Origin of the sequence: Paenibacillus sp. EC2-1, from assembly GCF_049311625.1 — a bacterium.
Lineage (GTDB): Bacteria > Bacillota > Bacilli > Paenibacillales > Paenibacillaceae > Paenibacillus_AQ.
On record NZ_CP186006.1, the window covers coordinates 87501 to 145171 of the forward strand.

General features: G+C 41.4%; 60 protein-coding genes, 1 tRNA gene, 2 rRNA genes, 2 pseudogenes and 1 riboswitch (2 of these 66 cut by a window edge). Of the genes and pseudogenes, 48 read left to right on the plus strand and 17 right to left on the minus strand.

The window, feature by feature from the left end; translation table 11 throughout:
• The 9 genes from ACK8P5_RS00400 to ACK8P5_RS00440 form a co-directional block, all read left to right on the plus strand.
• Nucleotides 1-1564, plus strand: a 23S ribosomal RNA gene (locus ACK8P5_RS00400) (it extends 1364 nt beyond the left edge of the window).
• A gap of 129 nt (nt 1565-1693) precedes the next feature.
• Nucleotides 1694-1810: ribosomal RNA gene (gene rrf / locus ACK8P5_RS00405) — 5S ribosomal RNA — on the plus strand.
• A 302-nt stretch (nt 1811-2112) separates the two neighbouring features.
• Nucleotides 2113-3570: an IMP dehydrogenase gene (gene guaB / locus ACK8P5_RS00410; RefSeq protein ID WP_422659049.1), complete on the plus strand. Its 1458-nt coding sequence runs from the start codon at nt 2113-2115 to the stop codon at nt 3568-3570.
• Between the two features lie 223 nt (nt 3571-3793).
• On the plus strand, nt 3794-5209 hold the full coding sequence (locus ACK8P5_RS00415; protein WP_422659050.1) for a D-alanyl-D-alanine carboxypeptidase family protein: 1416 nt from the start codon (nt 3794-3796) through the stop codon (nt 5207-5209).
• Between the two features lie 121 nt (nt 5210-5330).
• Nucleotides 5331-6212 carry a pyridoxal 5'-phosphate synthase lyase subunit PdxS gene (gene pdxS / locus ACK8P5_RS00420; RefSeq protein WP_422659051.1) on the plus strand — a complete coding sequence of 294 codons (882 nt, stop codon included), beginning with the start codon at nt 5331-5333 and terminating at the stop codon, nt 6210-6212.
• A gap of 15 nt (nt 6213-6227) precedes the next feature.
• The gene (pdxT, locus tag ACK8P5_RS00425) at nt 6228-6815 is read left to right on the plus strand and encodes a pyridoxal 5'-phosphate synthase glutaminase subunit PdxT (protein ID WP_422659052.1); all 588 of its coding nucleotides are present in this window, start codon (nt 6228-6230) and stop codon (nt 6813-6815) included.
• A 137-nt stretch (nt 6816-6952) separates the two neighbouring features.
• Nucleotides 6953-8233, plus strand: coding sequence for a serine--tRNA ligase (gene serS, locus ACK8P5_RS00430; protein ID WP_422659053.1), 1281 nt, complete (start codon nt 6953-6955; stop codon nt 8231-8233).
• Between the two features lie 66 nt (nt 8234-8299).
• Nucleotides 8300-8388: transfer RNA gene (locus ACK8P5_RS00435), tRNA-Ser, on the plus strand.
• Between the two features lie 135 nt (nt 8389-8523).
• Complete coding sequence (locus ACK8P5_RS00440; protein ID WP_422659054.1) at nt 8524-9585, plus strand: tyrosine-type recombinase/integrase; 1062 nt, start codon at nt 8524-8526, stop codon at nt 9583-9585.
• Between the two features lie 504 nt (nt 9586-10089).
• Here ACK8P5_RS00440 and ACK8P5_RS00445 read toward each other — a convergent pair.
• Nucleotides 10090-10356: a hypothetical protein gene (locus ACK8P5_RS00445; RefSeq protein ID WP_422659055.1), complete on the minus strand. Its 267-nt coding sequence runs from the start codon at nt 10354-10356 to the stop codon at nt 10090-10092.
• Nucleotides 10357-10944: 588 nt separating this feature from the next.
• Here ACK8P5_RS00445 and ACK8P5_RS00450 point away from each other — a divergent pair.
• The 13 genes and pseudogenes from ACK8P5_RS00450 (at nt 10945) to ACK8P5_RS00510 (ending at nt 23292) form a co-directional block, all read left to right on the plus strand.
• Nucleotides 10945-11997 (plus strand): hypothetical protein, encoded by a 1053-nt coding sequence (locus ACK8P5_RS00450; protein ID WP_422659056.1) that lies wholly within the window; start codon nt 10945-10947, stop codon nt 11995-11997.
• 247 nt (nt 11998-12244) lie between these two features.
• Nucleotides 12245-12589: a transposase gene (locus ACK8P5_RS00455; protein WP_422659057.1), complete on the plus strand. Its 345-nt coding sequence runs from the start codon at nt 12245-12247 to the stop codon at nt 12587-12589.
• On the plus strand, nt 12511-13395 hold the full coding sequence (locus tag ACK8P5_RS00460; RefSeq protein ID WP_422659058.1) for an IS3 family transposase: 885 nt from the start codon (nt 12511-12513) through the stop codon (nt 13393-13395). Before ACK8P5_RS00455 ends, ACK8P5_RS00460 begins: the two co-directional genes overlap by 79 nt.
• Nucleotides 13396-13591: 196 nt before the next feature.
• Complete coding sequence (locus ACK8P5_RS00465; RefSeq protein ID WP_422659059.1) at nt 13592-14233, plus strand: recombinase family protein; 642 nt, start codon at nt 13592-13594, stop codon at nt 14231-14233.
• Between the two features lie 758 nt (nt 14234-14991).
• Complete coding sequence (locus ACK8P5_RS00470; protein ID WP_422659060.1) at nt 14992-16314, plus strand: ABC-three component system protein; 1323 nt, start codon at nt 14992-14994, stop codon at nt 16312-16314.
• Entirely contained in the window at nt 16298-16798 is a 501-nt protein-coding gene (locus ACK8P5_RS00475) for a hypothetical protein (RefSeq protein WP_422659061.1), read from the plus strand. Before ACK8P5_RS00470 ends, ACK8P5_RS00475 begins: the two co-directional genes overlap by 17 nt.
• Nucleotides 16795-18771, plus strand: coding sequence for a hypothetical protein (locus tag ACK8P5_RS00480; protein WP_422659062.1), 1977 nt, complete (start codon nt 16795-16797; stop codon nt 18769-18771). Before ACK8P5_RS00475 ends, ACK8P5_RS00480 begins: the two co-directional genes overlap by 4 nt.
• 265 nt (nt 18772-19036) lie before the next feature.
• Nucleotides 19037-19138, plus strand: a pseudogene (locus ACK8P5_RS00485) (molecular chaperone GroEL); the annotation flags it as partial.
• A 145-nt stretch (nt 19139-19283) separates the two neighbouring features.
• Nucleotides 19284-19490 (plus strand): annotated as a pseudogene (locus ACK8P5_RS00490) (GMP synthase (glutamine-hydrolyzing)); the annotation flags it as partial.
• A 266-nt stretch (nt 19491-19756) separates the two neighbouring features.
• Nucleotides 19757-20392, plus strand: coding sequence for a hypothetical protein (locus ACK8P5_RS00495; protein ID WP_422659063.1), 636 nt, complete (start codon nt 19757-19759; stop codon nt 20390-20392).
• 903 nt (nt 20393-21295) lie between these two features.
• Nucleotides 21296-21637 (plus strand): hypothetical protein, encoded by a 342-nt coding sequence (locus tag ACK8P5_RS00500; RefSeq protein ID WP_422659064.1) that lies wholly within the window; start codon nt 21296-21298, stop codon nt 21635-21637.
• An 80-nt stretch (nt 21638-21717) separates the two neighbouring features.
• Complete coding sequence (locus tag ACK8P5_RS00505) at nt 21718-21867, plus strand: small acid-soluble spore protein P (RefSeq protein WP_422659065.1); 150 nt, start codon at nt 21718-21720, stop codon at nt 21865-21867.
• Nucleotides 21868-22200: 333 nt separating this feature from the next.
• Nucleotides 22201-23292, plus strand: coding sequence for a hypothetical protein (locus ACK8P5_RS00510; protein WP_422659066.1), 1092 nt, complete (start codon nt 22201-22203; stop codon nt 23290-23292).
• A gap of 90 nt (nt 23293-23382) precedes the next feature.
• On the opposite strand, the gene tadA is transcribed toward ACK8P5_RS00510, so the two are convergent.
• Nucleotides 23383-23874, minus strand: a complete 492-nt coding sequence (gene tadA, locus ACK8P5_RS00515; RefSeq protein WP_422659067.1) for a tRNA adenosine(34) deaminase TadA — start codon at nt 23872-23874, stop codon at nt 23383-23385.
• 362 nt (nt 23875-24236) lie between these two features.
• Here tadA and ACK8P5_RS00520 point away from each other — a divergent pair, with 362 nt between their 5' ends.
• Nucleotides 24237-26525, plus strand: coding sequence for an ATP-binding protein (locus ACK8P5_RS00520; RefSeq protein WP_422659068.1), 2289 nt, complete (start codon nt 24237-24239; stop codon nt 26523-26525).
• 36 nt (nt 26526-26561) lie between these two features.
• Entirely contained in the window at nt 26562-27266 is a 705-nt protein-coding gene (gene rluF, locus ACK8P5_RS00525; RefSeq protein ID WP_422659069.1) for a 23S rRNA pseudouridine(2604) synthase RluF, read from the plus strand.
• Between the two features lie 60 nt (nt 27267-27326).
• Here the strand turns inward: rluF and motB are convergent, their stop codons facing one another.
• Nucleotides 27327-28154, minus strand: coding sequence for a flagellar motor protein MotB (motB, locus tag ACK8P5_RS00530; protein ID WP_422659070.1), 828 nt, complete (start codon nt 28152-28154; stop codon nt 27327-27329).
• A complete protein-coding gene (gene motA / locus ACK8P5_RS00535; RefSeq protein WP_422659071.1) occupies nt 28138-28938 on the minus strand; it encodes a flagellar motor stator protein MotA in 801 nt (266 codons plus the stop codon). The genes motB and motA overlap by 17 nt, the downstream gene beginning before the upstream one ends.
• A 191-nt stretch (nt 28939-29129) precedes the next feature.
• On the opposite strand from motA, the gene ACK8P5_RS00540 reads away from it, so the two are divergent.
• Together ACK8P5_RS00540 and ACK8P5_RS00545 are read left to right on the plus strand one after the other, a co-directional pair.
• Nucleotides 29130-29423 carry a hypothetical protein gene (locus ACK8P5_RS00540; protein WP_422659072.1) on the plus strand — a complete coding sequence of 98 codons (294 nt, stop codon included), beginning with the start codon at nt 29130-29132 and terminating at the stop codon, nt 29421-29423.
• 90 nt (nt 29424-29513) lie between these two features.
• Nucleotides 29514-29828, plus strand: coding sequence for a 4a-hydroxytetrahydrobiopterin dehydratase (locus ACK8P5_RS00545; protein WP_422659073.1), 315 nt, complete (start codon nt 29514-29516; stop codon nt 29826-29828).
• Between the two features lie 72 nt (nt 29829-29900).
• On the opposite strand, the gene ACK8P5_RS00550 is transcribed toward ACK8P5_RS00545, so the two are convergent.
• The 6 genes from ACK8P5_RS00550 to ACK8P5_RS00575 form a co-directional block, all read right to left on the minus strand.
• Nucleotides 29901-30257 carry a c-type cytochrome gene (locus tag ACK8P5_RS00550; protein ID WP_422661331.1) on the minus strand — a complete coding sequence of 119 codons (357 nt, stop codon included), beginning with the start codon at nt 30255-30257 and terminating at the stop codon, nt 29901-29903.
• Nucleotides 30258-30428: 171 nt separating this feature from the next.
• Nucleotides 30429-30923, minus strand: coding sequence for a GNAT family N-acetyltransferase (locus tag ACK8P5_RS00555; RefSeq protein WP_422659074.1), 495 nt, complete (start codon nt 30921-30923; stop codon nt 30429-30431).
• Between the two features lie 99 nt (nt 30924-31022).
• The gene (locus ACK8P5_RS00560) at nt 31023-31490 is read right to left on the minus strand and encodes a C40 family peptidase (protein WP_422659075.1); all 468 of its coding nucleotides are present in this window, start codon (nt 31488-31490) and stop codon (nt 31023-31025) included.
• A 413-nt stretch (nt 31491-31903) separates the two neighbouring features.
• Complete coding sequence (locus ACK8P5_RS00565) at nt 31904-32377, minus strand: C40 family peptidase (RefSeq protein WP_422659076.1); 474 nt, start codon at nt 32375-32377, stop codon at nt 31904-31906.
• A 2-nt stretch (nt 32378-32379) separates the two neighbouring features.
• A riboswitch (cyclic di-AMP (ydaO/yuaA leader) is annotated at nt 32380-32516 on the minus strand.
• A gap of 194 nt (nt 32517-32710) precedes the next feature.
• Nucleotides 32711-33535 (minus strand): hypothetical protein, encoded by an 825-nt coding sequence (locus ACK8P5_RS00570; protein WP_422659077.1) that lies wholly within the window; start codon nt 33533-33535, stop codon nt 32711-32713.
• An 11-nt stretch (nt 33536-33546) separates the two neighbouring features.
• Nucleotides 33547-35535, minus strand: a complete 1989-nt coding sequence (locus ACK8P5_RS00575; protein WP_422659078.1) for a M1 family metallopeptidase — start codon at nt 35533-35535, stop codon at nt 33547-33549.
• Between the two features lie 150 nt (nt 35536-35685).
• Here ACK8P5_RS00575 and ACK8P5_RS00580 point away from each other — a divergent pair, with 150 nt between their 5' ends.
• The gene (locus ACK8P5_RS00580; protein ID WP_422659079.1) at nt 35686-36195 is read left to right on the plus strand and encodes a YwhD family protein; all 510 of its coding nucleotides are present in this window, start codon (nt 35686-35688) and stop codon (nt 36193-36195) included.
• A 75-nt stretch (nt 36196-36270) separates the two neighbouring features.
• Here ACK8P5_RS00580 and ACK8P5_RS00585 read toward each other — a convergent pair whose 3' ends face one another.
• A complete protein-coding gene (locus tag ACK8P5_RS00585; protein WP_422659080.1) occupies nt 36271-37446 on the minus strand; it encodes a stalk domain-containing protein in 1176 nt (391 codons plus the stop codon).
• Between the two features lie 95 nt (nt 37447-37541).
• Between ACK8P5_RS00585 and ACK8P5_RS00590 the strand changes: the two genes are divergently transcribed.
• Nucleotides 37542-38288 carry an endonuclease/exonuclease/phosphatase family protein gene (locus ACK8P5_RS00590; RefSeq protein ID WP_422659081.1) on the plus strand — a complete coding sequence of 249 codons (747 nt, stop codon included), beginning with the start codon at nt 37542-37544 and terminating at the stop codon, nt 38286-38288.
• A gap of 61 nt (nt 38289-38349) precedes the next feature.
• Here ACK8P5_RS00590 and ACK8P5_RS00595 read toward each other — a convergent pair whose 3' ends face one another.
• From ACK8P5_RS00595 to ACK8P5_RS00605, 3 genes are all read right to left on the minus strand, one after another.
• Nucleotides 38350-40614 carry a heavy metal translocating P-type ATPase gene (locus tag ACK8P5_RS00595; protein ID WP_422659082.1) on the minus strand — a complete coding sequence of 755 codons (2265 nt, stop codon included), beginning with the start codon at nt 40612-40614 and terminating at the stop codon, nt 38350-38352.
• A complete protein-coding gene (locus ACK8P5_RS00600) occupies nt 40611-41012 on the minus strand; it encodes an ArsR/SmtB family transcription factor (protein ID WP_422661332.1) in 402 nt (133 codons plus the stop codon). The genes ACK8P5_RS00595 and ACK8P5_RS00600 overlap by 4 nt, the downstream gene beginning before the upstream one ends.
• A gap of 110 nt (nt 41013-41122) precedes the next feature.
• Nucleotides 41123-41797: a DNA-3-methyladenine glycosylase gene (locus tag ACK8P5_RS00605; RefSeq protein ID WP_422659083.1), complete on the minus strand. Its 675-nt coding sequence runs from the start codon at nt 41795-41797 to the stop codon at nt 41123-41125.
• Between the two features lie 261 nt (nt 41798-42058).
• Between ACK8P5_RS00605 and ACK8P5_RS00610 the strand changes: the two genes are divergently transcribed.
• Together ACK8P5_RS00610 and ACK8P5_RS00615 are read left to right on the plus strand one after the other, a co-directional pair.
• Entirely contained in the window at nt 42059-42961 is a 903-nt protein-coding gene (locus tag ACK8P5_RS00610) for a zinc ribbon domain-containing protein (RefSeq protein ID WP_422659084.1), read from the plus strand.
• Between the two features lie 23 nt (nt 42962-42984).
• Entirely contained in the window at nt 42985-44514 is a 1530-nt protein-coding gene (locus ACK8P5_RS00615) for a zinc ribbon domain-containing protein (protein WP_422659085.1), read from the plus strand.
• 87 nt (nt 44515-44601) lie between these two features.
• On the opposite strand, the gene ACK8P5_RS00620 is transcribed toward ACK8P5_RS00615, so the two are convergent.
• The 3 genes from ACK8P5_RS00620 to ACK8P5_RS00630 all read right to left on the minus strand — a co-directional run bounded on the left by ACK8P5_RS00620 (nt 44602) and on the right by ACK8P5_RS00630 (nt 48804).
• Nucleotides 44602-46659, minus strand: a complete 2058-nt coding sequence (locus ACK8P5_RS00620; RefSeq protein ID WP_422659086.1) for a transglycosylase domain-containing protein — start codon at nt 46657-46659, stop codon at nt 44602-44604.
• A gap of 237 nt (nt 46660-46896) precedes the next feature.
• Nucleotides 46897-48132 carry a tyrosine-type recombinase/integrase gene (locus ACK8P5_RS00625; RefSeq protein ID WP_422659087.1) on the minus strand — a complete coding sequence of 412 codons (1236 nt, stop codon included), beginning with the start codon at nt 48130-48132 and terminating at the stop codon, nt 46897-46899.
• 12 nt (nt 48133-48144) lie between these two features.
• Nucleotides 48145-48804: a LexA family protein gene (locus ACK8P5_RS00630; RefSeq protein WP_422659088.1), complete on the minus strand. Its 660-nt coding sequence runs from the start codon at nt 48802-48804 to the stop codon at nt 48145-48147.
• Between the two features lie 163 nt (nt 48805-48967).
• On the opposite strand from ACK8P5_RS00630, the gene ACK8P5_RS00635 reads away from it, so the two are divergent.
• The 18 genes from ACK8P5_RS00635 to ACK8P5_RS00720 form a co-directional block, all read left to right on the plus strand.
• Nucleotides 48968-49222, plus strand: coding sequence for a helix-turn-helix domain-containing protein (locus ACK8P5_RS00635; protein ID WP_422659089.1), 255 nt, complete (start codon nt 48968-48970; stop codon nt 49220-49222).
• Between the two features lie 348 nt (nt 49223-49570).
• Nucleotides 49571-49729, plus strand: coding sequence for a hypothetical protein (locus tag ACK8P5_RS00640; RefSeq protein WP_422659090.1), 159 nt, complete (start codon nt 49571-49573; stop codon nt 49727-49729).
• A gap of 93 nt (nt 49730-49822) precedes the next feature.
• Complete coding sequence (locus ACK8P5_RS00645) at nt 49823-50809, plus strand: Lin1244/Lin1753 domain-containing protein (RefSeq protein WP_422659091.1); 987 nt, start codon at nt 49823-49825, stop codon at nt 50807-50809.
• A complete protein-coding gene (locus tag ACK8P5_RS00650) occupies nt 50809-51162 on the plus strand; it encodes a hypothetical protein (RefSeq protein WP_422659092.1) in 354 nt (117 codons plus the stop codon). The genes ACK8P5_RS00645 and ACK8P5_RS00650 overlap by 1 nt, the downstream gene beginning before the upstream one ends.
• A gap of 17 nt (nt 51163-51179) precedes the next feature.
• A complete protein-coding gene (locus ACK8P5_RS00655; RefSeq protein WP_422659093.1) occupies nt 51180-51368 on the plus strand; it encodes a hypothetical protein in 189 nt (62 codons plus the stop codon).
• Entirely contained in the window at nt 51361-51648 is a 288-nt protein-coding gene (locus tag ACK8P5_RS00660) for a hypothetical protein (RefSeq protein ID WP_422659094.1), read from the plus strand. The genes ACK8P5_RS00655 and ACK8P5_RS00660 overlap by 8 nt, the downstream gene beginning before the upstream one ends.
• A 62-nt stretch (nt 51649-51710) precedes the next feature.
• Nucleotides 51711-52208: a hypothetical protein gene (locus tag ACK8P5_RS00665; RefSeq protein WP_422659095.1), complete on the plus strand. Its 498-nt coding sequence runs from the start codon at nt 51711-51713 to the stop codon at nt 52206-52208.
• 58 nt (nt 52209-52266) lie between these two features.
• On the plus strand, nt 52267-52554 hold the full coding sequence (locus ACK8P5_RS00670) for a hypothetical protein (protein WP_422659096.1): 288 nt from the start codon (nt 52267-52269) through the stop codon (nt 52552-52554).
• 3 nt (nt 52555-52557) lie between these two features.
• Nucleotides 52558-53280: a hypothetical protein gene (locus tag ACK8P5_RS00675; protein WP_422659097.1), complete on the plus strand. Its 723-nt coding sequence runs from the start codon at nt 52558-52560 to the stop codon at nt 53278-53280.
• Nucleotides 53281-53363: 83 nt separating this feature from the next.
• Nucleotides 53364-53525 carry a hypothetical protein gene (locus ACK8P5_RS00680; RefSeq protein WP_422659098.1) on the plus strand — a complete coding sequence of 54 codons (162 nt, stop codon included), beginning with the start codon at nt 53364-53366 and terminating at the stop codon, nt 53523-53525.
• Between the two features lie 2 nt (nt 53526-53527).
• Nucleotides 53528-53761: a hypothetical protein gene (locus tag ACK8P5_RS00685; protein WP_422659099.1), complete on the plus strand. Its 234-nt coding sequence runs from the start codon at nt 53528-53530 to the stop codon at nt 53759-53761.
• Nucleotides 53751-53963 carry a hypothetical protein gene (locus ACK8P5_RS00690; RefSeq protein WP_422659100.1) on the plus strand — a complete coding sequence of 71 codons (213 nt, stop codon included), beginning with the start codon at nt 53751-53753 and terminating at the stop codon, nt 53961-53963. The genes ACK8P5_RS00685 and ACK8P5_RS00690 overlap by 11 nt, the downstream gene beginning before the upstream one ends.
• Before the next feature lie 28 nt (nt 53964-53991).
• Complete coding sequence (locus ACK8P5_RS00695) at nt 53992-54393, plus strand: hypothetical protein (RefSeq protein WP_422659101.1); 402 nt, start codon at nt 53992-53994, stop codon at nt 54391-54393.
• 497 nt (nt 54394-54890) lie between these two features.
• On the plus strand, nt 54891-55439 hold the full coding sequence (locus ACK8P5_RS00700) for a site-specific integrase (protein ID WP_422659102.1): 549 nt from the start codon (nt 54891-54893) through the stop codon (nt 55437-55439).
• Nucleotides 55440-55596: 157 nt separating this feature from the next.
• Nucleotides 55597-55962: an HNH endonuclease signature motif containing protein gene (locus tag ACK8P5_RS00705; RefSeq protein ID WP_422659103.1), complete on the plus strand. Its 366-nt coding sequence runs from the start codon at nt 55597-55599 to the stop codon at nt 55960-55962.
• Complete coding sequence (locus ACK8P5_RS00710) at nt 55949-56134, plus strand: hypothetical protein (RefSeq protein WP_422659104.1); 186 nt, start codon at nt 55949-55951, stop codon at nt 56132-56134. The genes ACK8P5_RS00705 and ACK8P5_RS00710 overlap by 14 nt, the downstream gene beginning before the upstream one ends.
• 82 nt (nt 56135-56216) lie before the next feature.
• The gene (locus tag ACK8P5_RS00715; protein WP_422659105.1) at nt 56217-56702 is read left to right on the plus strand and encodes a phage terminase small subunit P27 family; all 486 of its coding nucleotides are present in this window, start codon (nt 56217-56219) and stop codon (nt 56700-56702) included.
• Nucleotides 56683-57671 carry the 5' portion of a terminase large subunit gene (locus ACK8P5_RS00720; protein WP_422659106.1) on the plus strand. Its footprint extends 805 nt past the window's final position, so 989 of the gene's 1794 nt are visible here — the first part of the coding sequence; it begins with the start codon at nt 56683-56685; the stop codon falls past the right edge of the window. Before ACK8P5_RS00715 ends, ACK8P5_RS00720 begins: the two co-directional genes overlap by 20 nt.

The window sequence follows — 57671 nt, forward strand, 5'->3', positions numbered from 1 at the left end:
GAAGGTTCGTCCGCTCAGGGTAAGTCGGGACCTAAGGTGAGGCCGAAAGGCGTAATCGAAGGACAACAGGTTGAAATTCCTGTACCACCGTAAACCGTTATGAACGATGGGGTGACGCAGGAGGGTAGTGACGCGGACTGATGGATGTCCGTCCAAGCAGTGAGGCTGATGTGTAGGCAAATCCGCACATCGTTAAGGCTGGGCTGTGATGGGGAGTGAAAATTATAGTAGCGAAGGTCATGATCTCACACTGCCAAGAAAAGCCTCTAGTCAGGTGAAGGTGCCCGTACCGCAAACCGACACAGGTAGGCGAGAAGAGAATTCTAAGGCGCGCGGAAGAACTCTCGTTAAGGAACTCGGCAAAATGACCCCGTAACTTCGGGAGAAGGGGTGCCCCGGTAGTGTGAATAGCACGAGGGGGCCGCAGTGAAAAGGCCCAAGCGACTGTTTAACAAAAACACAGGTCTGTGCGAAGCCGTAAGGCGAAGTATACGGGCTGACGCCTGCCCGGTGCTGGAAGGTTAAGGGGAGTGGTTAGGAGCAATCCGAAGCTATGAACCGAAGCCCCAGTAAACGGCGGCCGTAACTATAACGGTCCTAAGGTAGCGAAATTCCTTGTCAGGTAAATTCTGACCCGCACGAATGGCGTAACGATTTGGGCGCTGTCTCAACGAGAGATCCGGTGAAATTTTAATACCTGTGAAGATGCAGGTTACCCGCGACAAGACGGAAAGACCCCATGGAGCTTTACTGCAGCTTGATATTGGATTTGGGTACGATCTGTACAGGATAGGTGGGAGCCTAAGAAACAGGAGCGCAAGCTTCTGTGGAGGCGCCGTTGGGATACCACCCTGATCGTATCTAGGTTCTAACCTAGTACCGTGAACCGGTGCGGGGACAGTGTCTGGTGGGCAGTTTGACTGGGGCGGTCGCCTCCTAAAGAGTAACGGAGGCGCCCCAAGGTTCCCTCAGAATGGTTGGAAATCATTCGAAGAGTGCAAAGGCATAAGGGAGCTTGACTGCGAGACCTACAAGTCGAGCAGGGACGAAAGTCGGGCTTAGTGATCCGGTGGTACCGCATGGAAGGGCCATCGCTCAACGGATAAAAGCTACCCTGGGGATAACAGGCTTATCTCCCCCAAGAGTCCACATCGACGGGGAGGTTTGGCACCTCGATGTCGGCTCATCGCATCCTGGGGCTGAAGTAGGTCCCAAGGGTTGGGCTGTTCGCCCATTAAAGCGGTACGCGAGCTGGGTTCAGAACGTCGTGAGACAGTTCGGTCCCTATCTGTCGTGGGCGTAGGAAATTTGAGAGGAGCTGTCCTTAGTACGAGAGGACCGGGATGGACATACCGCTGGTGCACCAGTTGTTCCGCCAGGAGCATGGCTGGGTAGCTACGTATGGACGGGATAAGCGCTGAAAGCATCTAAGCGTGAAGCCCCCCTCAAGATGAGATTTCCCAATTAGTAAGACCCCTTGAAGACGACGAGGTAGATAGGTTGGAGGTGGAAGTGCAGCAATGCATGGAGCTGACCAATACTAATCGGTCGAGGGCTTATCCTACAAGTTTTCTGAAAGAAAACTAGCTTCGGAAGCGATACGCTTTGCAACGGAGCAAGACTTTCAGGAACAATGCAAGTTCGCAAATTCAAGTTTCGTATCTAGTTTTCAAGTGATCAAACACTTGAACCGTTTGGTGGCGATAGCGGAAGGGTTCCACGCGTACCCATCCCGAACACGACCGTTAAGCCTTCCAGCGCCGATGGTACTTGGACCGAAGGGTCCCGGGAGAGTAGGACGTCGCCAAGCGAACAACCAGAGAAACCACTATCGAGCAATCGATAGTGGTTTTTTTGTAGATTTATAATGGATGCTTTGGCTTTTTCCGGGGAAAAATATAAAGAATGTCCATTCACGGGAGACGGATTCTCTTGCACAGAGCCGTTTTAGGCGCTCTGTACAAGGAGCTATTCTTTCCTTGACAGCCCATAGGGGCTTTGCTAAGATGGCAATAATATATTTTTGAAAATAATCATGAAAATGACGTCCAGTCCAGCTCTGACCGTATTTTGAAGTCCGCCGGAAGACGACAAAAAGGAGGAATAACCCAGGTGTGGGAAGATAAGTTTAGTAAGGAAGGCTTCACTTTTGACGATGTATTGTTGGTTCCTAGAAAATCGGTGGTTCTTCCCAAAGAAGTGGATGTATCAACCAGATTGAGTGAGCATGTGAAACTGAATATTCCATTGATGAGCGCAGGAATGGATACAGTTACAGAGGCTCCTTTGGCAATTGCTATTGCTAGAGAAGGCGGAATCGGCATTATTCATAAAAATATGAGTTTAGAACAGCAAGCTGAGGAAGTTGATCGTGTTAAACGCTCTGAAAGTGGCGTAATTACGAACCCATTCTCCTTAAAAGCTGATCATTTAGTATCCGATGCAGAGAATGTAATGTCCAAATTCCGGATCTCAGGCGTTCCGATTGTAGACGATCAGAACAAATTGATCGGTATTTTGACAAACCGTGATCTGCGTTTTGTTCATGATTACAGCATTGCGATCAGAGAAGTAATGACGAGCGAGAACTTGGTAACTGCACCAGTTGGAACTACGCTTGAAGAAGCGGAGACACTGTTGCAAAAACATAAAATCGAGAAGCTTCCATTAGTAGATGAGAATAATGTCCTAAAAGGGCTTATTACCATTAAAGATATTGAGAAGGCAATTCAATTCCCGAATGCTGCTAAAGATGCTCAAGGTCGTCTGCTAGTCGGAGCGGCTATCGGTATCTCGAAGGATACATTTGATCGTGCTGAAGCGTTGGTAAAAGCAGGGGTTGACCTGATCACTGTTGACTCTGCTCATGGTCATCACATTAACATTATCGAAGCAGTACGAAAATTGCGTGAACTGTATCCAGAGTTGACTATTGTCGCTGGTAACGTAGCTACAGGCGATGCAACTAGAGAGCTTATCGAGGCAGGGGCATCGGTTGTAAAAGTTGGTATCGGTCCAGGATCGATTTGTACAACTCGCGTTATTGCAGGTATCGGTGTACCACAAGTTACGGCAATCTATGATTGTGCTAATGTAGCTAGAGAGTACAACATTCCAATTATCGCAGATGGCGGTATTAAATACTCTGGCGAAATCACTAAGGCAATTGCTGCAGGAGCAAGTGCAGTTATGCTCGGAAGCATGTTTGCTGGAACAGAAGAAAGCCCAGGTGAAGCTGAAATTTACCAAGGACGTCGCTTTAAAGCATACCGTGGTATGGGTTCCCTCGCAGCTATGAAGCAAGGTAGTAAAGACCGTTACTTCCAGGATGATGACAAGAAGCTTGTGCCAGAAGGAATTGAAGGCCGTGTGGCATATAAAGGACCTTTGGCAGATACGATTCACCAACTAATCGGTGGATTGCGTTCAGGTATGGGTTATTGCGGTACTGCAAACCTGAAGGAACTTGCTACAGATACACAATTCATCCGTATTTCTGGTGCAGGACTTCGTGAAAGTCATCCGCATGATATTCAGATTACAAAAGAAGCGCCAAACTATTCGTTGTAAGACCGTTAGAATTTTTAACATGAATATCATCACGTCCTTCATATAGTAAGGAGATATTTATCAACCTAAGAAGTTACCATTAGAGAGCCATTCTGTATGATTTAGCCCTCTTGAAAAAGACAAGCCCACTTAAATGTGTCGGGCTTGTCTTTTTTTGATAACCCCCCTGTGATAGAATAGAACAAGCAATCGACTTAGTGAGTAATGAGGGGAGCTATTTCATTTGAAATTCAAGTTAGCTAAATCTAAGAAACGTCCAATTGTACAAAGAACGATAGCATCAGTCATGCTTATGAATATATTATGCTTCTCTGCCGTGCCTGCCGTTATGGCATTCGCTGAATCATCAACTGTAGCTACTGCAGATAAACAAGAGGCAACAACAAAAACAACAACGTCAGCGAAAGATAAATCAGCTAAGAAGGATAAAGTCCCGGCGATGGATACGCTAGGATTGCAAGTTAGGTCGGCGGTACTTATGGAACCTACTACGGGGCAAGTGTTACTATCCCTTAATTCCGATAATGCACTACCACCTGCGAGTATGACAAAAATGATGACAGAGTACATCGTTCAGCATGAGATTAAGCAAGGAAACTTGAGCTGGGATACGGTCGTCACTGTAAAAGAAAATGCAGCTAGCAGTGGTGGTTCCAAGATATTCTTAGCGGAAGGCGATCAGCATACGGTAGAGGAGCTATACATAGCTATGGCGGTCGGTTCTGCTAATGATGCTGCTGTAGCATTGGCTGAACAAATTGCTGGCTCTGAGGAAGAATTCGTGAAGATTATGAACGATAACGCGAAGCGAATGGGCATGAAGACTGCTCATTTTATCAATGCAACTGGTTTGCCGCGTTCGTTAATGCCTAAGAATTACAGACCGGCTACTGAAGAAGAAACAGTGATGTCTGCAATGGATACAGCAAAATTGGTTAAATTTATCGTTGAAGAACATCCTGAATTTTCGAAATATACAACGATTCAATCTTATAAGTTCCGTGAGCGTGACAAAGATCCAATCGTAAACTTGAACTGGATGCTCGAAGCTAACAAGGATGTAACCAACTTCCGTTCTTTTGCTTATGAAGGTCTGGATGGTATGAAAACAGGCTTTACAGAGGAAGCGCTCAACACCTTCGCTGGTACGGCAAAACGTGATGGTATGCGCCTCATCAGTGTAGTAATGGGAGCAGAGACGAAGGCTTCGCGATTCACCGAGACTCGTAAACTATTAGACTATGGATTTAACAACTTTGAAATTAAGAAGGTTGTTGATGCGAACACTGTAGTTGAGGGTGTAGAGACAATCGATGTTAAGAAAGGTAAAGATACAAAGGTTAAGCTCGTTACGAATAAAGACGTCAGCTTTATGTTGCCAAAGGGCTCGGATGGAAGCAATCTGAAGTTTGAGGCTAAACTGGATAGCACAAGCTTGACGGCTCCAGTTAAAAAAGGTACAAAAGTGGGTACGGTAACTTACACCTACGAAATTGAAGGAATGAAGAACGTTCAGAAAGCAACAGTAGACCTTGTAACCTATGAGGACACAGAGAAAGCTGGCTGGTTCAAGCTTTTCTTACGGGCTATTCAGCAGTTTTTCGTGGATTTGTTCGAATCTATTAAGAATCTTTTCTAATATGAATTAAATCCCGAGTAAATGGGTTGCCTATTTATTTCTTGTACGGTAGAATTACAAGTTAGATTGATAGTTTGTATTATAAATAAGATAATGCGACATTTTCGGGAGGCTAGGGGATATGGAAACGGGAACAGCTACTGTAAAAAGAGGTATGGCGGAAATGCAAAAAGGTGGCGTCATTATGGACGTCATGAACGCGGAGCAAGCAAAAATTGCTGAGGCAGCTGGAGCAACAGCAGTTATGGCACTTGAACGTGTTCCTTCTGATATCCGTGCGGCTGGTGGGGTTGCTCGTATGGCAGATCCAACTATCGTTGAAGAAGTGATGAAAGTCGTATCTATTCCAGTTATGGCTAAAGCTCGTATTGGCCATTATGTGGAAGCTAAAGTCTTGGAATCGCTTGGTGTGGACTACCTTGATGAGAGCGAAGTTTTGACACCAGCTGATGAAGTATTCCATATTGATAAATGGAACTTCACCGTACCATTCGTTTGTGGCGCTAAAGACTTGGGTGAAGCTCTTCGTCGTATCGGTGAAGGTGCATCCATGATCCGTACAAAAGGCGAACCAGGAACAGGTAACATTGTAGAAGCTGTTCGTCATATGCGTTTCATCAACAGTCAGATCCGCAAAGTACAAAACATGTCCAAAGACGAGCTGTTCGCTGAAGCGAAGAACCTAGGCGTATCCTACGACCTCCTGAAAGGTGTTCAAGCAGATGGGAAGCTTCCTGTTGTTAACTTCGCAGCAGGTGGAGTTGCAACTCCAGCAGATGCAGCTCTCATGATGCATTTAGGTGCAGATGGTGTATTCGTGGGTTCTGGTATTTTCAAATCGGACAACCCTGAGAAATTTGCTCGCGCAATTGTAGAAGCTACCACTCATTATGATGATTATAAATTGATCGCTGAAGTATCCAAAAACTTGGGTGCCCCAATGAAAGGCATCGAAATCTCCAAGCTGTCACCATCCGAGCGTATGTCGGACCGCGGCTGGTAAGAGAGAAGGGTCAGCATGAGAATCGGAGTCCTGGCACTTCAAGGTGCAGTTGCTGAACATATCCGCAGCATTAACTCGGCTGGCGCAGAAGGCATCTCGATTAAACGGGTAGAGCAACTGGAATCAATCGATGGATTGATCATTCCGGGCGGTGAGAGCACGACGATCGGTAAGCTGATGCGTAAGTATGGTTTTATTGATGCGATTCGTGATTTCTCTGCAGGCGGTAAACCTTTATTCGGTACATGTGCGGGTCTTATTGTTCTGGCGAAAGAAATCGCTAGCGGGGAAGAGGCGCATTTGGGTCTGATGGATATCAAGGTTGCGCGTAACGCCTTTGGTCGCCAGCGGGAGAGTTTTGAGACCAAGCTTGTTATTAAAGGAATTGAAGAGCCAATCCGCGCTGTATTTATTCGGGCTCCACTGATTCTGGAGGTCGGTAAGGGCGTTGATGTGCTTTCAACGTATAATGAAGAGATAGTGACTGCACGGCAGGGGAACTTGCTTGTTGCATCATATCATCCGGAGCTAACGGATGATTATCGGCTTCATCAGTATTTTGTTGAGATGGTGAAGGAAGCAGCCCTAACGGAAAAACTGTAAATTCACTTTGGAAAAAGCATCTTGACTCTTATTTTAAGGGTCAAGTTTGTTTTTTTCTCGGTTTTTCAATAAAATATAAAGAATGAATGAATTTGAACTAGTTACACCGATGGATGTTTTACTTAGGAGGGTTTCCTGTGTTAGACGTAAAAATATTGCGCAGTGAGTATGATCGTGTAGAAGAAGCATTGAAAAATCGCGGAAAATCGCTTGATTTGATCGCGGACTTTCCGAAGCTTGATGCACGTCGTCGTGAGCTGTTGCAGGAGAGCGAAAGTCTGAAGAACCGACGCAACACAGTGTCGGCCGAAGTGGCTAAGCTGAAAAAAAATCGTGAGAATGCTGATGATCTGATCTTGGAGATGCGAGAGGTTTCTGACAAGATTAAAGGTATGGATGAAGAAGTGCGAGAGCTGGAGAGTCAAATATCCGAGCTCACTTTGGCGATTCCGAATATTCCTCACGAAAGTGTACCTATTGGGGCATCGGAAGAAGAAAATGTAGAACTTCGTCGTTGGTCGGAACCAAGAAAGTTTGATTTTGAACCAAAAGCGCATTGGGATATCGCACAATCTCTCGATATTTTGGATTTTGAAGCTGGTGCGAAGGTAACTGGATCACGGTTTACGTTCTATAAAGGTTTAGGTGCTCGTCTTGAGCGTGCATTGATTAACTTTATGATGGATCTTCACAGTGATCACGGTTATGAAGAAATGTTGCCTCCTTATATCGTCAACCGGGACAGCCTATATGGTACGGGCCAGCTTCCTAAGTTTGAAGAGGATCTCTTTAAGCTGTGTGATTCTGATTATTATCTGATCCCAACGGCTGAGGTTCCAGTGACGAATTATCATCGTGAAGAAATTTTGAATCCAGAGGATCTTCCGAAGAAGTACGTAGCTTATAGCTCATGCTTCCGTTCAGAGGCTGGAGCTGCGGGACGCGATACACGCGGTCTGATTCGTCAACACCAATTCAATAAGGTTGAAATGGTGAAGATTGTCCACCCAGAATCCTCTTTTGATGAACTGGAGAAAATGACGATTGATGCAGAGCGTGTTCTTCAGCTTCTAGAGCTTCCTTATCGCGTTCTTGTGCTGTGCACAGGCGACATGGGATTTGGCTCGATGAAGACGTACGATCTGGAAGTTTGGCTTCCTGAGAGTGGCGTGTACCGTGAAATTTCTTCATGTTCCAACATTGGTGACTTCCAAGCTCGCCGTGCTAATATTCGTTACCGTCCAGAGCCGAAAGCGAAGCCAGAATTTGTCCACACTTTGAATGGATCGGGTCTAGCTGTAGGTAGAACTGTAGCTGCAATACTGGAGAATTATCAACAGGCTGACGGCAGTGTAGTCATTCCTGAAGTGCTTCGTCCATATATGAGAAATGTAAGTGTAATTGAACAAAAGAAATAACTTGCTAATAATGTTTGTCCTGTGGTACAATAACTAATGCACACGATTGTTATTGTTTTACCACTTGGAGAGGTACCGAAGCGGTCATAACGGGGCGGTCTTGAAAACCGTTAGGGGGCAACTCCACATGGGTTCGAATCCCATCCTCTCCGCCATACATAAACATATCCATTGTCACATAAGCTATTGTGGCGATTATGACAGAAACGCACTTGACTGTTGAACAACGGTCTAGTGCGTTTTTTTGTGTTAGTGACCGTTAGAGGAAAACCTAACGGGAGGTACTCGATATGAGTTCAAACAACGGAAAAACACCGCATAAACGCGGGCAAAGAAAGAATAATTTAGACATACCTCAGCGGCTTTTAGACCGCCTAACTCCTTCGGTCTTAGAAACGCCCCGCTCCACACCACGGGAAGCTGAAAAAGCTCCACAAGAGACTTTGGCTTTGAGTAAGCTGTTTAACCGCTACTATGCCGCAAGGCAAGCCGCAGGAGCGGCAGAACGCACCTTAGAAGACTATAGGAAGCACATTAACTGGTTTCGCCGTTTCTTGGCATCAGAGTACAGCGGTCTTGATAACTTTGTACCGAACCGTGATGTGATTCGTTCATGGATTTCTCATATGTTGACGGTGCAAAAACTCAAGCCATCCACAATAAACATCAGACTGCGAACAGTTAAGGCAATGTTCAATTGGGCTATGAGTGAGGGAATCATAAAAGAATCTCCGTTCAACAATGTAGAACTACTAAGAGTACCTGAAGAAGACTTTCAAATTATTTCGAAAGCACAGGAAAGAAAGTTGTTCAATTGCTGTGAATTAACCACTGTTACTGGACTACGCGATGCTCTGTTAATGTCATTCCTGCTTGATACAGGGGTGCGTATTGGCGAATGTATGAGGATTTTGGTGGATGAGATTGATCTGCAAAATCGTTCCGCATCTGTTCGGGCTGAATCAGCTAAAACTAGAAAAGCAAGGACAGTGTATTTTGGAGCAAGGACACAAGAGCTATTGGTTATTTATCTTGCTTGGCATGAGATCAACGGACAAGCGCCAAATTTGTTCCTTAACGAGTTTGGTCAACCCTTAGATAAGAATTGGGCAACTAGATGCATCAGCTTCATTGGTAAGAAGGCTAAAATTTCAGGTGTTCGCATAAGTCCTCACACGTTCCGACATACGTTTGCGACTCGTTATATAAAGGCAACAGGTGATCCGTTTTCATTGCGTCGATTACTTGGACACTCATCAATGGAAATGGTCAATCGCTACGTTAATCAGGATGCCGCTGATGTTCGTGAGCAGTATGAGAAGTTCATGAATAGGGGGAATGAGCAATGGTGACATCTCGAAGTGTAAGGCTAGCTATGGGGAAGATGACATTACTTCCAAAAGGCTGGTAGTACTCGCGAGGATGCATTCTAAAGATTGTTCTGGAAATTAGAAAGTGATACTCCCCCAGAGCGTAGGATTCCATACGAGTCGAAATTGAGTGTCTGGAAGCGGATGTGTGCTTCACATACTCAACATGGAGGAGCTTAAACTAATTTGAAAACAGAGGGTTTAGGAGCGACTATATTAGTAAGCGTTGATGAGTGTATTTAATAAACGGGCAATCATTGGGTATGATCCCCTAGATGGTTGCCCGTTTATAATTAGTTCATTTTAAATTATAGTGAAAGTCATCAGTAGACTAATTTTGTTGATTAGTTCTTTAACTTGTTACATTATGAAGATCAATGCGATATACAGAGTCGATAGAACAATTGCCTTTAAGATGGTAAGAGCGATTAACGTCTACGGCAATTGTTTCATATAGGATTCGATTTAGTAATGATACACGTACTATTAATGTTTTCGGCTTAGTGACATTTCTTTAATGGTTTTACCTTCGGATTTAAAGTGTTTCGCCAACAAATGCTTGCAAAAACCGCTGAAGGATTGTGGCTCTAACAATGCCAAACGGAGCAAGCCCATTTGGTAAGGATCATCCTTATTAAAAGATACCCCTTGAGTAATATATTGACCTTTTGTTTCATCGTAAAGGTCTTGAAGGTATTCACCTACGTTCTCTTGCGTAATCGACAGATTTCTCCATTTTAGTTTTCTATTCATTATATACATTTTTTCCATCCCTTCATTACTTCTCGTGTGGTATCAGAAGTATTATACCCGTTCGTCTTCAAAAAATGTAAAAGAATTACATAAATGCCAAAGAAAGTACTGATTTGTGTGTAATTTATACTGAGCTATTTAATCAGACCCTTTAGGGAAGTTGCTAAAACTTATTGTTCTTCTTGAAAAACATCGAGAGTTATAAAAGACAACTATAAATAAGCGGAGATGCAGGGGATTAGTTTATCATGATGTTCAGATGGCAAGGGCTACTTAAATTATGTCATTACTCAGAATGAATGTAAGGTAGAACATTGATTCTGGAATTTTTTAAAAGGAGTTTTCGGGTTTCTTTTAATTTGTTACCATGTGAAAACAGATATGAAAGGAGGATTGTGTACAGATTTATACAGACAGGTATTAAATTTAAGTATAACTCTGTACATGTAGTAACACATTCATCAAAAAATCATGTACGCATACGTACATCTTCTAGACTGTAGATACCATATAAAGAAAATAAAACATATAACATAATAAAACATTAATCTGGAGGGTGATGGTGCGAAAATAAGGAGAGATTTTATTTTGAACCAACCTTTTGTTCCCATACCAATGAGAATGTTTGCATTTGAGACAGAATTCTTTGCCACTAATGATGAGCTATTAGTTTTCTACTATATCGGCACTTTAGTTTCAGCAAGGAACCCGCTCGTAGCCCATCTCAATATTGAATTGTTACACGCAATGATGTTACTAGACACGACGAATCCATCACGCGGGAAGAAGCGTATTAAGTCTGCGATTGATAGTTTACATTCAAAAGGATACGTTGAACTAAGTTATCGAGAAAGTACTCTTAAAAATGATACGCTATTAGAAATTACTGTGTTAGAACTCGAACATCAGATTTATAAAGAACGTGTTTTCAGTAGGGGTTCTTCTTACGCAGGTTACACAGCTGTAACAGACGACTTATTTAGTTGTGCAACATCAGTTTTAGTCCTAAGAGCATTAATTTATCATGATTGGCGTAGTAAAATTGACTATGATATTTCGTTTTCTGAGTGGGCAAGTATTTTAGGCGTGAGTCGTCAAACCGCTATCAACGTTATTAATGAATGTACTACGTCGGGTCTTTTATCAAAACACCGAGGTGACTACTACACCGAACCTTCTGGAGAGATTCGACAAAAAACTAATAAATATTACAGGAAACCAACTGCTCCAGAACGAAGTCCTCAAAAAGACAAAAACACCCGACTTCAATCTAGTGCGTCTGAAAAAGAATCAAGAGAAAAGCGACAACATAACTGGTTTACAGAAAAGTTTGTGAACGTAGATGATATGATTGTGTACTTGACCACTGATTGTTCAGTACTAAAGACTCACGCGGGAAAAAGAATCAAGGCAATTTCCAACAGCCTCTCGGGGAAACAACGGATGGATAGTTTGCTTAGTAAAGCACAGATTACCATTAGTAATGAAAAACAAATAACATTGGTTTATAACGCAATAAATGAAAGTGCTATGCAAGATATGTACAACCACTCTGACAATTATGAGGAAGTCTACAGAAGAAGCCGACAAAAACAGTCAAACAAGAACGAGGATTTTAGTTATTTGCTGGGAAATGACTGAACTCTGTAAGCTATCGTATCGCAAAATTTACTCACTGTAAAAATGAGTGTATGTGATGGGGCAATTATTTATAGGTAGTACTTGTTTGAAACTGTAAACCATGCCCCCATAAGCAAGTTTCATAACACTAAAAATAAAATTTATATAAGAAAGAATGAAAAGCCCATGAGACTGAAGTGCACCCCTTAGAATAGACATTGGAAAAACCCCTTGGTTATTCCGATAAATTCTTGGGGGTGCATTTTTTATGGCAAAGAAAGGTCAAAAGTTTAAATCATATTCAGACGAAGTCAAAAAAGAGGCGATTCGCCTTCATGTTGAGGAAAAATGGACATACAGGCAAATCACGGAGCACTTCGAGATTCAAGATAAGGATCGTGTAAAGAGGTGGATGCGAAAATATCGGGAATTAGGTGAGTTTGGATTATTAGATCAGCGAGGGAGACGCGAAGAATATTTGAATCAAGATCGCTATGTCCAAAAATTAAAACGGGAGAATGAATTGCTAAAAAAGTGCTTGGAAATCTGGATGAAGGAGGTAAGAAAGAACGATTTGCCATTATCGAACAAGCCGTCAAATCCGGACAAATAACTGAAATGTGCCAATTTTTTAGTGTTTCTAGAAGTGGCTATTACGCCTATTTAAAGCGTAAAGGGAACGACCGAGATGCTGAAGACAAACGGCTGATCCGCAGAGTGTACAAACGCTACGAAGGGAAGTATGGTTACCGACAAACCCAACTATTTCTGTGGCAAGATCACGGTGTGTGGATGAATCACAAAAAGGTACTGCGTCTCATGCTAGAACTTAGATTCCAAGCTAGCATACGCAAGAAACGCCAATTCAACATGGCATACAAGACCGCAGAACGTGTAGCGGAGAATCTGCTTAAGCGTAACTTTACGGCTGAAAAGCCAAACCAAAAATGGGTAACGGATATAACCCAATACCGGGTGGGCGAGCGTTGGCTGTACCTCTCAGCAGTGAAGGACTTATTCAACAACGAGATTGTGGCATACCAGCTGAGTGAGCGTAATGACAACGAATTAGTTCTACAGACATTCGCCAAAGCGTTTGCCAAGCAAAAAGACGTGACTGGATTGGTCGTTCACAGCGACCAAGGGTTCCAGTACACGTCTCATGCGTACCACGACATGCTGCCAAAGGTTAGCGCCCAAATTAGCATGTCTCGTCGGGGCAATTGCCTAGACAACGCCTCCATGGAGAGCTTCTTCTCGCATCTTAAAACGGAAGGGCTCTATCCATATAATATCCGAAATCTGGCGGAGGCACAAAGGAGAATTGAAAAATACATACGATTTTACAACCGAAAGCGACCACAGCGGAAATTAAATAAACTGACGCCGGTAGAGTACCGACGCCAGTTTACAGCCTAGGTGTTTTTTCAATGTCCACTAAATGGGGTCTTGACCAGACACTCTAGGGGCTTTTTTTTAAAAAAAGGTTTATAAACGTATGCCTTTAGCAACTATCCGTAAACAACCGAAATATAGTTTGTAAAGATATTGTTTTTATTTTATAAACGTTTATTATATAACTATAACTTTAATAAACGGATAGCGGGGAATCAACATGACAAACACAAAAGTTTTCGGCTATGTTCGTGTCAGTGACAAAGGACAGAACCTAGAGCGTCAAGATATTAAGATGTTAGAGTTAGGAGTAGAGGAGCGTGACATATTCGTTGATAAAGCAAGTGGGAGGAACTTTGAACGTCCACAGTACCAAGCTTTAAAGAGCGTCATTCGAGAAGGGGATTTGATTTACATTGACGCTTTAGACCGTTTAGGACGGAACTATGATGAAATCAAATCAGAGTGGCAATATATTACTCGTAATTTGAACGCTGATATTGTGATTTTAGAAAATCGAGAGCTTTTTGATAGTAGAAAGTTCAAGACAATGGGCGACATGGGAAAGCTAATGGAAGACCAATTTCTTTCTTTGTTGGCTTATGTAGCTGAACAAGAGCGTAAAAAAATGTTACAGCGCCAGAAGGAGGGCATTGCGGTTGCCAAAGCTAATGGAAAGCATTTAGGTAGACCGCAATTAGACCTTAATACTTTGACAAAGCAACAAAGAGCAGACTTGGAAGCTAACTATGAAGCTTGGGAATCTAAAGAATTGTCAGGTGTTCAGTTTATGGGAATCTTAAAGCTGAAAAAGAACTCATTCTACAAGATTATCAAAGAATACAAGGAAACAATTCAATGAGTAAAGGTTGATCTATAGGGCTTTTCTGTATGTTCATTCTCGAGAGCTAGTCCATTTAAAATATAGATTTTATTAGAGTTGTGTGAAGCTGTCAGATGGCTTTATGAGGGCGTAGGAGAGTTGTGACAAGCCGTGATAGATCGAGTTGACACCATTCGTCACTGAAGGTCAGGGACGTGTTATGTGAACGATAGAACGTTACAGAGTGAGGGTAGTAGAGGGGGAGTTTCCGATATTTTGATGATGATGAATGGAGAAGCCAAGCTACCTGCTACACGCACACAAAAAGGATAACGAAGCGATACGAGAGCAATCTTGTGAAGTTGAAGTATATTGGAGTCCCTGACGGATAGAATCGGCGAAATAATGAAATTTCTCTCTTTGAATAGGAGTACTCCTAATTAATATCAATATAAAAGACTTAATTATAGAAGCGATCATATATCTTTATAAGCTTAATGAGAGTTAGCTATATATAAAGATGATAGCGATGCATCGCTTTGTCGCATAAAAAAATCGAGCTCTCGTCAATTCACGAGAGCTCGATTTTTTCTTTGGTGTATTTGTTTTCTTTCATAATTAGTATTCAATTCGTTGATCCTTGAAGGTAATACTGAATGCCTATGGTTTCTTTTCGATGAAGTATATAAATATTACCATTTATAATGGTCATAAATTGTTGGAAAAGATATAATGAAATACAGCAGATAACGACAGGAAAGTAAAAATTTTATCATATTGCAGAATGAGGGAATCAAATGGATGGTAACTTAGAACTACTGAAAGAAGCTTACCGTGGGAATAAAATAGTTCCTTTTATTGGAGCGGGATTATCCGAGCCTTTTAAAATTCCAACTTGGGCTGAATTAATAAAGAATATTACTGACACATACGCAAAAGGAAAAATAGAATCGCTGTTAAGGAGTTCTGTTGATTGGCACCTTGAGAACTATGATTACTGGGGTGCAATTGATCAATTAATAAAATATGCAAATTTAGCGGATCAAGATATTCAAAAAACAATTGTGAAATTGATAAAAGAAAAAAGAATTCAGGTGGAGGATGTGAGCCTTCATAATTATTCTGATTTGGCAAAAGAGAATTTTTCTCTTTACCTGACAACTAACTATGAAAATCTCCTTTATGAACATATAAAGTGTGATACAGTTCCAATTTTGCTAAAGGAAATGGATTTTAGTACTCAAGATATGTTTGATGAAACACGAATTTGTCATCTTCACGGGTACACATCTAATCCAGGTTCTATAGTCATAAGCAGGAGTAGTTACGAATCACTTTATCAAAATGAGAAGTATGGTGAATTACTAAAAGCGGTAACAAGTAGTAAATATTTATTGTTCATGGGTTTTTCATTTGATGATAAATTTGTGAGTGATTTAATCAAAGACTATAAACAATATTTTAATGGAATGCACTATATTCTTTTGAATAATCCTACTCAAGATAGAATGAGAGAACTACGAGATGAATACGGGCTAATTACTATTCCGTATGATACAACTGGTTCCTCACATGTGGCTGAGATAAGAAGAATCTTGAATTATTTAAGTGAAAATTTATCAGGTTATACTTCAGAAAATATTCATGAGGTGGAGAGTAAAGCTGATGATTTGATTAACTCTGTTGCTCTTGGTGCAGGTTTAGCCCATTTTAAAAAAAATTTGAAGGGAAACCTGTTTTTTAAAAAACTAAAACTCGAAAATGTTGATGAATCTATTATTGAATTAAGTTCAATTTTTTATGTAGCATCCGAAGAATATATTCGTGCTTTGAAAAAGACTGGCATGTCTTTAGAAATTATTGACGCGTTATTAGGTAAAGTATTCACCCAATATAAGGTGTTATTTATTGATGCATATGAGAAACATGGTGATAGTAGTGCCGTTGTAAAAGTAATTCATGAAAGTTTGAAAGAATTTGATTTTGGAAGGTATGAGAAACTATTTGAAAACAATAAGTCTGATGAAAATGAAAACAGAGGGTTCATTCACCTATTAGCTGAGGATGAAGAAATGGATGTTTGGTGGGGAAAGGAACGATTTGATGAAAAACCAGGCTAAACAGAAAAATAAAATGACATCAGTTCCTCACTCTATTGAACTTTTATTTAATAATGAGAAATTAGACATAATGAAAGTTCTATGTTTAATGAATGCTTTTGCATCAAAGAATCATAAGCCAAGAAAAGTGTCAGAAATAATGTTTTATTATAGTCTTATTAATTTTGATCTGATCCAACTATTTAATAGTAATGAAAGAAATATGAAAGGCTCAATCCCTTCTCCGAATATGTATTTTCGTTTTCAGACTAAGCTTAATGAAATTCTTCTCAAAATGGTACACCTTCAATTCATTGAAATTAGAGGTCAAGTTGTTGATAAAATTGATTCTATGAAAGTCGAATTAAAACCAAGAGGAAAAGAGTTTTATGAAGCAGTTGATTCGGAATTTTTTGATGTACTTAAAAATAACTACATAGATGCTATTAATAATGTTAAATTCACAGTTAGTAATCAGAAAGTAATAAAGGGGGTGCAACAGTGAGTCGTATACTTATAAGAAAATTAATTATTCAAGGGCTGATGTATAGAAGGACAATAGAATTTAATGAGGGACTTACTATCATTAGTGGTGAAAAGACCTCAGGGAAATCACTAGTACTTAGTTTAATAGATTATTGTTTTGGAAAGAGTGGAAAGATTGATTTGTCAGTTCAAAAAGAATTAGCATCGCATTGTGATCAGGTCTTTCTTGAAATAAAAATTAATGATGAGGTAATCACTCTTAGGCGACCAATCAAAGAAAATCAGACTAAAATAAGTATATATTTCTGTGCATTCGAAGATCTTGATACTTATACACCTAGAGTATTTGGGATTAAAGAGGCAATGAAGTTTTTAATGAGAAAGCTAAATATAAATGAGTATAAACTAATCAAAAATAAAAAACATAGTAATGAAAAAGAGATAGAGGGTATTTCTTTCAGGGACATATTTAGATATGTGTATATACACCAGCATGAGTTGGGAACTAATAACTTCTTACAGAATATTGATGCATTCAAACGATATAAAAATCCTCATGCTTTCAAACTTATGTTTAATTTAGTTGAAGCTGATAAAAATGAATTAAGTGATAGTTTGGTCAGAACAGAGAATGAAATTGAAGAGACAAAAAAAGAAATATCTGGACTGGTCTCATATCTGAAAGATAAAGATGCTGAGGATCGAATTGGGTTACAAGCAAAGTCAGATAAATTTATTAAAAGTATTGATGAACAAAATAAAATTAAAACAGCTATTATTAATAATAGTAAATCTAACAGTAATAATGAGAATGAGATGTATATCAAGCTCAAAAAAGATCTAGCATTAATAACAAATGAGATTTATGATTGTCAAAGTAAAAAGAAGCATATACAGCTATCTATTAATTCTAAAAAATTATTATTGGAAGAGTACAACATTGAGCAGGCTGAAGTAGATGCAACTTTGGAAGTTAATTATAAACTAGTGATATCAGAACAAAAAATTGAATGCCCTCTTTGTAACTCAAATGTAGTGAATACTACCAGTGAGGTAGAGGGTGAAAGTAAGAATTCAGAAAAAATGCTGCGCAACGTAAAAAAAGAGATTACAAATAAAATAGCACTTGTAACAAATTTGATGAAGCATGAAATGAAGAATATTGAAGAAATAGATATCCATGTTAAGAGGCTGACAAAAAAGCAAAATCTACTTAATGAAGTAATAGTGGAATTCACAAAAGAAACGGATGTCCCTTTCCTTTCTCAAATCGACAGTATAAATGTAATGATAAATAGACTTATTAAAGATCATGAAATGATTAAAGAGGGACTGAGAATTCATCATAAAATTGATGAGAAAAAAAATCATATTATTGGATTAGAAGCTACGGCTCTACGTTACAAAAATGAACTTAATAATCTACAGGTTAATGAAGAGTACAAAGAAGAAGTCTTTAGTTTTCTTGATAAGGAATATAAAAAAATAATGTATAGATTGAAATATAATACAGATGGCGCGACTTATATAGATGTCGAAAGTCATATTCCTTATTTTGAAGGTGCGAGTGTATATGTACATGAAAGTGGCGGATTATTAGAATGTATGCAATTGTCATACTTAGGAGCCATATTAATAAGTAAAGTGGATAATTATGCTCTTGGTCATCCTGGTTTTTTATTATTGGATTCTATCAGCAAATATTTTGGAACATTGAAAAAGAATGATCAGGAAGAAGAAAAATTAGATGTAGAGAAAATAGTAACTCAGGAAGAGTTTAAATCTATACTTGATGAGAAAAGTAAAATAAATGATCCAGAGGTTTATCAGGAATTGTATGAAATTTTAATTGAGTTAAGTGATAATCATCAAATTATCTTGGTGGAGAATACTCCACCTGAGAAAGTTGATAAGTATACTAAGTATACCTTTCTGAGTGGTAAACATGGTCTAGTGGACTTATCTCAAAATGAACTTGCAGATATGAAATAATGAATTAAGGAAGCATCTTGGATCGGCTACACTTAGTTGGACAGAAAAAATAGGGGCAAGTAGAATTAGACCGCTTTAGTTAGTCGATGAAAGAGAGTTTTTTGGTCTAAATTACTGAGTTGTTAGAACTAAGGTAAGGTTTGAGAGACTGTTTAAATAAAGCAACCACCACTTTACAATGTAATTGTAAGCATGATTGCGAGAAGTAGTCATTGCTATAAATTTGTTATTAATAACTGTGATGAAAATGCTCAGAAAGCTTGTTACAGGTATCGTTGACCCTGCTAAAGTTACTCGTTCTGCGCTCCAATACGCTGCATCCGTTGCAGCTATGTTCTTGACTACAGAAGCTGTAATAGCATATTAGATTAAACTCCTAATACACTTAGTTTGTTTTCAAGTGTACTAGGAGTTTTTTTACACATTTTAGCTTGAATATTCCATGTTCACCCGCTACAATTGATCTATAAAATAGCACAGTAATAGACATGTAATGACCTAAAATTGAAGCAGGTGTCATGGGTGATGCTCGTACGTATTCCTACACCGTAGGTATCCGCGCAGTAACTTCGATCGATGGAATGACTGCGGACTGGGCACGTATCCCTTGGGATATCTTAGAGAAAATCTCTGTTCGTATCGTAAACGAAGTGGATAATGTAAACCGTATCGTTTATGACGTAACGTCCAAACCACCAGCAACGATTGAGTGGGAATAAAACTAAAAATTATCTATACCTATTCAATTGCAGGTTTGAAGCGCTATTTATAGCATGAGAATCCTTTGCCCTGCAACAATTACCGTACAAAATTCAACTCTCGTTTATTCATAAACGAGAGTTTTTTATTTGTCAAAAATTAATGAACTGATAGACAAACGTTTATGGGAATAAAAAGCTTGAAAGGAAGAAGAAATATATTTACTGAGAACAACCTACCATTAACAAAGGGCGTACATATACGGACACCTCATAACGGATTCATGTTGGAAGTTATTAACACCTCCTTTACAATTCAAGTTCTATATATTACATTATGTATTACAAATTTTATTACAAAACATATTGCTTTATTGGAGATGGGATTTAACATGGAAAATGCTTCAAAAACAATAAGCTTTAGAGCTGATGAAGAAACCTTAGAAAAGATGGAGCAATTAAAAAAGAATTTATTTAAAAATTGTGAATTGAGTAATTCTGAGTTACTTCGTTATTCGTTGAATTATCTTGATAGTCATTATGGAAAAAGAATGGCTGATACTGAGAAGATGTATGAGCTAGTTAAATCTTATATAAAGGCTGTATTTCTAAATGCATCTAGAGTGGAATTTGGAATGTTAGATGATATTCTTTATGCTTTGGAAGATGTTTATGCAGAATATTATGTTGAAGAAATTGAGGAGTTAGGGAAACTTTATGACGAACTCGAACCAATCACTGTTGCGCAATTAGTGCGTTTTAAACATAAATCTATTGCCTTGATTTTCCTTAGAATAATGGGAGAAGATGTAGAAGAACTTGAATCTATATCAGATGATGATTTAGCGAATTTTCTTTTGAAGAAGTTCTCAGAAGAAGTATTTAAAAAGGAAGCAAAAAGATTATTTCATATTGATTGTTAGTTCTTAGTTCTTTTTTTGTGTAGAGCATATACAGCAGAAAATCTGAGGCAGATTGGAGCTCAAAAGAGTTGGGGCTTTTTCTGTGTCTTAGTGAGCTCTTATATATTGACGCTAATCTCTTAGGATCATTTACTTGATATTGTAGTCATTTTATAATTGAAAAAAGCACCAAAAGAAATGATTATGTTAGAAGAGTGTTAATTAGAGTGAACGAATATGAGATAAAGTATGATAATACTGATTTAACACGAATGCTTACCTATTCTTTAGGTAGTTATTTTTGTTTTCGATAGGGAGTAAGGGCATTGGGTTTTCATTCAATTGGTCACTTTCGTTGTTTAAAAAAGATGAGACAGATATAGTCAAAAAGCTTTCATTAATTGCATGGCAGGTTCATTTTGATTTAATAAAGTTCATGGTGACAGAAGTGAGGATTTCAGTATATCAAGTTATATGGTAATGCAAATAAAGGTGAGAAAGTGAGCTCACAAGTGTGTACGACAATTATAGATTTGCTTAGTAACGCATGAATTTTCTTTTACAGGTTGACTCATGCTTTTGAAAATAATAAGATGAAGCTGTCCTAACGGTCATGTACTAAAATAAGCGTTTAGACTCAGACCGCTGTAGCGGATCAACAATAAAGTGCTATAAACTCAGTCATAATAAGATGTAGCGGGTTTTTACAATGAGGGGCGGTCTTGAAAACCGTTAGGGGGCAACTCCACATGGGTTCGAATCCCATCCTCTCCGCCATACACAAACACACAAACCGTTTTCCGATGAGGGAGACGGTTTTTTTGTATGTTTTTTTTTATTTATTTATCAGCGTGCATTGTATTTTTTGTAAAGCATAAAAAGAAACACATCTCCACAATTTAAAGACAAGGGGAGGTGTGATACATGAACTCAGAGCTAAATATTGACCAGGAAACATTGGTAAGCGCATGGCAGGAGCGGTTGCCTACGGTACTGAAACCCGGTGATCATGCAGAAGTAGCAGCTGATATGGCCAATCCTCAAGCCGTTCGAATTCACATTGATGCTGCTGGAAGACAGGATTACTCCTTTGACTTTGAATGCTGCTACGTAGATTCCAGAGAAGTTAAGGTAAAGCTGGTGGACGTTGAACGAGCTGGCGTTGTTATTGATGAGCGCAATGAGAACATTCAGGGAATGGCGGGAGACTATACGCGTCATATTCATGAATGTGCACAAGCACTACAACAAATAACCAACCCGTAGTCTCACGAGGCCAACTTTTACTGTAAACTGCTCGGATTTAAGGAGATTGTGTTCTATGATGAAATGGAGGAGTGCAAAGTATGAGTAAGCCCAAGTCTATACCCGTACCAGAAGCTCAAGAACCTCAGAGAAAACGGAAAGAAAGCGGAGGCGGCATGCAGGAGCCAATGACTGGCTCGCACCGCGCGAAGACTCAGAAGCAATCAGGACATTTTAACCCTGAGGGATAGATTACTACTTGTACAGCGGTTTAATTTCCAAATGAAAGGCTTCCTGCTGTTAAGCAGGGGGCCTTTTCGCTGTCTATTTCTGCTACGTTAAAATAAGGATCATAAATGAATGAAACGTAATTGTTAGATACAGCGTATTAAAAACACAAGACGCACCGGGGCCCTAGCGTTCGCTGTTTGTTATAACTCACTCTTTAGATCTGGAAAGAAAGGAAAATGAAAGGAAAATTTATTTTAGTAAATTTTCCATAAAGTGTTCCTCATTTGGTGGAAATAGTTTATGATTAGAAGGTCTTGTTATTTTTTATGGTCATGAGGGGAGAGTAATTTTAAATGAACAACAAGAAGTTTGCAGCTATCATGCTGTCATTGATGTTGATGTTGACAGTTGTGTTATCAGGCTGTGCAAAGAAGCAAGAACCTAAAGAGGCAATGAGCACTGCTGCGAAGAACGCCATGTCAATGACGTCTTATGAAATGAAGAGCAGCTTCGTTATCGAAGATCTTCAGATGAAAATGGCAGCAACTGAGGGCGATCCTACCGTTGATCAAGCGGTTACTATGTTGAAGAATGCTGAGCTTACATTGACTGGTATTCACCAGGCAGAACCTCAGCAGCAGACTGAAATGCAAATGGGTATTAACCTAAAAGGCGATATGGCAATGACCTTTAATATTGATATGGTCATGACTAAAGAGAAGATCTATGTGAAGATCCCAAGTATTCCAATGCTTCCATTCCCAGAGGATGTAGTAGGTAAGTATTTGGTCTTGGATATGAAAGAACTGGCTGAAGAAGCCGGGGAAACATTCAATCCAGAAACACTTGATGCTGAAAAGTCTCAGAAATTTGCAACAGAAGTTTTAGATGCTCTAATTTCAGAGTATGACCAGACTAAATACTTCAAAGAAGTTGCAACTAAAGATGCTAAACTTCCAGAAGGTGTAGAAGCGAAGCAAGTCGTACAATTCTTCGTGACTAACGATAGCCTGAAAGAAGCACTGGATATCTTCGTAAACAAAGCAGCTCCGAAAATCGTAGATATTATGGCTAAAGATGAGTACCGTGAAATGCTTGGTCTGACGAAAGAAGATATTGAACAAGCAAAAGAAGAAGTTAAATCCGTTGATCAGGGTGAATTCAAACAAGATCTTGAAGAAATGCAGAAGTACCTAAAGATCAATACGTTTAACATTAATACAGCTATTGATAAAAAGGACTTCCCGGCTTACCAAGATCTCGTTATGAATGTGGACTTCAACGATCCAGATACAAAAGATACGGTGAAGCTGGCAATCAAGGGAAGCACACAGTACAGCAAGATCAATGAGAAGCAAACATTCAAAATTGGAATTCCTAAAGATGCTGACGTGATTACAATGGAGCAGTTCCAGGAATCCATGGGTCAAATGGGCGCTTATTAATTAGTAGTTAACTATTTCAAAAAAACCCAGCCGTCCTCGGCCGGGTTTTTTTGTTTTTAAAAATAACAATAGATTTTAGTGAGAGAGGTTCTATTTTCCTCGCAAACGCCGAAAGAACTGGGTCAATAGGGTTGCACACTCTTCTTGTAGTATTCCTTCTACCACTTCGGTACGATGGTTAAAACGGGATTCCTGAAGTAGATTCATGAGTGTCCCAGCACAGCCTGCCTTAGGGTCTTGAGTGCCGTATATAAGCTGAGGCACTCTCGATTGGACAATAGCCCCTGCACACATGGGACACGGCTCTAAAGTCACATATAGACGACAATCGAGAAGACGCCACGCACCAAGGTGACGACTGGCATCCCGGATGGCAACCATTTCGGCATGTGCTGTCCCATCGAAGGTGGTCTCACGTAAATTGTAGCCACGCCCGATGATTTCATTATCATGGACGATGACTGCTCCAATAGGAACTTCTCCAAGCGCTTCAGCTTTGAGGGCCTCAGCAATAGCTTCACGCATCCAATATTCATGATTTTGATTATCCACAGCGTGCGGATCGTTATAATTCAAACTCAAACCATGTTCTCCTCTCATTTGGGACTAAAGTAGTAGTTATACAACGAACATTCATTCGTTTGTTAACATGATGTGGACACTTTTGTGGAAAAATAAAAAGTTATACACAGACTTATGCACATAATCCACAGAAAACATGTGTATTTGTTAGCAAGCTGTGGACATATCTGTGGAAAAAGTACTACTTTTACTTTTTATTTTAGAGAAAGAATAGATCAATATCAATGAAAGCTGCTGTTTGGGTGCTTCCTATCGAAATAAAAGCCGAAATTTCTTTTCAATTAACCTATAGCACGTTATCATAAAATATGACAGGCTATACCAGTTTATTGTCTATGAAGTGTCGAAAGGTGTAGATGCCTTTGTCTATTAAAACAAAATTATCATTGATCATGTCTATTTCTGTCCTTTTTATTTTACTGCTGAATATTGCGCTAAACTTTTATACGACGCAGGAGAACATAAGGCAGGACAGTGAGACCAAAATGGTCATGGCTGCAACTCAGATTGCGATTACCGTGGAGCAGGCAGAGTACAGTTCTAAATATGTGGAAGGTATTTTTAGTGACCAGTTGCGTGTGGCAGCAATAAATGCTGCTAGGGTACTCGATCCTGATTACAGGAATATTACGAATGAAGAGCTTGTGAAGCTTAGTGATGAGCTTGGGGTCGATCATATATCTCTACTCATTCAGAAGAATGATGATATCGTAATTGCTCGTTCTACTGAAGCAGAGGAGATTGGTCTGTCTACGAATACTTGGGGGTACTGGTACAGATCCTTTCAGGAGTTGTTCAAGTATTCAGAAGTGCGAACGGTTCAGGAGGGACATAAGGAGAGACATTTCTGGTCCGGTCCGTTTGAGTATTCAACATCTAAACCTGGATCAATTTTTAAATGGGGATATTATTATGATGGCAAGCGAAATTATATTATTGATCCCTATATTCCCAGTACAAACATTACGGATTTCTCTAAAATAACAAGTCCGGATGTTGTTGTAGAGCAGACTATTCAAGCAAATCCTCGCATTTTGGAAGTGACAGGCATTAATCCATCCACATTCGGCAACATTTATATGGAGAAGAACGGAACAGATTATATTCATTTTAAGTTCGGTAATCGGCCCGTAAAATTCGGAACGTACAACTATGGTAGTTTAAAAGAAGACCAAAAGGCAGTTGATAAGTCGGTTACTACTGGAGAGAATGTCGTTTTTGTTAGCACGATAAACGGAAAGAAAGTAATGAAAAGTTTTATCCCAATAAAGATTGAAAATAAGCCTCCCTACATTATTAGCGTAGTTATGGACTATGAGGCTGTTTCTTCAGTGATGCGTGAACAGATGATCAGCTTAGTAGCTATATCGCTTGTCCTTTTGGAAATCGTCATATTTGGTAGTTATATAGTAGCAGGCTACTTTACAAGGCCAATTCAGGCTATACTGGGAACGGTAAACGATGTAGCCGATGGAAACTTTGAGCCTCGTCTTGAAGTAACAAGCCGTGATGAGCTTGGGCAATTATCGGGTCGGGTTAATGCGATGACTCGAAATTTAGGCCATTATACCAATCAGTTGAAGCAAATGGTTGATGAGAACCAATCGGTTAAAGAGTATCTAGAATCCGTTATTAATCAGACAGCGGATGCAATTCATACAACGGATACCGATGGAACCATTACTAGTGTGAATAAGGCGTTCGAGCAATTATACGGCTGGAAGAGTCATGAAGTGATAGGGCAGAGGCTTGAAATGATTCCGCTAGAAATTCAGGTTGAGGAAATTGAACGACGTAAACGACTAAAGGCGGGAGAAAAACTCTCTTCCATCGAAACGGTTCGTAAGCGTAAAGATGGTACGATGATTGAGGTTAGCATCAGCACCTCTCCGATTCTAGACGATATGGGCAACATTACATCAATGGTAAGTGTGTCACGAGATGTGACAGAACGTAATCGGATGGAAGAATTACTAAGGCGTTCGGAGAAACTAACGACAGTTGGTCAACTTGCGGCTGGAGTAGCTCATGAGATTCGCAATCCACTTACCACTCTTCGGGGATTCTTACAGCTACAACAGCAGACTCATAAAGTAAACCCTGATCATATTGGGCTCATGTTGTCGGAACTTGATCGAATTAACTTGATCGTTAGTGAATTTCTTATTTTGGCCAAGCCTCAGGCTGTACGTTTTCAATATAAGGATTTACGGATCATTATGAATGAGGTCATCTCCTTACTTGATAGTCAGGCGCATTTGTATGGTATCGAATTTAGACTGCATGATACGGATGAGAAAGCGATCGTACATTGTGAAGAGAATCAGCTTAAGCAGGTATTTATTAATGTTCTTAAAAATGCGGTAGAAGCTATGCCGGATGGCGGATATGTTACGATTGAGATCGACAAGGTGAAGCCAGAACAGATTGCAGTGAGAATAAATGATAAGGGGAAAGGAATACCAGCCGAACTGATGCCACATGTTGGGGAACCCTTCATCACGAATAAAGAAGCGGGTACGGGACTCGGTTTAATGGTGAGCCAGCGTATTATACAAGGGCATCAGGGGACATTTGAGATCGAAAGTGAAGAGGGCAAGGGCACTACGGTGACCATTCTGCTACCTTCTGCCGAGAATAATCAAGATTAGAACATAAATTTGTGCAGAGATGGAGAGGATGACATCTTGAGAATTAATAAATTCATCAGTGAGACAGGATTCTGTTCCCGCCGGGAAGCAGACAAGCTTGTAGAGAGTGGTCAGGTTACTATTAACGGAGTAAAAGCTGTTTTAGGTAGTCAGGCTGAGGAAGGTGATGATGTTCGTGTAAATGGGCGTCAGCTCGGCGAGAAGAAGAGCCAGCATGTCTACATCGCTCTTAACAAGCCTGTAGGCATCACTAGCACAACGGAGCTCCATGTTAAAGGGAACATCGTTGATTTTGTTGGTCATAAAGAGCGGATCTTTCCGATCGGGCGACTGGATAAAGACTCAGAGGGTCTTATCTTGCTCACGAGCGATGGGGATATTGTTAATAAAATCCTCCGTTCAGAGGGCAGACACGAGAAAGAGTATATTGTTACAGTTGATCGTCCGATAACGGAAGCATTTGTAAGAGGCATGTCGAGTGGTGTCAAAATACTTGGAGAGATGACGCTTCCTTGTACAATTACGCGCATGTCTGAGCGAGTGTTTCGTATCATCTTAACAGAAGGTAAGAATCGGCAGATTCGGCGTATGTGTAGTGCCTTTGGTTATGAGGTTCGAAAGCTGCAACGTATCCGCATTATGAATATCAAATTAGGTAACCAGAAGACCGGGGCTTGGCGTGATCTTACCGATCAAGAGAAGCAGGAGCTTGGGAAGCTGTTGAATTACAAGTTGACCTAGTTGAACTAAAATATAAACAAACAACCGGCCCTCAGGATGCTTGTCCGAGAACCGGTTGTTTTATTTATTATTCTTAGTTACGCTTGTATACGTATTACTATCTTGGTATTTGCGAATAATAGATACTTCAACACGTCTGTTTTTTGCTTTACCTGCTGTCGTATTATTAGTAGCTATTGGACGATACTCCCCATATCCGGTTGACATAAACCGTTTGGGGTCAAGTGATGGATTCAATAGAAGGATTTTCATGAACTGGAGCGCCCGATCTGAACTGAGATCCCAGTTCGAAGGGTATTTTAAACTGTTCATGGGCACATTATCCGTATGACCGGATACAATAACATCATAGTCTGAGAATTTTTGCAGCAAATTGGATATTTCTTTCGCCAGTATTCGGGCTTCAGGCTTCACGATAGCCTCACCTGGGGCGAAGAGAGCATTATCACGAATCGTGATCATTAGCTGGGATTGATTAAGTTTCGTGCTTAATTCCGTCGTTAATCCGTTACTCTTGATATATGTGTCCAGTTGCTTCTTCAGTTTCTCCAGGTCTTCTTGTTCTTGCTTCTTCAGCTCTTCACGTCTCTTCTCAGCATTACTCTTCTCAGTATTAGGAGCGGGAACGGTGTTATTTGCTTTATTATCACCATCATCAGCAGGATCTTTGCTAGGCTCCGTCTTACTGTAATCAAGTACGCCTGCGCCACCGTTCAGAACAACATTAAATGCTTCGCTCATCTCTTGAAATTTCTTGGCATCCGTGGCGCTCATCGCGTAGAGGACAAGAAACAATGCGAGCAATAAGGTAAGTAAATCTGCATATGGAAGGAGCCAAGATTCGTCTGCGTGCTCCTCGTGGGGCTCGTGTCTAGTCTTTTTGCTCACTAGAACCAGCCTCCCTCTCGTTCATTTCAAGGCGTTCAGAAGGGGTTAAGAAGACGGATAATTTCTGGCTGATGGCAATCGTTGAAACACCCGATTGAATGGATAGAAGACCTTCTACCATCATCAGACGAATTTCCAATTCACGCTTAGATAAACGTTTAAGTTTATTAGCAATAGGGTGACAGATAACATACCCGGTAAAGATACCTAGCAGTGTAGCAATAAAGGCAGCACCTATAGCATGCGCTAGAACAGACATGTCACTCATGTCTGCCAAGGCAGCAATCAAACCAATTACAGCCCCTAATACCCCTAAAGAGGGTGCATACATACCAGCTTGTGAAAAAATAAGTGCACCGGAGCGATGACGTTCTTCTGTGGCATGAATATCTTCCATTAACACATCACTTACAAATTCCTGCTCATTGCCGTCAATGATCATGCGCATTCCGTTGCGTAGAAAAGCATCATCGATTTCTTCGACTTTTGACTCGAGTGCTAACAATCCTTCACGGCGGGTAATGGAAGCATACTCCATGAAGAGGGTAATCAAATCCGTCTTATTCATAAGATTTTGCTTCACGAAGGTCATCTTAACAAGCTTGGGAAACTTTTTGAGTTCCGCTAGTGGAAATCCTATAAATAGAGTAGCTGCGGTTCCGCCGAGTATAATAAGATAAGCAGCGGGATTAACTAAAGCAGTAATGGACGCCCCTTTTAAAACCATTCCGACCAATACTGAAAAAAGACCAAGCACTAGACCAATAATCGTTGAAATTTCCATAATACACCTCATCCATGAGAAATAAATAACGAATCCATTCGTTTTGCGGCCCTTTGAAAAGGGTAGCATTGTGCAAATGAGCGCATTACCCTATTTATCGTCAAGTTAGCCTTTTTTTTTTAGCTGTAATTTCCGGTATAATAAGAGTAAGGAAACTTAAAGGTATGAAGTAACAGAAAGGAGTGAGATCGGTGGGTGTAAAACACGGTCGTGATTATGGAGATATTTTAAAAGATTTAACGGAGGCCGTCGGACGAATACCTGATAGCTACGTTTTTTTTGAGATGGATTCTGAGGATTGGGGCAACCTGAATGACTTGGATCGGAATGAAGTTCACGAGGCCTTGGCAGAGGACTTATTTTATGCGCTAGGTACAGAACCCGTTCTATCTGTAGGCAGTGGCGTTGTCATGCATGATCAAGGAAACCATCGGATACATATTCTTATTGGTGAAGAAGAATTGGCATTTGTAGCTCTCATCTAGATGGGGAATGAACCCTATAGGTAGAGAATAGAATAGATGAATAATTTAGTCCCACATTCGTGGGAGAGGTTTTCCGGGGAGGAAGATAGGATGCTGTATACACAGCAGGAAGTTGAAACACATCTTGAACGGCTTGAGGGCTGGGAATTAGAGCAGGGACGATGGATCATACGTAAATATGCTTTCGGTTCATTTATGAAAGGGATAGCTTTCGTAGATGAAGTAGCAGCCATTTCGGAGGCATTCGGGCACCATCCCTACATTACCATTGATTATAAAACCGTGACACTGCGTCTGACCTCATGGGATGATGGCGGGATTACGGCAGTGGATATCAAAGAAGCACAGCAATTTAACGAAGTATATGAAAAAAGCCGCTCTAGTGAAAATACAGAGCAGCAATAAGAACTGATTATTAAAAAACGCTTGAACAGGGAGAACCCTTATTCAAGCGTTTTTTGCTGTTTATGATAATAATTATTTCTTCTCAGCCAGATAAAGGGCAATATTTGCTATTTCTTCTGGCTTCAATTGTTCTTTAAAGGAAGGCATTGTCTTACGACCCTTCGTAATGACACTAAATATAGCTTCTGCGTCCATATGACCGCCTACTTTATCAAGAGCAGGTCCGGCTCCACCTTGAAGTTGGTCACCATGACAAGTAATACAACTAGCTTTTACGGTTGCTTCAGCTGCGGCAGCGTCTAATGTAACTTCAGGCATGGTTGGCTTGTTTTCTTGAGCAACCTGTTCTTTGCCTGGAAGCGTAAACATTAGCACAAGGGCCAACGTACATGCGACGAAGAACAATCCGCTCATAATCCATTTTTGCATCGTCATATCGTCCCTTCTTATGTATACTACAATAGCTTCTATTATAAACGAACATATAAAGACATCATAGCAGTTGTGACAAAAAAAGCAACAAAACTACGGATATTATAAGAAAAATTACACAAAATTGTGCTATTTTTCATATTCGTATTCCTGTTGTTAGATGATTCTTTACTTCTCTAGCGGCTTATATACCATACAATGAAACAGTGCATTTCCTTCTTTAGTCATCCGCTCGTAAGTATCAGTGATCTGAAACCCAACTTGCTGATAAGTGCGAATTGCGCGCTTATTCCAAGTCAACACCTCTAAATCAATTTCATTCGAGGGTTGTCTTCGTATAGCTTCATCAGTAATACATTTCACGAATCGTTTACCCATTCCAAGGCCACACCAATCAGGGCGCATACCAAGGCCAATTCGCGTGACACCCTCCATTGGGAACAACTGAGCGAAGCCCCACATTCGATCCTGTTCATCCATAATAGATATATATTGCTGACGACGGATATCCGGATCACCAAATTCAATACCGAGACCCTGCATCTGTTCAAAAGGTAGCCAGCCGTATATATTATACGGAGCTGGATACGTCCATTCACAAACTTCAGCTGCTTGGTCGATCGTCATTGGAATGGCATATAGCTGTTCTGTCTGGTGATTCATAAGTTGTCTCCTTTTTAATTGAGTAAGGAAGAAAAAACCGCCAAAAGAAAGGAAGCTTCTCTTCGCGGATATGATTTAGTATGTTATAAAAAAAATGAGTTATTCTGCTGCAAGATTTTCGTAAAATATGTCATCCAGAATTCGTTTGGCGCCAATATATCGTTCTGCGTAGTAGCTATCACTCAAACGATTGGTAACAACACCTCTGGAAGTAGAGGCATGAGCAAACTTCCCATCCCCGATGTAGATGCCTACATGGGATACCCCGCGGCCAGTCGTATTGAAAAACACGAGATCACCCGGGCGCAAATCTTGGCGGGTTATCGTTGTCCCCATCTCGAATTGGGAGCTCGATTGATGCGGGAGCTTTAATCCCAGCGTAGAGAATATGTACATTGTGAACCCAGAACAATCGAATCCGCTTGTTGTTGTTCCGCCATAACTATATTTTGTTCCAAGAACTTGGTCAATTTCTTGATCTAGCTTGCTGTCTGCAAAAGCACTGTTGATCCCAGAAGTAAGTAGGAGAGTGAGGCCGATAACAGATACGCCTAATTTCTTTAGCATATAAAGACTCCTTCCATGCCTGCGAGGTTAGCTTAAGGGTTCGGTTGAAGGCTATTCGGCACAATGTTCTATGTATAAAAGCCCTTACAATAATGATGGAATGATTACACTGATATTCTATCAGAGGGCTTGTCCTGTTGGCAATTGTTTCTTGCTGTCTTTTCGAGTGGTTTAAATGGTTATGTGACGAAGAAAAAAGACAAATAATGATTCAAATTTACCTGAAACATGTTTAATCATCTGCAATAAGGGTAAATCACAAGTAAGACATGATACCTAAGAAAATAATTAAAAATTATTTTATAAAAAGGTGAACTTTTTGCAAGGTCCATACGTTATATAAGTATAAAGAAAAAGCCGCGAAGGAGATTGTAGAGATCTCATCCGGGCTTAGGTAACGGCTTATATGATAATTAATTATAATTGACAGCGACGGCTTTGTACTTACTCGAGCTCATAACACGCTTAGCGCCTATGTACCGTTTTCCGAAGTAACTGGAATTGAGTGCAGTAATGGTAACACCTTTGGAAGTTGAGGAATGTGCAAATTTACCACCGCCTACATAAATCCCAACATGGGATACGCCTCTGCCGGAGGTATTAAAGAATACAAGATCACCAGCTTTTAGATTGCTCTTTGCTACGGCAGTCCCAACTTTATACTGGGATGCGGATGCACGAGGCAATGTGAGTCCAATTTTCTTGAATACATAACTTGTAAATCCAGAGCAATCGAATCCTTTAGTCGTTGTTCCACCCATTTTATATGAGACACCAATGACTGGTTTGATTGCGTTATTAAGCTTGGAATCAGCGAAAGCGCTTCCGGCACTTAATGTAAGAGCGAGTGTAAGTCCGATCGATATGGCTGTTAACTTTTTTTTCAAGAGAAAGCTCCTTCCAATGCCTGCGAGGTTAGCTTAAGGGTTCGGCTGAAGGTTAGCCTATGATCACTCTGTTGCGAGATCAATGCACCCAAGACGGATCCCCCGCTTCCCATGTAAGGGAATTCGGCTTCTTAATGGTATAAAAAATCTAGTTCTAATATTCGACTGTTTATCCATATGAAAAAGTTACAATAAAGATGACAAAGTTGTTACTATCACATTCGTTATTTTAGCAGAGTATTAACAATTTGGCAAACGAGGAAATTATATTTTTATACGAAAAATCCCAATCCTTTGAGAAGGATTGGGATTTTTTTGGAACGAGAGTATTTTTTAACGTTGCTGTTCATGTGTAAGCCATAGCTGGTACTGTGTTGTGATACTCCAGAGCTGGAATAGACTACTTATAAAATAGCTAGCTTGGTGAATGATCAGACCCATTAGTCCAGCCCATAGGAATGATAATCCACTGAGTAATAGAAGCATGACCATTCCCGTTCCACCAATTATGATTGAGATCAGAGTGACCTTTCCGATATGACGCAAGCAGATCCATAAAGCTGATATCATGCTGGTCCCACCTGTTTTTCCGAACTGCATGTAAAGCAGGCACATCCGAAGCAGATACGCGTAAATTAACCAACCAAGGATGTAAGGGGCTAGATGGAGCAAGGCAGAAGGCTCTCGAATAGCCGCGAATAGAAAAGGAAGCATTTTGGGCACCAGCCAATAAGCTGGCATAAAGGTAAATAGAGTCTCAATTATGTAAAACAGGGTTACTGGTTTCCATAATTGTCTCATTCCTTTAAAGAGGAACAATCCTCGCTCTCCCTTTGCCTCCTGATGAAGATTGTAGAGTATACCTGCTTGAATGAGTGGAGTTAGCACCATCCGAATCATTAGCATAAGTATAAGTATCCAGGCATAGGTGTGAACGTCATTACTCTGTAATAAGGCCATTTCTCCCTCATAGAAATACAGCAGCTTACTAAGCTCACTTGGAGCGGGATCAGGAAATCGCATCAGAAGTGGAACAACGGCTGATTTTACGATCCGGTAAAGAAAATATCCCCACAAAAGCTTGTATAAAAACAACAGAATAATAACATAGAACTGATCTTTTACACTGGTCCAGCCTTTGCCTGTATAGCTTTTCATGTTCTCCCCCCTTACCATGACAGGCTGCCGAACAGTGCCTCTACCAGCTTGTTAATGCTTAGGTTCCAGCGCGTGAGCACTTTCGGATCCATTTCCGCCTTCATATAGTTATTAATATGTTTGTTCTCCAGCACGATTGTAAATTTAGGATCAACCATGGCCCACAGTAATGGAGAGCGATGCTCGATTTTGTACTGCGTTGTTTTTTTCTTACCGTCCCATATTTTTTCTACAGTCCTTCCATCTTCGAAGGCGAATGTAATCGGGATGTTCGTAACCGTGCCCCCCTTATTTACGACGGTTACTATAGATTCATATGCAGGCTCCTCGCGTGAACCGGTATTTTTGGTCTCAATTTGTTCAATCGCGACATCAGCCATCTTGTTCCCGTATACGTATTGGTCAAAATAGGACTGCCATGGTTGTTTTGTTAGCTCCTCTACTACCTGTTGGAAATCTTGGGTCGTTGGATGTTTGAAGCGGAATTTTTTCGCATAGGCCATCATGATTTTGTTCATGGTCTGCGTACCGACTAGACGTTCAATATCTTGCAGCACCAGCTTGCCACGTGTGTAAACATTAAGTGCATATTTCTGGTGAGACCCGTATTTCCAAGATTCTTGTTGTAATGGCTCTGGTGAGGAGATGGCTGCAGCTTGGGCTGCCGTATTAGAAGTCACGCCATATTCCTGTTCCATGACTCGCTCCTCAGCATATGAGGTGAAGCCTTCGTCAAGCCATGCTTCTTCAAACTCGTTGCTTGCAATCATACCGTAGAAATATTGGTGTCCAATCTCATGAATGATGGTGCGCTCCAGATCGTACCCGGGTGAATCATTTTTGGCTCCGAAGGCCGTTACAAGTGTCGGATATTCCATTCCTCCTGCACCATTTCCCGCTTCTGGCGGTACAACAATGGATAAGGTCGAGTAAGGATAAGTACCATACCACTTACCGTAAGAGGATAGGGCTGCCTTAGCGGCGTCAAAATACCGATCTTTCAGGTCTTTATGTACCGGATCGAGGTATAGCTTTATTCGTACACCCGGTATGCCTGGAGCAGAGAATGCCTCTTCAGCGACGATAAAGTTTGGTGAAGCCGACCAAGCAAAATCATGTACATCATCGGCATAGAATTGATAGACCTTTTCACCATTCGCTTTTGTAGCTGGCTTGGTTGGGAAACCAGTGGCGGCAACAATATAGTTATCCGGTACGCGAATGCGGACGCTGTAAATGCCGAAATCAGAATAAAACTCTGAATTCCCGTGGTATTGATGGAGATTCCAGCCTTCCTCCTTACGCCCACGTGTTCCTGTAGGTTCATACACACTGATCTTTGGAAACCATTGCCCTGCCATTACAAAATCATCTGCCGTACCCATACGTGCAAAGATTTTAGGCATTTCCACCTCGAATTCCATGATCAATGTATAGCTCTCACCGCCTTTAACAGGGCGTGGAAGGCGTACTTTCACGAGACTCTGATCTTTGACGTTCCCATCGTCAGGCTGCACATATTGAAGACGGTGGAGCAAAGACAGCCCCTCCTCCGTCTTAATTCCCGTAATCTTCATTGAACCAAATCCATCATTAGGCATCTGGTCCGTGCGAAGTCTACCGCCGGATTCTTTCATAAATGTTGTGTCCTTAGAGGCGAATGCGTTGGGATAAAGATGAAAGTATAGCTCGGTTACTGCTTTTTTACCGGGGTGAGTCCAGGTTAGTGTTTGTTTCCCTTTGAGTTTGTTCTCCTCAGGCTCGTACCTGACATCCATGTGATATTCAACAAGCCTGTTGCTCAGTGCAGGAGCAGGGACATCGTACTGAGCTTTAGGTGGAGAGAGTGGAGCCTTTTCCGCGACTGCAGGCTTGCCCGATTCCGGGGCGAGAATAGGTGTTGAAACACGGGTACCCTGCAGAAATAACAGCATTGATCCTCCAAGAAGACCGAGGGCAAGCAGGGATGAAAGAAAGACTTTAGCGCGTGATGGGACCATATCGAACAACCTCCCGTTGACAAGCATCTACAGCATGTATATGTTTGCTTTTGGGTGATTATTAGTTAAAATAAAATATATTGGACTGGTTATCTGAATCAGCGAGGCGGAAGGTCTCTTCCGTTCTTATATATAGGGAGGTTTGCCATAATGGAGAATCAGGAGCAAAACGGGAAGAAGCAGATTGCCCTCAACATTATAAGTAGCAAGAGCAAACATAAAGGGTTCGGTGCAGGCTCGATTGATCTGAATAGTGTATCACCAGTCATTATTGACGGTGGAGAAGCAAAGATTGAAATCGGTGCAATGCACGCGAAGAGTAAAGTGGAACGTGGCATCAAATTTTCTACGAACCGTGAGGATGTACCTAATGGTCGTCAGGTCTGGATCGTATGGGTAGCTGTAGATCGTACGCCGGAAGGACAACATTACGGCGGTATGACTGCGTGTGAAATGTGGATCGATCAGGAAGCGAAGCGGGGCTGGAAGATCCTTGCGGATCATGTTAATAAACTCGATGCAGCTCTGAAACGTAAGATCATTGTCGATGGATTAGGTGATGTGGAGAAAAAGGCTTTGAAAGATCTACTCATCTCCAAGAACGAGGAATGGTGGAACGATTCTTCTGATGAATTTAAGCAGGCGTTGGAAACAGAATAAATAAGGAAAGAAGCCCGGATGCGTTAAGCTGCACCCGGGCTTCTTTATGTCTTGAAGCGTATGAAATGTAATATGTTAGAAGGGCAGGGTGTACGAATACGTCTTATTACTACTTAATAAAGGATGATTGAACGTAAAAGTCAGCTTTTTGTTGTTATATCCTTTGTAAGTCAATGCATCGCCAACATAACCCACTTCATTCGGAGGATATTCAGCTATTAACTTTATTGTTTGTTCATCTAGTAGATCCGGGTAGATGAGGGCAGACTTGTTCCGTGTCGGATGGACTATAAATAAAGTTGATTCTATATAAGGACGTACCAACAAAAAGTCATTCTCAATTGCTTCTACAACGAAATCATCTTTAACGCCGGTTAGGGCTTCAAGATTATAAGTCTTTACAACCTTGCCTGTGGGATGGACCAGTTGTAGCTTGCTACCATTCATGATCGCAACATTTCCTTTAAAGCCGTTCACATTTGATTTTGTGTTCATACCTGCAAAATTAGAGAAGTTAGTAACGCCTTGCTTCACGATTTTACGGTCGTTAATGAGGACACGAATACGAGTCTCGTGGATATGCGGTTCACCATGCCAATTTGTCGCATCTATAACGAAGGTAGATGGATTAATTTTACGAGGCTGAATACGGATCCAATCGATATTCTCGATTTCAACCTTTCCAGCACTTTTCGGGATACTTCCAGCTTGCCCCATTAATAATGTTCCATTATCACGGTTTAACCAGAACAGCATGCCTTCAAAAGAGTTGGAAACATACTGTTGATTTACTTGGAGTGATATGGAGGACTTTCCTTCCCATTTCAGCTTTATTCCAAAGCTTTTAGCGAGTAGCGAGGATGGAACATAAGTGACACCCTGTTTTACGATAGGTGATCCTTCCAAGGCAATAGTGGTTCCTTCGGCATTTACAGCTTTGGACTGCTTCGGAGCTATTCGAACAGACTCCAAAGGACTATTGATATAAACATATTTCTTATTAGGAGTTTGTGTAATGTGTAGATCTACATATTCTGATAATTCTTTAATCGGGACATATAGAACTCCGTTTTTCTTGAATGAGGAATTTTTTAATTCTATCTTTGAAGATACAGTAGGTGTTTCTTTATGAGGTTGGGCTGCAAAGACGGATGGAGTCAAGTCTGGTAAAAGACCGGATATAGGCGTTAAACTTAGCGTTAGAGCGAGTGCTGTAGCCCCGACGATTTTGTATGATTTATTTACAATCATCTTCTACACCTCCATAAGTGATATCTATTAGACGGATATAATTGGGAAATGTTTCGAAGGATTTCATGGTTTAACAACTGAAGGGAGAGATGTTCATGGAAGAGCAAAACAGTTTAGGGGTCATAAGTACAACGGTCATGTCTTATAACATTCAGCACGGAGTCGGTATGGATGGCCAATTGAACCTTCAAAGAATTGCCGCTGTTATTCTTGATTCAGGCGTGTGTATTGTAGGGCTTCAAGAAGTGGATCGATTCTTTAGTGATCGGAGCGACTATAAAGATCAGGCGAAAGAGATAGCTAGCTTAACTGGATATCACTACGTATACGGAGCGAACTTGGATTTTGGACAGGTGGGTGGATTGGCTGAGAATAGTCAGTATGGGAATGCGATTGTAAGCAAGTACCCTATTCTTCGTTCCGATAACATCTTACTTCGTAGCTTTGGTGAAGAGCAGCGGGGGATGTTGCATGCTGTGGTAGATCTGGATGGCATTCATGTGAATGTCTACAATACACATCTTGGGTTGGATGCGCGAAGTAGATTAGCGCAGGTGGAGGAAATTATAGATCTTGTTTCTCGCTCCAATCAACCCAGCATATTAATGGGCGATTTCAATACGGAACCCGAGAGTCCTGAGTTTCAACGATTGTTAGAAAGTGGCCTATTCGTGAACAGTTTTCAAGACATGGAGAATGTCTACACATTCCCATCTACATCTCCAACAGAACTGATCGATTATATATTGATTTCCCCTGGTATAAAGCATCAAAATCAGCATGTAGTCCAAACCGAGGCTTCGGATCATTTGCCGATTGTAGTCGATTTAGTATTCAGATGATAACATGAAAACTCCCCTTCTCTTATAAACGGAGAGAAGGGGATTAGTTTTTTTTATCTAACTATTTAGATGAAGCCGGAGATTTATCTTTGCCAAGCAGGATGGTTAATCCCAAGAGTGTCACGAGAATTGTCGCGCCCATATCGGAAATAATCGCGATCCATAGGGTGAGCAGACCCGGAATGGTCAACAGCAGAGCAATGGCTTTCAGAGATAGCGAGATCGCGATATTCCAACGGATGATGCGGTTTACCTTTCTCGCCGTACGGATCGCATTTGGCAGTTTACCTAAGTGATCCTGCATAAGCACGACATCTGCCGTCTCAATGGCACTGTCTGTTCCTTTACCCATGGCAATACCGAGATCGGCTGCGGCAAGTGCAGGAGCATCATTGATGCCGTCTCCCACCATACCTGTCTTTTGCTTGCTAGCCAGTTCTTTTATCTTCGATACTTTCTCTTCAGGCAGGAGACTTGCGAAAAAGCTCGTTACACCGGATTGCTTAGCGATAGATTGAGCCGACTGTTCGTGGTCACCGGTTAGCATAACTGTATTTGTAATGCCTGCTTGATGCAATTGTCGAATGACCTCAGGCGTTTCCGGACGGATCTCGTCAGCCAAACCGAACAGGCCAAGCACGGAATGCTTATCGGCTGCGACTATAATGGTATAACCCTGCTCCTTCAGAAGCCGGATATCATTACGAACGGTAGCCATCACGGATTCCTGTTCACCTTCTACATGACGAAGAACCTCTTCACTACCTACCCAATAAAGTTTACCGTCAACTTCTGCACGGACACCTTCACCTGGTAATACGGTGGATTGCAGTGGCTCCGCAAAAGTCTTATTCGGCTGCTTGTCAGCTAAGTGTTTCATGACTGCTTTTGCCAGTGGGTGTAAGGATGACTGTTCCACAGATCCGGTAATCGCATAAAATTTATCTTTGTTATATACGGTTTCGGCATATACAGCAGGCTCCCCACGTGTTAACGTACCCGTCTTATCAAAGGCAATAGCTTGAAGTCGTCCAAGCTGCTCCATGTGAACACCGCCCTTGACCAAAATTCCGTTGCGGGCTGCCCTTGTCATACCGCTGACGAGTGCAATTGGAGAGGACAGTACGAGCGAGCAGGGACAACCGACAATGAGAATGGAGAGACCTTGGTACACCCATGTCATCCACGGCTGACCGAATAGCAGCGGCGGAATGATGGTGACGAATAGAGCGATAATCATAATGGCTGGTGTATAGTATTTTGCGAATTTATCGATAAACAATTCCGTTGGTGTTTTGCTATCCTGCGCTTCTTGGACTAAATGCATAATTTTAGCCAAGGAAGAATCCTCGTAGGCTTTGGTTATTTCAACATTCAACAGGCCGTCAGTGCTGACGCTACCTCCGAATACCATATCCCCTTCGCGCTTTGTAACGGGAACTGACTCACCGGTAATCGCAGCTTCGTTGACAGCCCCGGTACCTTGCGAAATGATGCCATCAGAAGGAATCTTCTCTCCTGGGCGGACACGAACAATGTCACCAGGGGAAAGACTTGAAATCGGTACACGCACAGCTTCGCCATCTCGAAGCAGCTCTGCCTCTTTAGGTGCAGCCGCCAGCAAAGCTTCCATCGACTTACGGGCACGGTTCATGCCGTAGCCCTCAAGCATTTCGTTCAGACCGAATAATATGGCTACTAGCGTCGCTTCGCGCCATTCGCCGATAATCACGGCACCAACAAGTGCAACCGTCATCAGCGTATCCATATTAAACTTGAACTTTGTTAAATTCCGAAGTCCCCGTAGAAACGTGGTATATCCGCTCATAATCATAGCTGCAGCATACAAAGTGATAACAACAGGTGCTGGAACTTGGTCGGTAAGAACAAATGTTAGGAGATAAAAGACAGCTGAAATGGATAGCAACCATTTCATCTTCTTACCTTCACTATGACTATGATCATGTCCATGACTGTGGCCTTCACCATGGTCGTGACTATGGGCATGGTTGCTGTGATCGTGAGAATGCCCAGGCTGGCCAGCATTTGTAGAAGTTGCAGCAATTGAGTCTGTTAGATTAACAATGCGGGCACCGTCGCTTTTTAATATTCCCTCTACGCGCTTTAAATCCACATTAGGGGAGAGAGTTAGCTTTCCACTGTTATAGCTCAGTTTGGCATTCTTGCCATGTTCAAGCTTCTGGATCTCTTCTTGCATTTCGCGAGTACAGTTAGGACAGGAAAGCCCTTGTACCCGGTACTCTGTGAGATCATCGCTACTATTGTTATTATTACGGCTAGTTGCAGAATCGTTATAAGTGCTCATGCTTCCACCTTCTCCTTCTGATGTTCCAGTGTCATATGAAGCAGGGTACGAATATGATCGTCTTTTAAGGAATAAAAAACATTTTTGCCTTCTTTGCGTGATTTAGCGATCGATTTATTCTTTAAAGTCCTGAGATGGTGAGATGCAGTCGCTGTTGAGCTCCCAAGCACTTCAGCCACATCACATACGCAAAGTTCACCACCTCGATCGAGCATGTAGGCCACTTTAACACGTGTAGGATCGGACAGAGCTTTGAAAATTTCAGTCATTCCAATAATGTCATCTTCGAATATCGCTTGTTTCAGTTGTGATACCTTCTCAGCCGTTGGACAAAAGGCTTCGCATATATCTTGGTTTTCAACAATCGATAGTGATTCTTTATTTACCGTCACATGTATAACCTCCCTCGCTGTATCCATAACTCGATCTTATTTACGGACTATTATATTCAAACGTAGGTTTGATTGTTAGTTCAAATATACGCCAAATCCGCTTAATATTCAAACGTTTATTTGATTGTTAATGCTTTTTTATCTACGACAGAAACATATGGATTGCCCTCAATATAAAAACGCCAAGGCTTGCTTGCGTACTCCTCTGCATAGGGAATGTTGATGCGAGGTGCTTGGACAATGGGGAGATTCGATGAATTTTCACCAAGTTCAAGGTATAGAGGCCCATCCAAATGGTTCAACTGACAACCGTTCAGGCTCTTATCAATACGAAGTGCGCGACATAGTTTACCGGGACCGTTGCTTAGATTAGCAGGCTTTCCGCCAGGTATTTTACCACGATATAATTGCATGAGTTCTGCGTCTCGGCTAGTTAAAGGTTCTACGGCTCTAATTAGTATTGCTTGCGGATCGTTCTCATAACTTGTGACGACATTGACGCAGTGGTACATGCCATAGATGAGATATACATAACATGTCCCGCCAGCTTGAAACATTGTTTCTGTACGAGCTGTTCGTCTGGCGCCATAGGCGTGAGAGCCTTTGTCTTCTTTGCCCCCGTAACTTTCTGTCTCTACAATTTTGCACCGAATCTCCCCGTCCTCTGTGCACCGAACCAATGTCTGTCCGAGAAGCCTTGGGGCTGATTCGAGAGCTGTACCGGTGTAGATAGAAGGAGGCAGTGGTTGGCCGTACGGATACGGATAAATCTGTTCTTTTTTATCTAACATTGTGGCGAGCACCTTTCTTAACTCTTAGTCACGTTCTATGTAGAAGCCTTATATATAGTATAAACAAAACCAGGCATACCTCTTCGCGATACAAGCAAACAGACGTAAGAAAATACTTCCATTAGCATACTGCCGCATTTATACTATTACCAAATATAGTGCTAGGCTCACATACTGTGGGAATTAACATATTTATTGTGAAGCACATAAATCAGGTACATAGGTAATTGATCGGAGTGCGACTAACAGGGAGGAAAGATGATGCGTTGTGAGATTTGCGGGCACGAGAACGAACAAGGAAAGTTTTGCGAGAAATGTGGAGCCAGGTTTGACACCCAACTAGAGGAGCCTGTTAAAATCCAGACGGTTGACCATCAGGAGGTGACAGGTGATCTTTCTAATTCATCATTTTCTGGTGTCGAAAGGACTGTAAATCGGGAAACGGCAGTCGGTAGCCCACCGTCTCTTCATGTATTTACAACACAGTCGCCACCGAAGGCTGCATCTAACGGGGCAGTAGGAGACGAGAGTGCTCAGACCAATCCGTATTTGGAGAGCGCTAAACAGAATTCAAAGGTCTATTTGGATTATTTTGTAAAAGGGCTGAAAAGTCCGCTTGCAGTGACCCACAAAACAGGAAGTGAGCAATTACTAAATGGCACCATATCGATGGTGATTTTTGCAATCCTGTTTCCGCTCATGATTTATTTGTCTGTTGGGTCAGAAGCCCGGAATTTCTTCAGTAGTAGTCCATTTGTTGATTTTGCATTAAAACCTGCATTTTGGCTGGCCGTCTTTATGCTTCTGATTGCGGTTTATACATTCGGAGCTGTAAAGGTATCCACGAATCCGAAGGCCGATCTGAGAGAAATTATTGCCCGTTTTGGGACTATGCTCATTCCTTTTATCGTTATTTCTCTCATTGCTTTTCTTTTTATCCTAATGGGAAGCTCGATTGGAGGAGCATTCTTGAGTATCTCGCTCGTAGGTGGAATTTTTACGATTCCAGCTCTTATTACGATGAGTTACAAGCGTGAAGGGCCTGGGGGACTTGATACGCTGTATGCTATTCTGCTGATTTATGCAGCTATATTCCTGACGATGCTGATCATTGGTGACTCAATCGGGTCCATGTTTAGATCGGGTAATATGTTTGGCTTTTAAAAAAACGAAGGGAAACATTCGACATGAGAGTTTGCAACGAATGCGGTATACAAGTATCTGAGCAGGCGCAGTTTTGCAAAGAATGCGGGGCTTCCTTAGCGGATGCGCAGGCAGAAAGTGCTGCATCTATTTCTGTCGTATCATCCCCGGCATTTAGCGGTTCTACAGCTGCTCCTGTAAGTATGAACCGGAAACAGAAAGTTTTTTTGTTACTAGGTATGCTGTTGCTCGTTGTTCTGTTCGGAGGCTATAAAGCGGGACAATATTATACTTCAGAGGAACGGCTCATCGGGCGGTTTGAACAGGCACTGGACTCCCAAGATCCTAAGGCCATTGCAAAGTTCTTAACTTCTAAGGATGAGAACTTGGTCATTGATGAGAAATCGATTACTGGCTTTGTAAGATACTTAGATCAGAACCCAGATGAGAAGCAGGGGATTCTCAATACGTTGAGAGAACAGGTGATTCTAGGGGAACAAGCAGCCAAGGATAACAGTCTGGATCAACTGCTCCCAGGGTTTGGATTAAGTGGAGTGGTTAATCTTGAAAAGAGTGGTAAGACGCTATTTTATGATACATACTCGCTTACAATGGACGCTGTATATATTTCTGTCGAAACAAACTTTGCGGGTACTGTTTTGTCTGTGAATGGTCAACAAGTTTCTGTAGCTGATAAACCAAACTTTGCGGCTAAGCTAGGTCCGTATGTACCCGGGTTATATCAAGTCGAGGCCAGATTCAAGAATGAGTTTATTGATCTAAAGAACACGGAGGATCTAGAACTTTTGGATGCCAAAACTTCCTATGCTGCATTCTTGGGGCTAGAGGGTGAGACGGTAAGGTGGGATAGCCGCTTTTCTGAACAGCCGGAATTGAACGGCCGATTGTACATCAATGGTAAGAAGGTTGAAGTCAATCCCTTTGAAAACCCTGAGTTCGGACCGGTTACAACCGATGGATCGATGACGCTGGCCGTAGAGGCAGATTTCCCTTTCGGGACGGTAAGAAGTTCGGAGGTTATCATCGATAAAAAATTTATCGTTCTTGATTTTACAAGGCAGGACAATATCCAGAAGTCGATTAAAGATACTTTGGTGAAGCATGCAAAAGAGAACTTAGCTGCTTTTGCATCTGGAGATATGGACAAGCTTACATTATCAACGGATAAGTATATAAATGTACTCCAAAGTATCGTTTCTCAGTTTAAGGAGAGCGGTTATGCCTACAAGTCCAAGTATATAGGTACTGTGTTTGATATGGGATCGATGGATCTTGATCTCCGAAGTGGCGTATGGCAGATGACAGTGGTCACTCAGCCTTTGATCGAAGCTGCTACTTTTGTAGAAGGAGAATCACCGCCCTTAGAAATGCAGGAGGCATTTAGTTTGACTGGTCTTGTATATGATGAGGATCAAAAGATCTGGAGGATTGATTTCATCTCCAATACGTGGGGCTTCAAGACCAATGAGCTAGAGGAGCATAAGGAAGAGAACCCCGTAACATTCGAGTCGACTTGGAAAGAGATCGCAAAACTGGACGCCAAGGCTATATAATATAGCTGGACGAGTGTGAATAATTGAATAAGCCCTGCACGGATAGGTATCCATGTGCAGGGCTTATATGTGTAAGGGATCTAGAATCTATTCGATCCACCAACGCTTGAAATCAGACCACCAGGAGCGTTCCTCTTGCTTAACCGTATCGGTAGCGGGTGGAACTGTTTTTTGCTTACCTCCATGCGCATCACAGTATTCCGTTGGCTCCGTTCCCTTGACGAATACTTCGAGCGACTTCTCCGGACAGTCCGCGTCAGCCAATTTACCAGTCTTTGAATCGATATAGGTGCTAACAACATTCTCGGGAATAGGAAAAATTTTTGGGGGCACGTTTTCTAATGCTTTTTCCGTATACTCTGCAAAAATCGGTGCAGCCCGCCGCCCTTCTAATGAAGTTATCTCTCTTCCCTTGTCATACCCTACCCATACAGCTGTAGATAACTCAGGGGTATAGCCAACTAGCCAAGCATCGGTATCCGTTGTTCCAGTCTTACCGGCGACGGGGCGCTTCAGCAGCGCAGAGACTCGTCTTCCTGTACCTCCTGTATCAAATACCCCCTCCATCATTCGAGTCATGACATAAGCGGCTGCCGGTTCTACGATCTGCTCGCCTTTAACCTCAGGGGCGGTATAAAGATTTCGTCCTGCTGCATCGGTAATGCGAAGTACAGCTACCGGGGGCATGCGCTGGCCGTTACTTGCAAGTACAGCGAAGGCAGATGCCATCTCAAGAGGACTGATTGGTGAAGTCCCAAGAGCGAGGGATGGAACGGGATCAAGAGAACTGGTTATCCCCATTTTTTTGGCCATATCCGTTACTTGGTCCGGCCCAATCTGCATAATCGTATTAACGGCATAAATATTATCTGATGCGGCAATAGCTTGACGCATATTGATCTCACCAAGGTATTTGTCACCAAAGTTATTGGGCTGATACGTCTTGCGGTTGTTATCATAATGGAATAGCGTTGGTTCGCTGTTGAACATTGTAATTCCCGTCATTTGATGAGAGGCAATAGCTGTCAGGTACATAATGGGTTTAAATGTGGAGCCAGGCTGTCTTGTTTTAGCAAGGGCGTGGTTATATTGGTTTGTCCGATAATTTTTGCCCCCAACCATCGCTTTGATATGACCATTTCGCGGATCTATAGAGACAAGTGCCGTTTCGAGCTCGCTTTTACTGTCCATTTCTTTAGCCACCGCTTCCTCCGCTGCCTTTTGAGCCTGTGGATCCAGGGTGGTGTAGATGTTTAGTCCGCCTTTTTCCAATTGTGCTTCAGTAATATCAAGCTTACTGGATATAAGTCCACGTACATAATCTCGAAAAAAAGAAGCAATGACCTTATCTTGCTGACGGTCTTTAGGCAGTATGGTTAGCTTAATGGCAGCCGCTTTGTCGGCTTCAGCTTGCGTGATTTCACCGGTTTCCACCATGGAATTAAGCACGATTTTCTGTCTGTTCACTGCATGATCGAGATGGTTGTAGGGGGAATAATAGGTAGGTCCTTTCGGAATTCCTGCCAGTAGGGAACTTTCGGCTAGGTTAAGATCTTTAGCCGATTTTCCAAAATACATTTGTGATGCTGATTCAATACCATGGGCACCGTGTCCGTAATAAATTTCATTTAAATACATTTCTAATATTTCAGCTTTACTATATTTCATCTCGATTTGAGCTGTGAATTTGGCTTCTTTTAGTTTTCGGGTGAACGTCTTCTCATGGGATAAATACAAATTTCGGGCCAGCTGCTGGGTTAGTGTACTTGCACCTTGCTTGCTGTCCATATGCTGCAAATTAACAAGCACAGCTCTGGCCATTCCTTTAAGGTCAAATCCGGGATGATCGTAAAATTTTCGGTCCTCGACCGCTAATGTAGCCTTCACCAGCATCGGAGAGATGTCCGCTAGTGTGACTTTCTCAGATGTACTTCCTGTAGGTGAGAAGGTGGCGATTACTTCGCCGTGATTATCCAGCAGCCTTGACGAGCGCTCGGTTTCTGCCATAGGCAGAGGTGTAATGTACAGATAAGCAAGCAGGATGCTGCCCGCAATGACGGAAAGTCCAAGGAATCCGAATAGAACAATGGCGAGTCGAACCCATCTTTTTTTACGTTTATGCGGCTTATGATCATGCCCCGCCATATGAATGCTCCTCTCAATCGTGTTGTTATTATTATGGTGCTGGATGTGAAAGGATATTCATAGATTTGGCAGATGATTTTGCTATTATGTGTGCCTGCTAGATAATTTGGTTGCAATTTGGGCTTGATTTAATATAATACAATTTGTTTTGTACAACAAAAGAAAACCCTTTATATAAAAGGGTTTCCAATGGAATTTATATATTTATGACCACAGTTTGCCCACCAAAACAGGAAATTAAATACCTCTCATCAGTTCAGCAAATTTTTGAGAGGCTAGCTTCTTCATTTCTTTTGTTACATGAAGGTAAATCAGTCTGGTCGTTTGGTCATCCTTGTGCCCAAGTCGGTCCATTATTGCTTCTAGTGGCAATCTTGCCTCTGCAAGCAAAGAAGCGTGAGTATGCCGGAGAGAGTGGGGGGTGAGTTCAGTATTTAACCCAGCTATTTTCAAAAACTTCTTCATGTGTCGAACAAAAAGATTTCTATGTTCTGGGTAACCAGGATTTCTATCTGTGTTTGCGAATATAAAATTGTGTTTGTCATAGTAAATATTCCTCTTGGACATTTTGAATTCTTTTTGCATTTTAATTTGCTTCTCTAATAATTCAACCACAGATTTATCAATGTCAATTGTTCGTCTTGATGTTTTTGTTTTTGGTTTTTTCAATTTAAACTCACTTGCTTTACATTTACCGTTATAAACGGTCTTGTTAATTCTTAATCGACAATCCTCAGAAAACAAATCCTCTTCGCAGAGAACCGACAATTCGCCAATTCTAATGCCGCAGTATGCCAAGGTATAAAAAGCCGAATAATCTTTAAACGTTCCATGTATCCTTACTGTCTCCAGAAATTTTGCTAACTCTTCCTTTTCAAGATACTTTGGCAGCTCTTCTTCATCGTCTATAACATCGTATTGCTTATCAATTCTAGGTATCTTAGAATGTTCAGTTGGATTATTTTTTACATATCCGTGAATGACTCCCCATTCAAACAACATTTGCCCTGTATTATGTGTACTAATTAACGTTTCTTGAGCGTATCCTTCATCTTTATTTTTTCCGCCAGGTTCTTTCATTTTAATTAACATGTCTTGATACATTTTGGGGGTGATTTGGGGGACTGGTATTTTATCGAAGTATCTTAACATACGTTGAATAGCATGGCGACGTATATCTACGGTACCATCCGATATACCCCCGATAGATTGGTAGTGTTTTAGCCACTCCTTTGAAAAATCTCTGAAGCTGACTTTTTTTTCTTTGACATATGTACCGTTTTTGTATTGAATTTCAATTTCTTTTGCCGCAGCTAAAGCTTCTGCCTTAGTTTTGAATCCACTACCTGGTATTTGTATTCTTTCTCCTGTAACAGGATCTTTGCCGCAGTTAGCTGTAAAGGACCACGTAGCGCCACATTTGCACTTCTTCTTGTTCTCGCACTTGCAACCTCTACGCCTTGCATATGGCACGTTTCATCACTCCTATTCAAAATCAATTTTGAAGTGGCCTCTGTAAACGCCGCATATTGTTATTTCGCTCGGATAAACTTCCTTGATTTCATATTCTTCGTTTTCAGGAACAAGCGAAATAACCGGGGACCCTTCGGTCCATTTAATACGCTTCAACATTCCTTCTTCACTATCTTTAAGCAAGACAGCAACGATTTGACCGTTGTATTCTGCCCATGGTGCTTTTTTTAGATAAACTATGTCTCCTGGATCTATACCTGCACCAATCATAGAGCTTCCTTTTACTCGCAAGGCGTAATCTGGTTGTGTTTTATTGGGGAATGGATAGAATATTCTATCTTCGACATTTTGTTCTGCCAGTATACCGTTTCCGGCACAAATAGTTCCTATAAGTGGTATTCCAACAGGATCGTATCCTCCGTTGTCAACAGAAGCCAAGGAGCTATTTATTTCTTTAGCATGAACACCCAAAGCTTCAGCTATAGTTTGTTGGATACTTGGTGCCATCATTGTTTTTGCGTTGAGGTAATCAGAGACTGCACTAGTGGATAGTCCAGATAATTCACTGAGGTCTTTTTGAGTGAGTCCTTTTTTGATTAAAATAGATTTTAAATTTTCTGCGATATCACGCATGATTTTTCTTTCTACCTCAGTGATTCTTTTCCTTGCCACAATACAAACTCCCTTTCCTTCAATATGTTTATCCGTATTATACGGATTATTTTCCTTATTGTAAATATCAAATCCGAAATTTACGGTTAAAAAGTCGATACACAAGCTTGACAATCCGAGTTTACCGGATTAACATAAAGACACGGAAGGAGGTGAAGCCAGTATGGAACCTTTCAAGATAACCCTTCGCGCTGCTAGAGTTAATTGCGGATTAACTACAAAGGAGGTTGCTGAGTATACAGGGAAGTGCTTTGATACTATCAACAAGTATGAATTAGACAGCACTAACATCCCTCATGAATTAATGGTTAGTCTTTTGAACCTGTATAAAGTTCCTTTTTCGTATATTTTTTTTGGCAGAGAGTCCGAGAAACTCGGATTCAATAGAGCAAAAAAATCACGACGCAAAACATCATAACAAAAAAGGGGTGATTTTAAATTATGGTATCCAGAAATGATCTCCCAAATAACTTAACTGCGAAGAACATTCATGACTTTACAAATATTAAGTTGAGAACTGTTTATGATCTTATGAACAAAAGCCCTGAAAACGGTGGTATTCCTGATGTTTTTAAAATCGGGAAGCCACTGTACGCTCCACGAGAAGCATTTCTTAAATGGTGGGACCAACAACGAGATAATGGACGGCTCCACAAGTCAATTTGAAAAATGAAATGGGTGAGATGGTATGAAGGATGTTTTTACTAAAAGGGACAAACTTCGGAGGAATGTTCGAAATAGATTGAACTTGCTATACCGCAGATTCATGGATGCTGAAAGTTTAAATGATATTCAATCTATGGTGAGAATTGGTGATGAAATAAGAAAACTCCGTTCAAGTATTCTTATGATCGATCCTCTAGAAGTATCTGAGCCAATTAAACGAAAGATGGACAAAAGAAAAAGACCACGCCTGCCAGCGTGATCATCTGCTTTTAAAAAATTTAATTACTGGAATTATATCATAAATGCTTCTTAAAGAGAAGCTATAGCAATTCAAAGAAAGGGGATTGAAGTCATGGCACGGCCATTGAAGGAGAGCCTAGACTATTTCCCTCTTGATATTGACTTCGACCGGGACGACAAGCTGGTTGTAGTAATTGGGAAGTATGGGATGCAGGGTCTCGGTATCATCGTTAAGATCATGATGGAGATTTACCGTAATGGCTATTTTTATGCTTGGGGAGAGAGAGAGCAATATGCATTCTCCAACCGGATTAATGTAGACATTAACACCATAAGAGATGTCATAAATGAGTGCATTAAATGGGATTTCTTCAATCAGGAATTATACGAGAATCATAATGTTTTAACATCAAAAGGCTTTCAGAAGAGATTTATTGAAGCAGCCAAGCGCCGTAAGATCATTTCTATTCTGGAAGACTTCTTACTTATTGATCCTGACAAGGAAAGCGAAAAGGTATCTCACTCTATCGTAATTGTTAATGTTAACGGAAATATAGTTAATGAGTACATTAACCCGATTAAACGCGACAAGATGAGTGCAGAAACACCACAAAGTAAAGTAAAGGAAAGTAAAGTAAAGAAAAGTAAAGTAATTATTAAAGAAGAAGAAGAAGGAGAGGAACGGGCATTTGCCCAGGTTGTTGATTTTTACACGAGAAACATTGGACAAATGCCTCCCTCTCAGTATGAGTACGTAAAAGATTGGCTGAAGACTTTTGATCAAGAAGTATTAAAGCTTGCCATTCGATGTGCAGTAGATAACGGGGCATTCAAGTGGTCATACGTTAATCAGACATTGGTCGAGTGGGAGAGGAAAGGTGCTAAAGCACTTAATGATTGTGAAGCTCTGATACTCGAATTCAAAAGACAGAAGGTCGAACATTCAAGTAAACGGCGTAACGGGGGATTTGCAAAGGGAGAGAAGAAACCAGGAATTCCAATCGTAGATAATTCAAGCGCTATGTCTGTAAACGATGCTGAGTACGAAGAGATGATGAAGTTGGCGGAAGAAATGCAAACAAGTAAAGGCGGCCGATAATGGGCAGATGGCTGAACAAACAACAGGCCATAGCATCAGGCTTGCCATGTTTCATCCCACAACAAATCGAAGAAGACGGTGAATGGATATGGAGAGGTACATGGGCGTGTGCTCCTGAGCCTGTTGCCGACATACTTCTACCGTATTCACGCTGTATTCAACTTGGCTGTCCAGTTGGTGCCAAGGAGAAGCCTTCCGCTTATGTATACAAGGCAGCTGAGATAAGCAGTTACCGATATGTTCCGTTTTGGTCGAGATTTGCGGAACAAATCGATATGGAAAAAGTTAATGAGCTAGAAGCTCGTGTAATAAAGCGCCGAAGAGGTGACGGAGTAAGGAAATTTGGACTATAGGGAGTGGAGATAGTGCCATGAAGCAAAATCGATGGACTGTATTTGAATTTTTAAAGGCTCGGACTTTGGCAACTGGACAAGTCCCAGCTAGACAAGAACTGGATTCCGAATTTTCTAGCTTAGATCGGGAAGAGATTGAGGGCGGCATACAGGAGTTTACAAAACGCTTAGGAAAGTGGGCAACGGAGGAAACTTCATATGCTTAAAGCCATTGATGGAACAGAAGTGATTTTAAATCTTAAAGCGTTGCAACTGATCGAGAATGCATTCGTTAAAATGTTGAAATCTGGATGTAGGTCCGAGCATGTGTCTTTCGTTGTTTATCCTCAAGCTGAGATAGCAAGTTACAAATCAGTCAGAACTAGATACGGGGAAATTCGAATCTCTTCAGATGGCTTTTTAAGAAAGGGCTTATCGTACTTGATTGAAGATCCAGGGAGAAAAAGTAGGGCATTTGCTTGGGTGTCAGGATATAAGCCTCAGTAAACGTGGGTTGCTCGATTTTGTTTGATAAATTAGCTGGATTAAGCAGAGGAGGGGCAAAACGGATGAGCCACTGGTTTTATATTACTCCGGAAGAGTATGAACAGGCAGAAGCTAACGGAATTAGCGAGATTTTACTTAATGTGAGAATTAGACAACTAGGATGGACAAAGGAACGTGCCCTTGCAGATCCACCACATAACAAAAAATCGTTAAAGGGAAAATGGCTGGCGATCTCAGAAAGAAATGGAATCTGCTATAGCACATTCCGCTATAGAGTCAATCGACTTGGATGGAGCATGGAACGTGCTGCTACTCAACCTTTACAAGATCGTAAGGAACAGGCTGCATCGGCGAAAGAGGGCAGACGAAAATATCCAGCTCATTTGCTTGAATTGGCAAAAAAGAATGGCATAAATGTACGCACATTCCACCGCCGGATGAAGAATGGTTGGGATGGAATTACTGCAGCTTCTAGGAAACCTATGACACCTACTGAGATAGGATTAATGACAAAGGAAAAGAGAACTTCATATTTCAAGCATTTTAAGAGACAAGCCTAATCCCAAGGGAGGGCGACCTCCCACATATATACCCTATAACTCTAAAGGAGTGAACGAGATGCCTAAACCCAAGAGAGAGGAAACCCTCAGGCATGGACGTGAATCTTATGATCTTGATGGCTGGGAAGGTGGCATAGCAGCTTATTGGATAGAAGGAGGACATGGAACAATTGTTGTAGCAGTTCCAAGGATAGGAGTGTCGGCCTTATTGCTCGGGAATCCTTCGGATCGTTCGAATGTTATTGGTGCTTTAATGCGTAACAGAAGCTTTTACTATAACAAACAGCAAGCAGAAGAGTTTGCGGACTTGATACTTCGCGATATAAGAGGATTAATGGCGGTTTAAACGATGGCGGCAAGCCGCAAAACCAAAACTAAAGGAGCTTATAAAACTATGGATATGAACGTGATTATAAATGATAAATTGGCTGAACTGAAAGAAGAAGGGTACGTTGAAAAGATTATTAAGAAACAACTTGAAAGTACAATCAAGGACATTGTTGAAGATTCTCTTCGCAGTTGGAGTGATTTCGGAAAGGGACTGAAAGAGGCAGTAAATAAACAACTTCAAATTAATTTAGATAAGTTGGACATACCATCTTACAACCAAGTGATTTTGAACGTGGTACAAGAAGAAATTAATCGTTCTATTCACGCTGCTGGTTCGGAAAAATTAAAAGCGCAACTTCAAGAACTTTTAGGTACAGGGAAAAATGAATACAAGCTCTCTGAACTCATTGAAGAAATGGTAGAAAATGATCTTGAATTGAATGATCTGTCGTATGAAGAGGTCGAAGAGATAACAGTCATCGTTGAAAATAAATACGGAAGCACCTATGTGTATATGGACCCAAAAGAAGATACAGGAATGTATCAGTGTAAATACATGATTGCTTTGCATGAAGATGGAACTGTTTGGAGAGCTGAGGTCAAAGATAAAAGTTTTGATAACCGTGTAATCATGGGCGGTCTTTACGGAATTGAAGCAACAATATTCAAAATGTGGACTCAAAAAGCCAAACTGATTATTGATGATTATGAAACTGAGTTTTCAAATCCTGAGTACGAATAAAGGCCTGAAGGCTTCCAATTTGACCACACAACTCAGTGAAACGGGGACCGTATAAGGTATTCCATTTAGAGAGGAAGAAGCAAATGTTTAAGGCTAGATTGACTTTTAATCATACTGTAGTTCGGACGGTTTATGCTGTTCAGCAGCTTGAAAATGGTTTAACACAGTTTCTCTTGTTTGATGATTACAGCCGAAAATGGTTGTGGATGCCAGCTAGTGAATACGAGCCTCTTGAGGAGGTGTAAAAGTGGCACCTAATATTTACGAAGAGGATGAACTAAAAGTCATCGAAGCTTATAAGAAACGCGGTCACACCATCACCGAAGAGCAAGCCGGAGACATATGGTCCGAATATAGCAATGATGAATTCCTTGCTTCATGGATGATGATGGGCGATGACCTAGATGTGATATACGACCAAACGATTAAATACGCCAAATCGCTTGGGATCGTAACGGAGGATGATAAGCATGGCACCTGAACCTAACAATGTAACAGCAAAAACACATTGGGTCTGGACGGATATGGCGCAGGAACTTGAACCTAAGCGCCACAAGGCAGGAGATATGGTATGGCCCCATAATGCGAAAGAAGCGCCTAAACGATGGTTGGATGATGGGTTAATATGTGATTCCACAGAGTTTGTTAAAGAAGGTCAGGCAACCATATTCGATTATATATAGAGGTGAATATATGGGGGTGGTGGAACAAATGGAAATCTATCCAAGCGTGACGGAAGCCGAACGTAAAAAGGTAAAAAAACTATTGACTGACTATCCGAAACTTTCCCGTCAAGTAAATGATGTGAGACGGAGAGAAATAGAAAGTTTAACGCCTCAGCAGCAGAAAGTTCTAAATGATGGTGGTCGGATATTAGATGAAATTAATGTTGCTGTTGGTTTGATTATAGATGAAGAAGTAAAGAAGATTTTTGAACATAGGTACATCAAAGGTGTTAAATATTCTGGAACGATAGATGCGTTTTGGTCGGAGCATGGATGTAGTGAAAAAACGATTGACCGTAGAATAGGTGTTGGTGTTGACACCATCGCAGAACATTTGAAGCTATGCGGAATCATCGGAAAAAGTGACGGTAAATTGACGCAGGAATGACGGAAGGTTGGCGCAAAAATGGCGGTTGATTAATTATACAGTAGGCACATAGAGAGGAACTCAACCTCTCCGGTGTGCCTACTGCCCGTTATCGCGGTAGGAACTCGGCCGCGCTGTGGGATGGAACGATTCATCCTTAGACGTTTATCGTCAAGGGTTCGGTGTGAGGTGGGGTTCGATGCCCCAGACCGCTCCATCCGGGCGGGATAGAAATACGGATTATTCGTGGTCTAAAGGAATAGATGGGTTCGAATCCTATCAAGGCCAACCAACAACGGTTTCATAACCATTCTCCTATATAGCCGCTCCTTCGGGGGCGGTATTTTTTTGAAAAAAGCGAGGTGACGGGCGGTAGTGAAATATAAGAAACCGTTGGTCAGACAACCTTTAAAATGTCGAGGATGTGTTTGGGGGAGATGGGAAGCATCTGCTCAGTTCTGTCTCAAACCAAAAAACATGTGTGTCAGAGACTCCATGCCTAAAGTGGGGGATCAGAAATGAAATTTGTTCAACCAGTCCGAGATCAAGAAGTTTTAGAGGACATCAAAGATTTTTTAAGGGCAACAAATATGAGAAATTACATTATGTTTTCGATTGGCATAAATACAGGATTTCGGATCAGTGATATCTTGCGGTTACGTGTACGTGATGTTATGGGTTCACACATCTCTATTGTGGAGAAAAAAACGGGCAAGAAAAAGCGTGCGCTCATTCAACCGGATTTAAAACGAGAATTGAATGACTACATTGCTGGTAAGGCTCCGAATGAATATCTGATTAAAAGCCGCGAGGGGTGGAACCGTCCAATAAGCCGATCCATGGCCTATAAGATTATGCGCTCCATCGGTGATGAATTTTGCCTGTCAGAGATAGGATGTCATACGCTTCGAAAAACGTTCGGCTACATCTTCTATTACGAGACAACAGACAAGGATATTGGAATGTTAATGAACTATTTCAACCATTCTTCTGAGAAGGTTACTTTGCGATATATAGGAGTCGAACAGGACAGTATGGATGCGGCTTTAAAACGGCACAGAGCTTGATCAGTTCTCCATATTAAGGATAGGTGGAATTCATTTACCTGAATAGGATCAAAGCCTTACAGAGCAAGGGAGTGCGGTTATACAACGAGTTACACACAATGTACAGTATGAGTAATTCAAAAGGGACATTATGTAACCCTTGAAGGGGTGATTTTAGGTGGGATTATCACCTAGAAAACCGTGTAAGAAACCTGGATGCGGTGAGTTGACCAGAATCGGTTTTTGCTCGAAGCACACTGCATTAAAAAGAAGATACGACCAAGAACGAGAGTCATCGGCAAAGAGAGGTTATGGACATCGTTGGCGTGTTGCTAGGATGGATTTCCTAAGTAAGAACCCTCTATGTGTCGAGTGCTATGAAGCTCAGAGAGTAAGAGCTGCTACTGTAGTGGACCATATCACGGCGCACAAGGGAGATATGAAGTTGTTCTGGAATCCCGAGAACTGGCAGGCGCTGTGCAAGTTCTGTCATGATGCTAAGACTGTTAGAGAAGATGGAGGTTTTGGGAATGGACGAGTTTAATTTTTCTTCGATGCAGAAGATCAGCTACTTAGATCAGCTGATTAAGTTAGTGAATGGTGATTGTTTGAATGGATTAGGCAAGGCGAACTTCCTTGATAGAATTCATACAGTATGTGATTCTATCGAAGAAGAACTAGGGATGGTAGAGGCCCCCCAGGGGTCAGAAAAATAAAAGCGAATCCTTATAGACCGCGTGCCCCTCAAATGCGAAAAAAAGTCCCCGTGGTGAAAATGGGGAAAAGGAGGTTTGATGAGTGGCGAATCCAGTCATTAATTTTGATCATATGCGAGTCGGTAAAAAAGGAGGAGGTAAGAATTGGACCAAAAAGGAAGTTGAGGCCCGAGAGGAAGCCGCTAAGAAATTTAATCGTAAGAAAAAGCTGAAATTGCGGATACCCGAATGGCTTGATGATTCAGCTCGTAAGATTTGGAGAAAGACAGTTAAGGACATGGAAGAGTTCGGTGTGCTGGATAAGGTTGATGAAGATGTGTTAGGGATATACTGCGATGCGGTATCTAAGGTTCAGGAAGCAAACCGTCTCATAGATGAATTTGGTTTCACTGAAACGAACAAATCCGGTATACAGGTCCCGAACGCATTCGTCCAAATGTCTCAGCGGTATGCGAATATCGCGTTGTCCTATTCTAATAAGCTCGGGTTGAACGCTGAATCTCGTGCAAGACTTGCCAAGCGCCAAGCCGATACGGAAGTAGATCAGGATGCAGAACTCTTCGATTAATTGGGAGGAGCTTCACCCTACAACTAGGTATGCTGCCGAAATTGTGATGGGTATCCGGTCAAGCTGTGAAATGGAGCGTCTTGCCTGTCAGCGTCATCTCGATGACCTACAACGTCAAGCAACACCAGAATTCCCATATGTGTTTGATGAAAGTAGGGCTGATCGGGTTTATGAATGGTTTGAACGGTGCTGCCGTCATGTTCGAGGTGTATTCAGTGGGCAACCGATTGAACTGCTTCCCTTCCAAAAGTTTGATATGGGTGAGGTTTATGGATGGGTACATATGGAGAGCGGACAGCGGAGGTTTAGAAAGGCATTTCACCTTCGAGCGCGCGGGAACGTTAAATCTACAGAGATGAGCGGACTAGCTCTGTATGGTATGTGCGCAGATTGTATTTATCCTCCGGGGCAACCAGAACTAAGGAAGTACGAACACAGTCCGGAGGTAGACTGTGCGGCGGTTGATAAGGGACAAGCGAAGCGCGTATGGGGTGATGCACGGGAAATGGGGATAAACAGCCCTGCGATTTCTAAACGCCTTCGCATTCGAAGAGGATATATTGAACATGCAACGCGAGGCGGACTTCTTAAACCGCTAAGTAGGGATACTAAAAATAAGGACTCCGGCGCGCCATGTTTAGTTGTCATCGATGAATACCATGCTCATCCGACATCCGAGATTCTGGACGTCTCTTATTCTGGATTCGGAAAACGTCTGCAGTCGCTAATGCAGATTATAAGCACTGCCGGAAAGGATGCGGAGAACAGTCCTTGTAAGAAGGAATACGATTTTTTATGTAAGATGTTGCGTGGTCAAGTGCCTATGCAGGAAACATATTGCGCTATCATTCGTGAACTGGACCAAGGTGACGATCCTCATGATCCGAAAAACTGGGACAAGCCGAACCCAGTCCTGCAAGAAGAAAATGCATATGCCCAGGAGTTGCGCCGACAGATACAAACTGAACA

Coding starts and splice junctions, on each gene's coding strand:
- pdxS (WP_422659051.1), top strand. CDS start 5,331: ATGGAAACGGGAACAGCTACTGTAAAAAGAGGTATGGCGGAAATGCAA.
- pdxT (WP_422659052.1), top strand. CDS start 6,228: ATGAGAATCGGAGTCCTGGCACTTCAAGGTGCAGTTGCTGAACATATC.
- ACK8P5_RS00440 (WP_422659054.1), top strand. CDS start 8,524: ATGAGTTCAAACAACGGAAAAACACCGCATAAACGCGGGCAAAGAAAG.
- ACK8P5_RS00445 (WP_422659055.1), bottom strand. CDS start 10,356: ATGAATAGAAAACTAAAATGGAGAAATCTGTCGATTACGCAAGAGAAC.
- ACK8P5_RS00455 (WP_422659057.1), top strand. CDS start 12,245: ATGGCAAAGAAAGGTCAAAAGTTTAAATCATATTCAGACGAAGTCAAA.
- ACK8P5_RS00465 (WP_422659059.1), top strand. CDS start 13,592: ATGACAAACACAAAAGTTTTCGGCTATGTTCGTGTCAGTGACAAAGGA.
- ACK8P5_RS00470 (WP_422659060.1), top strand. CDS start 14,992: ATGGATGGTAACTTAGAACTACTGAAAGAAGCTTACCGTGGGAATAAA.
- ACK8P5_RS00475 (WP_422659061.1), top strand. CDS start 16,298: ATGAAAAACCAGGCTAAACAGAAAAATAAAATGACATCAGTTCCTCAC.
- ACK8P5_RS00500 (WP_422659064.1), top strand. CDS start 21,296: ATGAACTCAGAGCTAAATATTGACCAGGAAACATTGGTAAGCGCATGG.
- ACK8P5_RS00505 (WP_422659065.1), top strand. CDS start 21,718: ATGAGTAAGCCCAAGTCTATACCCGTACCAGAAGCTCAAGAACCTCAG.
- ACK8P5_RS00510 (WP_422659066.1), top strand. CDS start 22,201: ATGAACAACAAGAAGTTTGCAGCTATCATGCTGTCATTGATGTTGATG.
- motA (WP_422659071.1), bottom strand. CDS start 28,938: ATGGAAATTTCAACGATTATTGGTCTAGTGCTTGGTCTTTTTTCAGTA.
- ACK8P5_RS00545 (WP_422659073.1), top strand. CDS start 29,514: ATGCTGTATACACAGCAGGAAGTTGAAACACATCTTGAACGGCTTGAG.
- ACK8P5_RS00550 (WP_422661331.1), bottom strand. CDS start 30,257: ATGCAAAAATGGATTATGAGCGGATTGTTCTTCGTCGCATGTACGTTG.
- ACK8P5_RS00555 (WP_422659074.1), bottom strand. CDS start 30,923: ATGAATCACCAGACAGAACAGCTATATGCCATTCCAATGACGATCGAC.
- ACK8P5_RS00560 (WP_422659075.1), bottom strand. CDS start 31,490: ATGCTAAAGAAATTAGGCGTATCTGTTATCGGCCTCACTCTCCTACTT.
- ACK8P5_RS00570 (WP_422659077.1), bottom strand. CDS start 33,535: ATGAAAAGCTATACAGGCAAAGGCTGGACCAGTGTAAAAGATCAGTTC.
- ACK8P5_RS00575 (WP_422659078.1), bottom strand. CDS start 35,535: ATGGTCCCATCACGCGCTAAAGTCTTTCTTTCATCCCTGCTTGCCCTC.
- ACK8P5_RS00580 (WP_422659079.1), top strand. CDS start 35,686: ATGGAGAATCAGGAGCAAAACGGGAAGAAGCAGATTGCCCTCAACATT.
- ACK8P5_RS00585 (WP_422659080.1), bottom strand. CDS start 37,446: ATGATTGTAAATAAATCATACAAAATCGTCGGGGCTACAGCACTCGCT.
- ACK8P5_RS00590 (WP_422659081.1), top strand. CDS start 37,542: ATGGAAGAGCAAAACAGTTTAGGGGTCATAAGTACAACGGTCATGTCT.
- ACK8P5_RS00595 (WP_422659082.1), bottom strand. CDS start 40,614: ATGAGCACTTATAACGATTCTGCAACTAGCCGTAATAATAACAATAGT.
- ACK8P5_RS00605 (WP_422659083.1), bottom strand. CDS start 41,797: ATGTTAGATAAAAAAGAACAGATTTATCCGTATCCGTACGGCCAACCA.
- ACK8P5_RS00610 (WP_422659084.1), top strand. CDS start 42,059: ATGCGTTGTGAGATTTGCGGGCACGAGAACGAACAAGGAAAGTTTTGC.
- ACK8P5_RS00615 (WP_422659085.1), top strand. CDS start 42,985: ATGAGAGTTTGCAACGAATGCGGTATACAAGTATCTGAGCAGGCGCAG.
- ACK8P5_RS00620 (WP_422659086.1), bottom strand. CDS start 46,659: ATGGCGGGGCATGATCATAAGCCGCATAAACGTAAAAAAAGATGGGTT.
- ACK8P5_RS00635 (WP_422659089.1), top strand. CDS start 48,968: ATGGAACCTTTCAAGATAACCCTTCGCGCTGCTAGAGTTAATTGCGGA.
- ACK8P5_RS00640 (WP_422659090.1), top strand. CDS start 49,571: ATGGATGCTGAAAGTTTAAATGATATTCAATCTATGGTGAGAATTGGT.
- ACK8P5_RS00645 (WP_422659091.1), top strand. CDS start 49,823: ATGGCACGGCCATTGAAGGAGAGCCTAGACTATTTCCCTCTTGATATT.
- ACK8P5_RS00650 (WP_422659092.1), top strand. CDS start 50,809: ATGGGCAGATGGCTGAACAAACAACAGGCCATAGCATCAGGCTTGCCA.
- ACK8P5_RS00655 (WP_422659093.1), top strand. CDS start 51,180: ATGAAGCAAAATCGATGGACTGTATTTGAATTTTTAAAGGCTCGGACT.
- ACK8P5_RS00660 (WP_422659094.1), top strand. CDS start 51,361: ATGCTTAAAGCCATTGATGGAACAGAAGTGATTTTAAATCTTAAAGCG.
- ACK8P5_RS00665 (WP_422659095.1), top strand. CDS start 51,711: ATGAGCCACTGGTTTTATATTACTCCGGAAGAGTATGAACAGGCAGAA.
- ACK8P5_RS00670 (WP_422659096.1), top strand. CDS start 52,267: ATGCCTAAACCCAAGAGAGAGGAAACCCTCAGGCATGGACGTGAATCT.
- ACK8P5_RS00675 (WP_422659097.1), top strand. CDS start 52,558: ATGGCGGCAAGCCGCAAAACCAAAACTAAAGGAGCTTATAAAACTATG.
- ACK8P5_RS00680 (WP_422659098.1), top strand. CDS start 53,364: ATGTTTAAGGCTAGATTGACTTTTAATCATACTGTAGTTCGGACGGTT.
- ACK8P5_RS00690 (WP_422659100.1), top strand. CDS start 53,751: ATGGCACCTGAACCTAACAATGTAACAGCAAAAACACATTGGGTCTGG.
- ACK8P5_RS00695 (WP_422659101.1), top strand. CDS start 53,992: ATGGAAATCTATCCAAGCGTGACGGAAGCCGAACGTAAAAAGGTAAAA.
- ACK8P5_RS00700 (WP_422659102.1), top strand. CDS start 54,891: ATGAAATTTGTTCAACCAGTCCGAGATCAAGAAGTTTTAGAGGACATC.
- ACK8P5_RS00710 (WP_422659104.1), top strand. CDS start 55,949: ATGGACGAGTTTAATTTTTCTTCGATGCAGAAGATCAGCTACTTAGAT.